The following is a 55225-nucleotide window of genomic DNA, read 5'->3' on the forward strand; positions in this document are numbered from 1 at the left end:
GGCGCACGCGTATCTGCATCTGCAGCCAGCTGGCTGATTCGCTGAGCCAGTTGCTGGCGCATCGCTTCAACATGTTCATCGCTGACCACGTCCGTCTGGAGCACATCTTCGACATAGCAAACCGTATCATCCAGTAAGGTGAGCAGGTCCGGCGCAGTAATTTTATCGCGGTGAGCGCCCAGCGCGGAAATGTAGCTCAGAAATGAGTGATTGGAGCAGAGCAACTGAAAAGCTGACTCACGCAGCTTCTGGCTGGTGCGACTTTCACTGCTCATGTTTGAGACGACAGAGGCGAGTTCAGCATCCGCATTATGCGCATCACGGCGGGCGATACGATAGGCAAGCCGGTTATCTTTACCTTGGTGATATTGCTCCATGATTGCATCCAGATAGCGACAGTTCGCTTTCAGAGTTCGCTCTGCCACCGCTGGCAGTTGACGAAAGCGCCAGTCAGGCCAGATAAAGGCGACAGCCAGCCAGGCCAGACCACAACCGAGTAAGGTATCCACGACGCGGGGCAGGGCGACTTCAAACCCTTCACCCAACAGGTTAAAGCAAAGCAGCACCAGCAGAGTGATAAACAGCGTAGCCTGTGCATACTGCACCTGTCTGAAAGCGAAGAACAGCACGCCGCTAATCACAATCAGGATTAACTGCCCTTTAATGGAAGGTACCAGCCATAAAACGGGTAAACCAATCGCAATCCCCGCCAGCGTTCCTCCGATGCGCAAAGCAAGACGTCGCTGCGTTGCGTTATAGTTGGGCTGGCAGACAAACAGGCTGGTCAGCAAAATCCAGTATCCCCGCTCCAGTCCGGTTATCTGAATGAAGCCGTATCCAATACAGAGCACCACTGACATGCGAACCGCATGCCGGAACAGCGCCGACGCGGGAGAGAGATGACGGCTGAAGCGCAGCCGGATATCACTCCAGCCACTTAACCCTTCGCGCGACAGCAAATTGTCACTGTGCTGTGGATCTTCCCCGGCCAGCGTCTGCTCTGATTCAATGGAAGCAAGCTGTGCGTCAATGGCACGCAGGTTACGCAACAGCCAGAACAGCGCGCGGGTATGCGGGGCCTCAGGCTCATGCTGTTCAAGCCGTTCAATCGCTTTCTGCAAACGTTCAAACGCGCGCTCAAAGCGGCTGTCATGTACCCATCTTTCACGCATCAGGATGCAATGAGCCAGCTGGCGACAGGCCTGTGCCTGCATATTCAGCAGGCGCTGAAAGCGAAACAGAATTTCGTTATAGCGCCAGTCGCCGCGCAGCAGGTGATATTGCAGATGAGAAGAGCTGGCGCGTTCATGAATATCCTGCGCTACAAAGTAGTAGTGCAGACTGCGACGGGTGCCGCGCGACCCGCGATCGCCGCGCAGGCGACTCTGCAATGTCGTTTTGGTCAGGTTGAGCTGCGCCACCAACTGGCTGTTCACCATCGCTGCATCGATAAACGCCGCATCATCCTGCTCGCCCGCATCGGGATCGAACAGATTCGCCTTGGCATCAAGGTAGCGCGCCAGTTGTGAAAAGCTTCCTGCCAGCTGTTCCTGGACCGGCCGGACCGGGAACATCAGATGACCCAGCAGGGTCAGCAGGTTGTACCACAGCGCACCGACCAGCAGCAGCATCGGCTGCATGTACCACTGGCTGAACAGTCCGATGCCGAGCATGGTATAGACCGCAATCAGCAGCGCACCAAAAGCGATAGTGGCGTAGCGCTGCCCCAGGGCACCCAACAGAATAAAGCCCCAGGTCGAAATCGCCAGCCCGATAATAAAAGCGAACGGCCAGGGAAACAGCAGCTCTACGGAAACCGAGGCGAAGCAGAAACAGAGCAGGGTAATCAGCAGATTCTTCAGACGACCGGCCAGACGATCATCAAGATCGGCCAGCGCAGCCGCGACCACCCCCAGCGTCAGGGGGATCGTCCACTCAATCTGATGCAGCCACCAGGGGATGGCAGCGCAGCCACTCAGCGCAAACAGGATCCGCAGCAGATAGCGCCAGGTACTGTTAAACAGATATTTCCGCCAGCCTGGCACGGCATCTGACATCGTATTAATAGCGACGGGCATTGGCTTCGCGCGCAGCACGCGCCTCTTCCACTGACACCACCCGGCGGCCAACCGGCCAGAGCGCGATGGCGGCGATCTTAAAGTTCGCAATCCCCACCGGAATACCAATTATGCTGATGCACTGCACAATCCCGACGGAGATATGCGAAAGGCAGAGCCACCAGCCGAAGAAAATCAGCCAGAAGATATTCAGGAAGGTCCCGCCGGTATTCATTATGTGGCTCTTACTTTCAGGGCGCAGCACATCAACATGTACCGCCTCGTTGCCAAATGGCAGCAGTGAAAGTTTGGTAATTTCCCAGCAGGAGCGGGTCAGCGGCAGGGTAAAAACCAGCACGATGCTGATTAGGGTGGCAAACAGCCAGCTCAGGGTGGTGAAAAAGCCGCCCAGGACAAAATTAAGAATATTTAAAACGGTGCGCATGATCTTCTTTTCCTTTTGCATTCCGCAAGATGTGACGCCAAGTTTAGCTTGTTTTAAGGCTGGAGCGCCAAGGGTCTGACAGGTAAACTCCCCCTAATCCTGTTATCTGACGTTGGTGTCGGCGTGGAACTGAAAGCAACCTCAATGGGCAAACGGCTTGCCCAGCATCCTTATAACCGTGTTCGTCTGCTGGCAGCGGGTGTCGAAGTCAGTGGCGATAAGCATGAGTATCTGATCCCCTTTAACCAGTTACTGGATATTGCCTGCAAGCGCGGGCTGGTATGGGGTGAGCTGGAATTTCTGCTGGCCGATGAAAAAGTGGTCCGGCTGCACGGAACGGAATGGCAGGAGACGCAGCGCTTTCACCACTATCTGCTGCAGGCCTGGCAGAACTGGAGTCTGGAGATGAGTGCGGTGTGCCGCGAGGTGCTCCAGTCACTGCGCGACGAAATCGGAACGTTTAGCGCGCAGGATCGCTGGCTGAATCGCCACGAGCTGCAGGCGCTGAAGACAAAGATTCTCAAACAGTTCGACGCGTTACCGATGCCGTTCACCCGCTTAAACGATTTTCCTGACTGCCGTGATAACCTGGCATTTTGCCAGCACTGGCTGGATCAGGGTGAGTCGGCCCTGAGGCAGCGAAACCGCGACTGGACTGCCGCCATGCTGACCCGCTATCAGTCGTTCTTCGCCAGCGTCGAGAGCACACCACTCAATCAGTCGCAGTGTGAGGCGGTGGTTAATGGCGAGGATTCTCTGCTGGTGCTGGCCGGTGCGGGCAGCGGTAAAACCTCTGTGCTGGTGGCCCGTGCAGGCTGGTTAATGGAGCGCAGACTGGCCAGCGCCGATCAAATTCTGTTGCTGGCGTTTGGCCGCCAGGCGGCTGAAGAGATGAACGCACGTATTCAGTCCCGGCTCTCTACGGGTGACATCCAGGCCCGGACTTTCCATTCTCTGGCTCTGCATATTATTCGTGAAGGCAGCAATAAGCAGCCGGTTATCAGTAAGCTCGAGAGCGATGCAGATGCGCGTCGTACGCTGCTACTCAGGGAGTGGCGGCAGCAGTGCCATGAGAAAAAGGCGATGGCAAACGGCTGGCGTCAGTGGCTCCGTGACGAACTGGAGTGGGAGGTACCGGAAGGGCCATTCTGGGAGGACGAGAGGCTGGCAAACCGGCTGGCGTCACGTCTGGAGCGCTGGCTCGGTCTGATGCGCATGCATGGCGGCGCACAGGCGGCCATGATCGCGGATGTGCCGGAAGAGATTCGGGATCACTTCAGTAAACGCATCAAACTGATGGCACCCCTGCTGAAAGCGTGGAAAAGCGCGCTGAAAGAGGAGGGCGCGGTCGATTTTTCGGGACTGATCCACCAGGCCATTGCGATTCTGGAAAAAGGACGGTTTATCAGTCCGTGGAAACACATTCTGGTGGATGAATTCCAGGATATCTCGCCTCAGCGTGCCGCATTGCTCAGCGCACTGCGCAAGCAAAATAAGCGCACCGCGCTGTTTGCGGTTGGCGATGACTGGCAGGCTATCTACCGCTTCAGCGGTGCAGAGATGACGCTGACCACCGCATTTCATCACTACTTTGGTGAGGGCGATCGGTGCGTGCTGGACACCACCTACCGCTTTAATGACCGCATTGGTGACATTGCTAACCGGTTTATCCAGCAGAATCCGCAGCAGCTGGCAAAACCGCTGAACAGCGTCACCAAGGGCAATAAAAAGTCGATTTCGCTGCTGTCGGAGGATCAGCTGGAAGCCCTGCTGAACAAACTCAGCGGTTACGCGAAGCCTGATGAGCGGATTCTGCTACTGGCGCGCTATCACTATCTGCGACCGGAATTACTGGATAAAGCAAGAACCCGCTGGCCGAAACTTAATCTGGAATTTATGACAATCCATGCCAGCAAAGGTCAGCAGGCGGATTACGTTATTCTGGTGGGATTGCAGCAGGGTAAAGAGGGCTTCCCGGCGGAAGTACGCGAGTCGATTATCGAACAGGGCCTGTTACCACAGCCCGAAGCGTTTCCGGATGCGGAAGAGCGCCGTCTGGCCTATGTGGCGCTGACGCGCGCGCGTCAGCAGGTCTTTCTGATGTTTGATAAGGCCGCGCCGTCTTCGTTTGTCGATCACTTCCGCGAACTGGGCGTACCCGTACTGCGTAAAGCCTGAGTTATTTCAGACGATCGGCCAGATAGCGCTGATAGTCGGGGATCATAATCTCAACGTTTTGCGCAAACAGTGGCGACTGAATAATAAAATCCGCTGTGGAGCGGTTCGTGGCGACCGGGATATTCCAGACGGTCGCCAGACGCAGCAGAGCTTTCACATCCGGATCGTGCGGCACGGCGTTGAGCGGATCCCAGAAAAAAATCAGCGCATCAATTTTTCCTTCCGAGATCAGCGCGCCGACCTGCTGATCGCCACCCATCGGGCCGCTCAGCATGGCTGTCACATTCAGACCGGTATGACGATTGATCAGATTTCCGGTGGTGCCGGTCGCATAGAGGATGTGTGGTTCAAGTGCGGGCTGATTTTGTTTAACCCAGTCAAGCAGGGCGGCTTTACAGTGGTCATGGGCGACCAGCGCAATATGTTTTGTGGTGCCAAGGGTACGAAAAGTCTGTTCCATAAAAGCGTCCTGATAAGGCTCATGCGCAAGAAGAGAAAGCACGAGTTTACCTCTGGCTCTTTAATGCTATCAACTCGTACGCAGCATTTTGACCAGTGTCAGAAATTGCTGACGCGTAGCTTCATCGAAGCGGTGAAACCAGCGATGCAGCGAAGGCAGTTCGGCCTGGGTTGTCCAGTCCAGATCGGCGGTGAGGCGGGAAGAAGAGGGCGTAGCAGAAGCGGAATTTGCAAACCGGGGTACAGAGGCAATCTGATGGGTGCGATTGTAATTCAGCATCGCTTTTTCCATATCCGCTGTCGCGGTGGCCGGCAGGTGGTCACGCACGCTGCTGATCTCATTGCCTTTCTCATCCACCAGCTGAAAATTCAGACTGCGGTCAAAATGATAACGCTCACGTTTTGTCTCCAGCGCAGGCAACCGGATGGTGATGGTTTTGGCCACGGCAGTAAAGGTGACGATCATCGGCGCAGACTGATAAGCGATCACACTCTCTTTCTGCCCTTTGCGTTGCTGCTCTACCCGAAACAGAAACTGATGCTGACCGCGATCCAGCTCTAAGCTGTCTGCTCCTTTGAGGAGCGAGCCTGAAATTTTTCGACCATCCAGCACCAACAGATCGATTTGGGGATCGAGCTTTAATGTGATGGCAGAACAGGACGCCGAAACAAGGAGTGTAAGTAACCCCGTTACGGCCAGCGACAGCTTCATTTCAACTCCGGTAAGTGGTGACGTAAAGGATGACGTGTAGCAAATTTTTACATTATGGCAGTTAATTTACATTTAAACATATTTATTCGTGCGCGGGTTCAATTAATTTCGTCAGGGACTTAACTGTTGAAGCATGCGCCAAACTACACTCAACACTGACCTGAAAGGAGATAAAGATGAACGACCAGACAATTCGCGATGTGCTGACGCGCACCCAACGTATCGCCTTAGTAGGGGCAAGCGATCGTCCCGACCGTCCCAGTTATGGTGTGATGAAATATCTGCTCGATCAGGGCTATGAGGTGATCCCGGTCAGCCCAAAACTGGCCGGCCAAACCCTGCTGGGGCAGCAGGCTTACGCCAGTCTGGCGGAAGTACCGGGCGAGATTGATATGGTAGATGTCTTTCGCAATTCAGAAGCCGCGTGGGGCGTGGCGCAGGAAGCCATTGCCGCAGGGGCAAAAACATTGTGGCTGCAGCTGGGTGTGATTAATGAGCAGGCGGCGGTACTGGCACAGGATGCAGGCATGACGGTGATTATGGATCGCTGCCCGAAGATTGAGATTCCGCGTCTGGGGATAACGCGTTAAAAATTAGCGTGGCGGCAGAGCGTGCCGCCACAGATTAATGCCGCAGATGAGGTGCCTGTAATTGCTGACGTACTGACGCCGCCAGCTCATCCATTGATGGCTGCTCAGGATGCTCAATGCTGGTTTCACCAGAAAGCTGAATTTCGGCAACATAGGTATGAACCTGATCGCCTTCCTCATCTTCCATCACCACATGATACCAGGGCGCAGTGCGCATTTTCTCTTCCGCGCCAACCTCTTCAACTTTAGGCTCATCTAACGAGTATTCAGGATCGACATCCACAATAACGCCCAGAACGCCGGACAAACGATGACGAACCTGCTGACCAATACCAAATTTACTGGCAATCATAGTGACCTCCGAAAAAAAGCTCTCTTTCCAATATGGGGGCTGGAGCTGATTTTTCAAGTCACATCACGCGGCAGGCGAAACCTTTCAGATAGAGACCTTCCGGATAGCTGGCGATGACCGGATGATCCGCTGCCTGCCGGAACTGCTCAATAAACTGCACTTCGCGGCCCGCATCCAGCGCCGCATCGGCGATGATCTTCTGGAACAGATCGGTGGCCATCAGACCGGAACAGGAGAAAGTCAGCAGCACGCCACCTGGGTTCAGCAGCTGAATGGCAAGCATATTGATGTCTTTATAGCCGCGGCAGGCACCCATTAACTGGCTTTTGTTTTCGACAAACTTTGGCGGATCCATAATGATCAGATCAAATTTCTCACCGCTGTCACGATAACGACGTAGCAGTTTGAACACATCATCACGCTCGAAGCGCGCGCGGGAGAGATCCAGCTCATTCAGTTCCACGTTCTGACGGGCAACGTCCAGCGCTTCCTGTGAGGTGTCCACGCTGATCACTTCTTTACAGCCGCCCATCAGTGCAGAAACCGCGAAGCCGCCCGTATAAGAGAAGCAGTTAAGCACGCGGGCATCCTGCGCGTAACGACGCGTGGCAAGACGGCTGTCACGCTGATCAAGGTAATAGCCGGTTTTGTGGCCGCCCTGAATATCAACCAGCAGCTTCATGCCATGCTCGGTAATCGGCAGCAGCGGCGGGGGCAGTTCACCGGTGACGGTACCCTGCGTCAGCTCCAGCCCCTCTTTCTTACGCACAGCGACGTCAGACCGGTCATAGATGGCACAGTCAGGGAAGCACTGTTGCAGGGCAGTGATGATCGCCGCGCGCTGATATTCCGCGCCTGCCGAGAGCAGCTGAAGCACTAAAAAGTTGCCAAAGCGATCGATGGTGACGCCCGGTAAACCATCTGATTCACCAGCGATCAGGCGATAGCTATCCAGACCATCGCGGGCCGCCAGCCATTTGCGCCACTGTTGCGCCTGTTCAAAACGGCGCACAAAGAAGGCGATGTCGATGGATTCATCGGCCTGCCAGCTCCAGACGCGGGCGCGGATCTGCGACTCGGGCGAATAAGCGGCACGCGCCAGCCATTTACCGTTGCTGTCACACACGTCAATGGTTTCACCCAGTTGCGCTTTACCTTCCAGACGTGCAACGGCACCTGAAAAGACCCATGGATGGCGACGGAGCAGGGACTTTTCACGTCCCTTTGCGAGAATCAATCTGACTGTCATAGTTTGCTATGCTTACCTGAAAAAATGAGGCGCCATTGTCCGGTGGATAACGGGAAATTGCAACGAACAGCAGCAGGAGAGAATAATGTCAGCAGCCTGTTTTAAAGCATGGGTTCATGGCCGCGTCCAGGGCGTCGGGTTTCGTTACAGTACGCAGGTCGAAGCCAGAACCCTGGGCGTACTGGGCTACGCGCGAAATCTGAATGACGGCAGCGTTGAGGTGCTGGCCTGGGGCGAGGCGGAGCAGGTTGAAGCGCTGATTGCCTGGCTTAAAGCGGGCGGACCACACAGCGCACGCGTTGATAAGGTGCTGGTGGAGCCACACCAGCCCGCAGAACCGCCCCGCGATTTTAAAACCGGTTAACTACAGGCATTTCGCCGGTTTAGGCAGACCGGCGATTTTCGTCGCCTGTTTAGCGGGTCCTTCCGGGAAGAGGCGAAACAGGTAGCGGCTGTTGCCTTTCTCTTCCCCATACTTCTGCGCCATTGCCTTTACCAGCATCCGCACGGCAGGTGAGGTGTTAAATTCCAGATAAAAGGCGCGCACGAAATGGACCACTTCCCAGTGTGCTTCAGTCATGGTAAGCCCTTCCTGTTCCGCGATGTGCGCCGCCAGCGCCTCACTCCAGTCGTCGATACTCTTCAGATAGCCTTCGGCATCGACGGCGATTTCGTTACCGTTAAAATTCACGTGACGTCCTCTCTATAAATGACGGCGCAGTTTAGCAAACCTGGCGGACAGTAAAAGCAAAAACCCCGCCGAAGCGGGGTTTTACAGGCTGACTGTCACTGCCAGTTAGTTGCTGCGGGCAAAACCCAGCAGGCTCAGCAGGCTGACGAAGATGTTATAGAGCGAAACATAGAGGCTGACCGTCGCCCGAATGTAGTTGGTTTCGCCACCATGAATGATGTTGCTGGTTTCCCACAAAATGGCACCTGCGGAGAACAGGATGAACAGGGCGCTGATAGCCAGATGCAGCGCAGGCAGCTGCAGGAAGATATTCGCGACCACCGCCACCAGCAGCACCACAAAGCCAGCCATCATCATGCCGCCCAGGAAGGACATGTCACGACGGGTCGTCAGCACGTAGGCAGAACAGCAGAAGAACACCAGCGCCGTACCGCCCAACGCCAGCGCTATCACGTCGCCCATGCCTGCGGTCAGGAATGAACTCAGGATAGGACCCAGGCAATATCCCAGGAAGCCGGTAAACGCAAACGCGGCCAGAATACCCATCGGGCTGTTCGCCAGACGGTAGGTTAAAAACATCAAGCCATAAAAGCCAATCAGCATCAGAATCAGACCCGGCGCAGGCAGGGCCAGCAGGGTGCTGGCTGTCGCCGTTACCGCGGAAAAGGCCAGGGTCAGTCCCAGCAGAAAATAGGTATTACGCAGAACTCTGTGCGTTGACAGCAGTGAGGACTGCGATGAGGTGACAATTCTTTCCATGTTGCGCTCCTTTAAGCAGAACACTAATCAGCAGAACACTAAATATGTGCCGAGAATACGCAGGCCACTAAAGAGGGAAAAGGCGTTTTACCCTTCTTTACGCGCTATTCTGCTAATTGTTTGAGCAGAGTGGCGATTTTCACAGCGAAAAATCACAATCTGGCTGTTTTTCAGGCGAATAGACAGATAGACGCTTTACATCGCTAAACGGGATGTTTATAGTGCGCGTCATTGCGGAGGGGTGGCCGAGCGGCTTAAGGCAGCGGTCTTGAAAACCGCCGATGGGAAACCATCCGAGAGTTCGAATCTCTCCTCCTCCGCCACATTTTACAGGCCAGCACATAGTGCTGGCCTGTTTCGTTTCTGCCATTCCGGTTTTTTCCTCCAGTCTGAAAAAAGCACGCCTCTTCCGATGACGCGCGGCTGCGCATTCATCTGCCCGATGCATCTCTGCTATAGTCCACTCACTGTTTTTGCAAACATCTGGCGCTTTTCTGAGGCGAGCTGAGTTACACTGTTAAATACATCGCTCTGAGGCGAGCTAATCGGTTGATAGCCAGAGTGTTTCTTTACTGAATGAATGGAATAGGCACAATGATCAAGAAACTGAGTCTTTGCGCATTGTCAGTGCTCGCTGCATTGCCGGTCGGAACGGTAGCATTTGCTGCTGATGGCGATATGCAGCTGCAACAGGTGCTGATGTTAAGCCGTCACAATCTGCGTGCGCCGCTGGCCGATAATGGCAGCGTGCTGGAGCAGTCGACCAAAAAGAGCTGGCCGCAGTGGGATGTTCCCGGCGGACAGCTGACCACCAAAGGTGGCGTGCTGGAAGTCTACATGGGTAACTACACCCGTCAGTGGCTGGCACAGCAGGGCCTGGTGAAGAACGGCAGCTGCCCTGACAGCAATAACGTCTTTGTTTACGCGAACAGCCTGCAGCGCACTGTCGCTACCGCGCAGTTCTTCGTGAATGGTGCCTTCCCTGGCTGTGACGTTGCCGTCACGCATCAGGATGAAATGGGCGCCATGGATCCCGTATTCAATCCCGTCATCACCGATGACAGTGAAGCCTTCAATAAAAAAGCGCTGGCCGCCATGGCTGCCGCCAATGAGAAACTGTCACTGAAGCCCGCCTTCCAGCGGCTGGAAAAGATTGTCGACTACAAAGCTTCGCCTGCCTGTAACAATAAAAAGCAGTGCGACCTCAGCAGTGGTCAGAACACCTTCAGCGCTGAAAACGGTAAAGAGCCAACGGTCAGTGGCCCGCTGAAAGTGGGTAATTCGCTGATGGATGCCTTTACGCTGCAATATTACGAAGGTTTCCCGCTGGACCAGGTTGCCTGGGGCCAGATCAAAACGCCTGAACAGTGGAAAGAGCTGTCAGCGATTAAAAATGGTTATCAGGACACGCTGTTTACCAGTCCGGACGTTTCCCGTGAAGTGGCAGCACCGCTGGTGGATTACATCCGCAGTCAGTTAGTGGATCAGGACAAAGCCAACGCGCCGAAAATTACGCTGATGGTCGGCCATGACTCGAACATCGCCTCGCTGCTGAGTGCGTTACAGGTCAAGCCTTATGAGCTGCCTGACACCTATGAAAAAACGCCAATTGGCGGTCAGGTTGTTTTCGAACGCTGGCATGATGCGAAAAACGATAAAGACCTGCTCAAGGTGGAGTATGTTTATCAGACCGCCGATCAGCTGCGCAATGCGGATGTACTGAGCCTGAAGAACCCACCGAAGCGCGTGACGCTGCAGCTGGCGGGTTGTGAGGCCGATGCGAATGGCTATTGCAGCTGGGATCAGTTCTCTCAGGTGCTGAATGCGGCACTGCAGGGTACACCGATGCAGCCTGCTGCGGCACCACAACCGGCAGCTCAGGCTGACGATGACAGTGCGAAAGCCGCCGCGACGCAGGATGCTGCAGCCGATAAAGCTGAAGCGGACAAAGCGACCGCAGCCAAAGAGAAATCTGACGCAGATAAAGCTGCCGCTGAGAAGTCAGAGGCGGACAAAGCCGCAGCTGAAAAATCGAAAGCGGACAAAGCCGCAGCCGATAAAGCTGCTGCAGAAAAAGCAAAAGCAGAAAAGGCAAAAGCGGATAAGGCTGCAGCTGATAAAGCCGCGGCTGAAAAGGCAAAAGCTGACAAAGCAGCAGCAGAAGAAAAAGCCGCCGCTGAGAAAGCAAAAGCCGACAATGCAGCAGAATCAGCCAGTGACAATAAAGCCACGACTGACAAAGCTGACGCCGCGAACGCGCCTGCAACGGCACACCATGACAATTCAACGTCAGCAGCTGTGGCCACACAGTAATTACGCTTTCCGGCCGATAATAAAAAACCCCGTCGCGACGGGGTTTTTTTATGGCTGCAGGACGATTAACCCGCCACGACCACCAGCTTCTGGTTAGCAAACTCTTTGATGCCAAGATCAGAAAGCTCACGGCCATAGCCTGAACGTTTCACACCACCAAATGGCAGCTCAGCAGAGGTATCGCTCTGGGAGTTGATAAACACCATGCCGGTTTCAATGGCAGATGCCAGTTTACGACCGCGTGCAATATCACGAGTCCAGACCGATCCACCCAGACCATAGTGCGAGTCGTTCGCCAGCGCCACAGCCGCCTGATCATCACCCACGACATAAACCTGCGCCACCGGGCCGAAGAACTCCTGATAATAGGCAGGATTATCCGGGGTAATGCCGGTCAGAATGGTGGGCTGATAGAAGCAACCTTCACCGTCAACGGCTTTACCGCCTGTCACCAGTTTTGCGCCATTAGCCACCGCTTCGTCTACCTGTTTCACCAGACGGTCGCGTGCGTCAGCGGAAGAGAGCGGGCCAAGCGTGGTTTTCTCATCCAGCGGATCGCCTAGCGTGGCGGCACTCAGCGCGGCACTGAACTGGCTGATAAAGCGATCGGCAATCTTCTCATGCAGAATAAAACGTTTTGCGGCGGTACAGACCTGGCCGCAGTTGCTGAGACGCGCCTGCACGCCCTGGCGGACGGCTTCGTTAAGATCGGCATCGTCCAGCACCACAAACACGTCATTGCCGCCCAGTTCCAGCGTCGATTTCTTCAGATGCTTACCGGCCTGCTCAGCCACAGCGCTGCCTGCGCGCTCGGAACCGGTCAGAGCAACACCCTGAACCCGGTCGTCAGCAATCAGATCGGCGACCTGATCGGTTGAGATGAACAGGTTAGTCCAGGCACCTTCAGGTGCACCCGCTTCACGCACCAGCTTTTCAAAGACATCGGCACAGTGCGGCACGATATTGGCATGTTTCGCCAGCACCGGGTTACCCAGCGCCAGGTTAGGGGCCAGCACGCGCATCAGCTGATAGTAAGGGAAGTTCCACGGCTCGACGGCGACTAACACGCCAATCGGATGATACTCAACCCAGGCTTCGCCCAGCTCGCTGGGATAGGACTGCGGCTGAAGAATACGTTCTGCATTCTCTGCGTAGTAGCGGGCAATCTGTGAACAGATTTTCACTTCGCTACGGCTCTGACCAATCAGTTTCCCCATCTCTTTACTGGCGATGGTGGCCAGTTCTTCCGCGCGGCTATCAATCAGGTCAGCCAGTTTTTTCAGTACCTGCAGACGTGGCTGGATCTCACCTTTGCTCCATGATGAGTGAAACAGGCGATCGGCAACGTCCAGAGCTTGGCTGACAGCGGCCTCATCATGCGACGGCCAGCTTTTCAGCAACTGGTTATTGGCGGGATTAATGCTTTGATAGGAAGACATAGCGTACTCCTTGGTGAGCTAAAAATGAGGGCGGGAAGGTCCCGCCCCTGAATCAGACGTTCTTACGTTCTACGGGCTTGTCATCCCAGGTCAGGAGATCTTTATCAGTTTTTTCAAAGGCACGAATCAGCACGTCATCGCTGCCTTGCTGACGCCAGATCTCTTCTGCCAGTCTCTCATCGTAATTCGCCACTTCGAAAATGGCCTCGGCAATTTCAGGGGAGGTATGACGCAGACTGGCCCATTCGCCAACGTGGTGTGCTTTCGATTGTTCAGTAGACATACTTTTCTCCTTTGTTTAAATCAGTCCTGCAGTTTCACTGTCAGTCCGGCAACATGTTCACCCTGGAAACGGGCAATATTCAGTTCCGCTTCTGTCGGCTGACGCGAACCATCGCCGCCCGCCAGCGTGGTCGCACCATAAGGCGTGCCACCGCGAACCTGAGAAATATCGAACAACTCTTTGGTGCCGTAGCCGATAGGCACAATTACCATGCCGTGATGCGCCAGCGTGGTCCAGACTGAGGTAATGGTCTGTTCCTGACCGCCGCCGGTGCCGGTTGAGGTAAAGACGCTGGCAACCTTGCCAAACAGCGCGCCTGACGCCCAGAGACCGCCGGTGCGGTCCCAGAATGTCCGCATCTGTCCGGACATGTTGCCAAAGCGGGTCGGGGTGCCGACGATAATCGCGTCATAATGCGGCAGTACCTCAGGCGTCGCTTCTGCTGCCTGCTGATTGGTTTTGCCGCCCACCTGTGCAAAGCGATCGGCCTCCATCGTTTCTGGTACCCGCAGGATATCCACTTCCGCGCCGGGAACCCGACGAGCGCCTTCTGCAACTGCGTTCGCCATCGTTTCAATATGTCCGTACATCGAGTAATAGAGCACCAGAATTTTGGCCATAAATCTCTCCAGGTGGTTTTGACGTCCAGAAAAAGTATAGAAGAGCTTTCGTTTTACGCAGGCGATACGGAAACGGAGGCGAACGAGTCGGGCAATAAATCCGCAGCTAATCGGTTGTAAGTCGGCAGAACGTTCGTTGTTTAATCAAATTTCTGGTGATTACTCTGTTGCTAAATGTGACTGTCGGGCGAGTAAAAGAAGAATCTGGCTATTATTTAAGCATGAGTTGAATTCTGGCTTCAGGCCGTCAGCTCTCTGCTATTTCATTCTTATTTATCGCACTACGCGACAGGAGCAAATCATGACAACACATCGTGGAGGTTCAGGAAATTTTGCTGAGAACCGTGAACGTGCCGCAGAAGCGGGACGTAAAGGGGGAAAAAACAGCGGCGGTAATTTCAAAAACGATCCGCAGCGCGCCGCGCGCGCCGGTGAGAAGGGCGGGCGCAGCAGTCCTAAAAAAGCGGACGCATAATCCCACTCTGCCGCCGGTTAAGGCCGGCGGTTAACGTCGTTGCTTTTCCCCCTCGCTCTCCCCACAATATCGTCCGGACACATCATCAGGTGAATTATGTCGGACACACCCCGCGGCTTAACCCTGCGCCTGACGCGGCAGGAGCTGGTATTACTTTTTATCACCATGATCTGGGGCGGCACCTTCCTGGTGGTGCATCGTGCGATGCAGCATTCCGGCCCGTTCTTTTTTGTCGGACTGCGTTTCGCCACCGCCGCGCTGCTGCTGGCACTGTTTTTCCGCCGTTATCTGGCCGGCATGACCTGGCTGGAAATAAAAGCGGGCACGCTGATCGGCCTGTCGATTGCAGGGGGTTATGGTCTTCAGACCTGGGGCATGCAGACTATCTCCAGCAGCCAGTCTGCGTTTCTTACTGCGCTTTATGTTCCGGTGGTGCCGCTGCTGCAGTGGCTGTTTTTACGCCGTCCTCCGGGATTGATGTCGTGGCTGGGGATTGTGCTGGCATTTACCGGCTTGTTGCTGGTGGCCGGACCGCAGGATGGCCGCATCAACCTGAATGCAGGTGAAATAGCCACGCTGCTCAGCACCCTGGCGATTGCCGCCGAGATCATCTTAATCAGCCGCTATGCCGGTCAGGTTGATGTACGCCGCGTGACGCTAATCCAGCTGGCGGTGGCGTCGCTGTGTGCCTTTGTGCTGATGATCCCCAATGGGGAAACGGTGCCTGTAATCTCAACGCCGCTGCTGCTCAGCGCGCTGGGGCTGGGCGCGGCCAGCGCACTGATTCAGGTCACCATGAACTGGGCGCAACGCAGCGTTTCGCCAACCCGCGCCACGGTAATCTATGCCGGAGAACCTGTCTGGGCGGGCGTCGTGGGGCGTATTGCCGGTGAGCGCCTGCCTGCGCTGGCGTTGCTGGGTGGGGCGCTGATCGTCTGCGGCGTGATCGTCAGTGAGCTGCGGCTGAAACGGAAAAAAGCAGTGCAGCCAGCTGCCACACCGCTGGAGTAATTAACCCTGCTGTCGCGCCAGCGGTTTGTCCTGCTGCGCGCTGCGACGGCGCAGAATGGCATTGAGGATAATCGCGCCAAAGGTAGCAGTACCGATCCCGCCCAGCGTGAAAGAGCCGATCTTCAGCGCGAAATCCCCTGCGCCGAGCACCAGCGTGGTGGCGACCATAATCAGATTACTGTTCTGACCTAAATCGACATGGTTCTGCACCCAGATGCGTGCGCCCGCCACCGCAATCAGCCCGAAGACCACAATGGATGCGCCGCCAATCACCGGAGCCGGAATGGTGTGGATCAGCGCACCAAACTTCGGTGAGAAACCGGCGAGGATGGCAATGATGGCTGCAGCGACAAACGCCAGCGTGGAGTAGACCTTAGTCACGGCCATCACCCCAATATTCTCGGCATAGGTGGTTACGCCACTGCCGCCCATCGAGCCGGAAAGCATCGTGGCCAGTCCATCGCCCACAAAGGCACGTCCCATGTAAGGATCGAGGTTACGGCCGGTCATGCCCGCCACGGCTTTCAGGTGTCCCAGATTTTCCGCCACCAGAATGATCGCCACCGGGGCGATCAGTACCATTGCCTGCAGATCAAAGGTCGGTGTGGTGGTGTGCGGCAGGCCAAACCAGGCTGCCTGTGACAGCAGGGTAAAATCGACCGGCTTGCCCAGTCCCAGAACATTGGTCAGCAGCGCATAGATCGCCCAGGCCAGAATCAGGCCGACCAGAATCAGCAGGCGCTGTACCATCCCGCGGGTAAACACGGCAACCAGACCGATACAGAGCACGGTCATCACCGCAACCCAGCTGTCGAAGGAAGAGGCGGAGACGCTATGAACCGCAATCGGTGCCAGATTCAGCCCGATCGCCATCACCACCGCACCGGTCACTACCGGCGGCATCAAATTTTCAATCCAGCGCGTGCCTGACTTCATGACCACCAGCCCAATCAGCGTGTAGAGCAGGCCGCAGGCGATCACGCCGCCCAGCGCCACGCTGAGGTTGGGATTCAGTCCCTGACCACTGAAGCCGGTCACCGCAATCACTACGCCAACAAAGGCGGCACTCGACCCGAGATAGCTGGGCACGCGACCACCGGTGATAAAAAAGAACAGCAGGGTGCCAATACCCGAGACCAGAATCGCCAGATTGGGATCCAGCCCCATCAGCAGCGGCATCAGCACCGTTGCGCCAAACATCGCCACCGCATGCTGCAAACCCAGCACCAGCGTCTGCCCCAGCGGCAGTGTTTCATCCGGGGCGATAATGCCGTTTTCTGTCAGTGCCGACTTCTTTTGCCATTGCGGAAACCAGGATCGTGCCATCGTCTACTCCAGAGCGTGATGAATGCCGGTAAGTTTCAGGGAAGAGTGATCAGGCATCCTGCCGCAACAGGGGATGGTAGCCCCGGTCAAACCACATAAGGCCATGGGTATCATCATTTCGCACTATGCCCACGACTTCGCAGAACAGGGTGTCATGCGTACCGACGCTGACAGTCTGCGTAATGCGGCAGTCAAAGGAGGCAACCGCGCCGCTCAGTACCGGCGAGCCGGTGACGGCCGTCGACCACTCAGCGGCACTAAACCGCTCGGCCATCGTCGTTTTCCCGCCGAACAGAGTAGAGAGCGCTTCGTGTCCCGCCGCCAGCGTATTGACGCAAAGCTGCATGTTGTCGCGAAACACCGGATAAACTGAGGCAGAACGGTTAAGGCAGACCAGCAGCGTCGGCGGCGAATCGGTGACGCTGCACACCGCCGAGGCGGTAAAGCCTGCACGTCCGGCCGGACCTTCTGTGGTGATGATGTTGACCGCCGCACCCAGCCGCGACATCGCATGACGAAATTCAGTTTTCTCAACGGCTGGGGTAAGGGTTTCCAGGCTCATAGTGTTCTCCACGAAAGGGTTATCCTGCGACGCGCTGCAGCGGCTGCACGTCATCCGTCTGATCCAGCCACTGCAGCAGCAGGGCATTAAATTTTTCGGGGTCGGTGACGCTCATGGCGTGGCCACCCCAGGCCATCATCTTTTCAGTGGCGTTCGGAAGCGCCCCGGCCAGCGCCATTGAGCAGCTCCATGGCACCAGCAGATCGTCCTGGCTGGCGATGACCAGCACCGGTTGTGGAATGGCGGCAGCCCGTGCGCTGAAGTCAGCGCTCATCAGGGCGTGCAGTCGTCGCATCAGGTTTTCCATCCCCTGAAAATTCGTCACATGATGGCTATCTTCCTGCTCCAGCCGTATCTGATGCTCTGCCATCCATTCAGCAGGATAGAGAAACAGCGGCTGAGCACGGACGAAGGCCTCGACGCCGACATTGAGCAGCAGATCCTGCCGGACCTGAAAGCAGCGACGGGTATGCTGATGCAGCGTCAGCCAGCCGTTGATCACCACGATCCGTTCGATCCGATCCGGATAATCCAGCGCCAGCTGCATCCCCATCAGACCGCCCAGCGCGTGACCGATCACGCTGAAGCGCAGGATGCCGTGTTGCGCCAGCGCGTCGGCCAGCTCTGCCGCCATCATCGCCATGCTATAGCCTTCCGGTAAGCTGTCCGCGCTGCGACCGGTGCCGCGCTGGTCATAGAGCACGACCCGATAGCGTGCCGTCAGCGTCGCCAGCTGTGGCTGCCAGAAACCCGCCACGCCGCCCAGACCGGAAGAGAGCACCAGCGTCGGTGCCTCAGGATTCTGAAGACCCAGAATATCGAGCTGCATCAGACCTCCGGCTTGCCGATATGCGCCACGCTGGCGATTTCAATCAGCGCGTCAGGCTTGACCAGGCCGCACTGAATGCAGAAACGGGCGGGCTTCTCACCGGGGAAGTATTCGGCGTAAACCTGATTCACCGCGGCGTAATTCGACCAGTCGGTGATAAAGATCGAGTTAAATGTCACATCGGCCATCGTGCCACCGGCGGTCTCAATCACCTTTTTAATCGTTTCCAGCACGTGACGGGTCTGCGCGGCGGCATCACCGACATGGACCACATTGTTGTCGCCATCAAACGGCAGCGTACCCGAGACATAGACCACACCATCCGACAGCGTGCCAGGGACAAACGGGGCGATGGGTGTGGTGGTGCCTGGCGGCACAATAATACTTTTCGGCATAGCGACGTCCTCTTCGTGGGTTAGCGGGCATTCAGGCTTTCGCAGAAGGTATCGACATCCGATACCCAGCCAAAAAAGGTTTCGATATTGAACAGCGCCGCCTGCTGAGCAAAGGGCGGGCCAGCCTGATAAGTGGCGTCTTCCAGCACCACGCCGAAGTACTCCAGAAAGAAGCCGTCACGCAGCGTCGATTCCACACAGACGTTGGTGGCGATGCCGGTGAAAATCAGATGACGGATCCCGCGACTGCGCAGCATGCTGTCGAGCGGGGTGTTATAGAAGCCGCTGTAACGCGATTTTGGCAGTACGATGTCACCGGCCTGTGGCACCAGCTCATCGACCAGCGCGTAATCCCAGCCGCCTTTCGCCAGCAGCGAGCCCTGCAGTTCGGGCCGTTTACGCATGGTTTTCAGCGCATTCGATTTGTGGAAGTTGGGGGAACCGGCATCACCGGCTTCAACGTAGTCACTGTCCCAGCCATTCTGGAACCAGATGATCTGCACGCCGGCCGCACGCGCCGCCGTTACCGCCTGATGGATCTTTGCAATCACCGGTTTCGTCGCGGAAACATCGAAGCCCGCCAGGTCGAGGTAACCCCCTTCGGTGGCGTAGGCGTTCTGCATATCCACGACAATCAGCGCCGTCTGGCCTGGCGGAAAGGCGATCGGCTCAGGACGAGCAGGCAGTTCAACCTGTGGAACATCCGGCGTGTGGGCACAATAAACGGTATTCATCATGCCACCTCCTGCTGTGCGTCGAGCAGGGTGCTGCGACAGGCCATCAGCGGCTGAATGTGCTGACCGAAGTTCTCAATACCTTCCAGGAAATCATCAAAGGTCAGCAGCACGCCGTGCGTGCCTTCGACCTGCGCCACTTCATCCAGCATCCGCGCTACATTGGCGTACGAACCTACCAGGGTGCCCATATTGATATTGACGGCTGAGGTCGGATCCGCCATCTGACGCACATTGGTGTCGCTGCCTGATTTAGTGTCCTGCTGACTCTGGGTAGTGAGCCACGAGAGCGCCTCTTCATCCGCACCGGCTTTGTAGTGTTCCCACTTAGCCCGTGCCTCTTCATCTGTTTCGGCGGCAATGATCATAAACAGCACATAGGAGCCGACATCACGGCCCGCTTTTTCGGCGGCCTGCTTCATGCGAATTGAAGTCGAACTGAACGCAGCAGGCGTATTCACCCCTTTGCCGAAGCAGAAGTTGTAATCGGCGTGCTGAGCGGAGAAGGCCATACCGGCATCGCTCTGTCCGGCGCAGATCACCTTCATCGCACGCTGCGGCTGTGGGCTGACGCGGCAGTCATTCATCGTGAAGAACTCACCTTTGAAGTCCGATTTTCCGGTGCCCCACAGGTCGCGCAGCACGGTAACGTACTCGGTCAGATAAGAATAACGGCTGCCGAAGTACTCGTCGCCCGGCCACATTCCCATCTGCTCATATTCGGGTTTCTGCCAGCCGGTCACCAGATTAACGCCGAAACGACCGCCTGAAATGGAATCAATCGTGGATGCCATGCGCGCCACAATCGCCGGAGGCAGCGTCAGGGTGGCCGCGGTGGCGTAGATTTCGATGCGTGAGGTGACGGCCGCCAGGCCCGCCATCAGGGTGAATGACTCCAGGTTATGATCCCAGAACTCTGTTTTTCCGCCGAAGCCGCGCAGTTTGATCATCGAGAGCGCAAAGTCGAAGTGGTAATGCTCTGCTTTCAGCACGATGGCTTTGTTCAGTTCAAAGGTCGGCATGTACTGCGGCGCGTTGGACGAAATCAGCCAGCCATTGTTACCAATCGGAATAAAGACGCCTATCTTCATGTGAAACCTCGTTGTGATGGGGGAAAGGTGTTTCACGCGCTGCACTGCATCCTGCTACGTCCGTATAAGCTGCGCTCAGTTACAATTCTGCAAATGGTGTGCCACATTTTTTATTGTTATAAATAACAAACAGTTAAAATTAACCCAGAAGAGGCAAGTGGAGTAACTGGTCCATTTCGGACCATCTGGTCAAAATTCACTGCACATTTTGCATGCAGGCTGAGCAAAAAAGGTGCAGGGCGCGGATTGGGCAGCGACTCATCCCTTTGCTATGATGCGCTGACACCAGAAGGATGAGGTAAACGTGTGAATAGCGATGAAAAAAAGCCAACGCGTCGTTCGCGTGCGGTGGCAGCGAAGCGGGCTGCCATACTGGAAGCGGCGTTAACCTTCTTCTCACAGTTTGGTATTCACGGCACCAGCCTTGATAAGGTGGCCGAGCTGGCCGATGTCTCTAAAACCAACCTGCTCTACTATTTTCCCTCTAAAGAAGTGCTCTACGTGGCGGTGCTGAAACAGATTCTGGATGTCTGGCTGGCACCATTGCGCGCGCTGGCGCACGATCAGGATCCGCTGGTGGCCATCCGGCGTTACATCCGGCTAAAGCTGGAAGTGTCACGCGATCATCCTCAGGCTTCCCGGCTGTTCTGCCTGGAGATGCTGCAGGGCGCACCCTTGCTGAAAGGGGAACTGGCGGGCGATCTCAAGCAACTGGTGGATGACAAAGCGGCTATTATTGAACGCTGGATTGATGAAGGACGGCTGGCGGGCGTACAGCCACAGCACCTGATCTTTATGCTGTGGGCCACCACGCAACATTACGCCGACTTTGCCACCCAGGTTGAGGCCGTGACTGGTCAGACGCTCAGCGATCCGGCGTTTTTCGATCAGACCGTCGAAAACGTCCAGCGCATGATCATTGAAGGGATTCGCGTACGCTAATTCAGGACACATTCACAATTCGGTGACGGAGTGAATCAATGGATTCTGTTTCGCAGTTGGTGTTGGGTGCTTCGGTCAGCGTGGCGGTGATGGGACGTCGGGTGCCGATCTGGCAGGCTGTGCTGGTGGGTGGCGTCTGCGGCACCTTACCCGATCTGGATGTGTTTATTGACCATGGTGATGCGATACGCAACATGACGCTGCATCGCACGGAAACACATGCGCTGCTCTGGCTTACGCTGATCTCACCTCTGATGGCGTGGGGGATTGCAGAACTCTTTCGTCAGCGGGTGAAGTGGGCGGTGTGGTGGCCCGCGATCTGGCTGGCGCTGATTACCCATCCGCTGCTTGATTTAATGACGGTGTACGGCACCCAGCTTGGTCTGCCAGTCACCGATTATCCCTATGCCATTGGCAGTATTTATATCGTCGATCCCCTCTATACGCTGCCGTTGCTGATAGGGCTGGGTGTCGCGTTGTGGCGTCGTGGTGACAAAGGCATGCGTGGGAACCGGATCGGCCTGGCACTGAGTACGCTTTATCTGGTCTGGAGTGTGGTGATTCAGGGCGTCGCAGGCTGGCAGATTCGTGATTCGCTGACGGCGCAGGGCATTGCGGCCAATAAAGTTCTGGTGACGCCCACTGCCTTTAATACGCTGGTCTGGCGCAGTGTGATCATCACGCCGGATCGCTACGGCGAAGCCTACTGGTCGCTGTTGTCGCCCTCGCGTCCGCTGCATGTGGCGTGGTATCCGCGACATCCTGAACTGTTCGACGCCTTCCGGGGCAGCTGGTATGCAGAACGTGTCGCCTGGTTCAGCCACGGCTTCTACGCTTTGCGCGAGCAGGATGGGCAGACCACGATAGCCGACCTGCGCATGGGCGAAGGCGATAACTATACCTTCACCTTTGGCCTGGGCACGCCTCAGCAGCCCGATTCGCGGCCGCAGCGCTTACCTTATGAACGCCCCACGTTGTCCGCCATTTTCTCTGCGCTGGGTGAACGGCTGTAAAAAAAGCCCGGTCAGGTGACCGGGCTTTTTACATGCCGTCAGCGATTAGCGGCTGCGGCGATGACGCAACGTCCAGCCCACACCCAACAGCGCAAACCAGAGTGGCGTGACCATCAGCGCCTGGCGTGTATCTTCCTGCAGCGTCAGCAGCACCAGCACAAACGCAAAGAATGCCATGCAGACCCAGCACATGAATTTGCCCAGTGGCATCTTAAAGGCCGATTTGGCATGGCGCTCAGGATGCTTTTTACGGTAAGCCAGATAGCTGCACAGAATGATGGTCCAGACGAACATAAACAGAATGGCTGAAACGGTAGTCACCAGCGTAAAGACCTTCATCACATCCGGGATCAGGTAGATCAACGCCACACCGAGCAGCAGACACAGGCAGGAGAAGAACAGGCCGGTAGTCGGGACCGCTCGGGCAGAGAGACGACCAAACGCACGGCTCGCGACGCCCTGCTGCGACAGGCCATAGAGCATACGGCTGGTGGAGAAGATGCCGCTGTTGGCTGAAGAGGCAGCAGAGGTCAGCACCACAAAGTTAACGATACTCGCCGCAGCAGGCAGGCCAATCAGCACGAACATCTCAACAAACGGGCTGCGGTCGGCCATGACCTGGGTCCACGGCGTCACCGCCATAATCACCATCAGCGCCAGCACATAAAACATAATGACGCGCAGCGGAATCGCGTTAATCGCGCGCGGTAAGACTTTATGTGGATCGTGGGTTTCAGCCGCTGCCGTTCCGACCAGTTCAATGCCGACAAAGGCAAACACCGCAATCTGGAATCCGGCAAAGAAGCCGCTGAGTCCTTTCGGGAACATTCCGCCGTGATCCCAGATGTTGCTCAGCGCCGCGGTGCCACCGCCGGGTGAAGGGTAGTGAATCGAGACCAGTACAATCCCGGTGACGATCAGCGCGACAATGGCGACGATTTTGATTATCGCGAACCAGAACTCCATCTCACCAAACAGCTTAACCGTGGCGATGTTCAGTGCCAGAAAAACCACCACGCAGAGCAGGGCGCTCATCCAGATCGAGAAGCCCGGAAACCAGAGCTGGAAATAGGCGCTGATGGCCACGACGTCAGCGATGCCGGTTACCACCCAGCAGAACCAGTAAGTCCAGCCCGTAAAATAGCCCGCCCACGGCCCAAGCAGATCCGCGGCAAAATCGCTGAAAGACTTGTACTCAAGGTTAGAGAGCAGCAACTCGCCCATGGCGCGCATCACGAAGAACAGCATAAAGCCGATGATCATATAGACGAAAATGATCGAGGGCCCGGCCAGACTGATGGTTTTACCGGAACCCATAAAGAGGCCGGTACCGATAGCACCCCCTATGGCGATCAGCTGAATATGGCGATTATGCAGGTTGCGCTGTAGCTTGTCGGGCGCGTCGTGGGCGCGTGCGGTTTCTTTAGATTGATCAACCATAGAATTGTCTTTCCTGTCTTGATGTTGTGTCAGCTCTGCTGGCTGTTAGTAAACGCGTCTGCCCAGAGGGCGAGTGGGCATAAGATAGAGGAAGAGGGCCGGAATCGGGTAACGCTTTTTTATCAATTGTGAAGCCTGACGCTCCGTAAGCCGTAATAACGGACGGTTTCGTTCAATCCTGCGTCAGTCTGGGTAATTATTCATCACGTTTTGTCAGGCAGACGGCATGAAGCGGAATGTGCTTCTACACTTTTTAGTTATTAATCATTATGCTGCAAAGGGAATTATGCGTACGCTTATCCTGTTTCTGCTGTTAATTGCGCTGGGATGGGTTAGCTTACCCTGGCTTAAGCAGCATCTCCCGCCGCAGTTCAATCCCTTTACACCACTCTCCGTCACCGATCCCCCTGGCTGGATGACGCAGATAAAGATGAAAAGGCTGACCCAGGATCCCGACGCATGTCTGGCGGTGATGCGTCGTGCCCAACAGGCGGGCTGGGTGAGTTTCAGCGAGCGTCCGGCCGTCACAGGCAACTGTCCGATCGGCCATCCGCTGCGAATTCAGAAATTTGGCCCGGTCAGCCTCAGCAGCAGTTTTCTCGCCAGCTGTCCAATGGCGGTCGCCAGCACCATGTATGCCCTGCGCAGTCGGGACCAGATCGCCCGGGATATGCATAGTCCACTGGTACGAATTACTCATGTTGGCAGCTATGCCTGTCGTAATATTTATCACCGCGCAGAGGGGCGGCTCAGTGAGCATGCCACCGCCGATGCCTGGGATGTGACCGGCTTCCAGCTGGATGATGGCCAGCGGCTTGAGGTCAGTCGTCACTGGCAACAGCCAGAAGAGAAAGCGGCTATGCTGCACACGCTATGGCGGGGTGGCTGTGACGTATTCGGCAATGCGCTGGGGCCGGACTACAACGCCGCGCACGCCTCACATTTTCATCTGGGTATGCGTGGCGCCGGCTACTGCCGATAAATCATCAGGCAGGATTAATACCGTGTTTGATTAAGAATTAAACAGCCGGTAAGGGAAAAACCAATCCAGTTATCATTACCAGCGCGGCCACACCTGACAATGAACCAGCAGCAAATCAGGAGGCTGATCAGGCAGCCTTTTTCAGGTCCATAAATTACAAAAGAAAAGTGCTCATCAATGCAGTCAGAATTAAAATTTCGTCGTCTCATCTGAACAGTGCCAGCAACGTCAGGATGAAATTAATTCACGATGCTGAAAAGTGAATTAAGAGAAATTAATTGCATCGATAAAGCATGCAGCATCAAATAACAATCGGGAATTTACCCGTTGCAATTTTTTTCAGTGATTTAGTTGCGTGACTATCGGTAAAGTGATTTTCATGACTAAAATAGAGTCAGTGTTGAGCGTATTGCTGCCATAACGTACTGTCAGCATAAATAGTGATCTAAGCCACGTATTGCGTTCAGGCAGAAGATAAATAAAGCTGATTTTTTAATGCACCGCTTTTGGTTCAGATTATTCGCAGTCTAAAAAACTGCTTAAAGGCTGAGCGGGTCCACTCGTCCGCTAGTCGACGCAGTCGGGCAGGATTTTCGCAGAATATTGTTATTACTCAGCCCTTCGTTACGCCTGTCGGGCAGCAACGGCAAGAGGAGCAGAATCAGCATTGAGAGGTCGCAGGTACAGTCCGTGAACCCGTTAGCTTTTCCGGATTGTTAGGCGCGTGCTGCTGTGTAGGGGGACTCATCACAGGAATGCGGCATCGCCTGAAGAGCAGAGCTTATTTCCTGATAAAAAATATGTCAGCAGTTTTCCGCTGCCGCTTCGCTTATTGAGATGTAATTAACGCTTTGTTTACACATTATTTACTCAATGTCTTGTAGACGATTTAATATTTCCAGCAGCCCTCCAGTAACTGAGATGAAATTCAATTCATCGGCAGGGATTGAATTTCTATCAGAAAAATCTTATTCTCCTGGAGTGATTGAAATTGCTGTGGCCGGCCTCACGTTACAGGGGCAGGGGCATTTTTTTACTCCGTCATAACGGTGAAGGACTTTATGCGCTGCAGAGGGTGAGGGATTCACCTCAACGATAAATTAATTTTCTGCTGTTAATTTAATTTATCCGATGAATCCGAATGAATAATACCGGAAGGGCGAGTGAAATTAACGCTGAGGTAATATGAGTACTGAAAACTATTTCGCCTGGCGAAGTGAGGTGAAAGAGAAATTTCAGGCATTAACGGCTTCTTTTGAGTTGAAGACGTTATTGCAACAGTTTACTGAATCACTGGGCTTCGATTATTTTGCCTTTTTGATTCAGCATCCGGTGCCATTTACCCGGCCGCGTATTCATTTACATAGCACTTATCCCAAATTATGGGTTAAACGTTATGAGAAGCAGAATTATTACGCTGTCGATCCGGTGCTTACATTGTGTCAGCGACCGGGAAGAGGGATGGCCTGGAGTGAGGAACAGTTCACTGACGCCGGCAATCTTTGGCATGAGGCGAGAGAATATGGGCTGCAGAGCGGATTTTCTTGCTCCGCAATGGCACCAAATCGCGTCATTGGTATATTATCTATATCATCGCAACAGCCCATTTCTGTCCAGCTCCGCCATGCTGAGCTGGAGGTGAAACTACACCTTTTAGCGGAACTAAGCCTGGATACGCTGGAGCGCTTTAGCGATGATGCAATGATGGTACTAAAAAAAGCGTTTAGTCAGCGCGAGCTGGAAATTCTGAAATGGACAGCCGAAGGAAAAACGGCGGTCGAAATTTCACTTATTTTATCCATCTCTGAACATACCGTTAACTTTCACCAAAAAAATATGCAAAAGCGTTTCAATGTTTCCAATAAAACGCAGATTGCCTGCTACGCAGCGGCAATCGGACTGATTTGAACATAACACAACTGCTACATTTGGCAGTTCCTTTGTACAGGTCTGTTGTCTACCCTGCGCCGGGGCTTTGCCAGGCTGGCGCAAAGAAATCATTGCAAACATGGGGATGTCAGAGGCGCATGATGAAAATAGTGCAAACGCAATTAAAGGATATGCCATCCTCTTTGCTTGCCGAACTCGGCAGCTACCGTTATAGCGTTTTTGCGCGTGGCGAAGGGTGGTCAATCCCTCCGCGCCTGAGCACGCCAGGACAGGAGTATGATCGCTACGATCGATCAGATGTCACCTGGCTAATCGCATGGAATGCGCGTGAGGGCATTAGTGGCTGCGCGCGTCTGATGCCCTGGTTCGAACCTGAGCAGAGTGAAGGCATTGTGTTGCCTTTCAGCCATGAGAAAGTGTGGGAGATGTCGCGCTTCTCGGCACGGCTGGAAGTCGACGCGGAACTGCCGCTGAACATTCTCTGGCACGCGGTACAGCTGGCAGAGCTGAACGGCATGGAATACATCATCAGTTCGGCAACGCCGATGCTGGAGAAGATGTTTGAAGAGCATGGCGTGGTGTATGAGCCGCTGACGCCGGGACTCATTCTGTCAGAAGATAATCTGTTTGCGATCCGTATTCCGGTCGTTCAGCCCGCTCTGGCAGAGAAATATCGGGGAACACGTCGTTTCAGCCCGGAAGAGGTGCTGCCAACGCTGGGCGTGTCGGTTAACTGGCAGGCGCACAGTTAGCGTATTTGCCCCCGCTGCTGGGGGCAAAAAAGCTTACTGACGGTAGGCTGTTTTGATCTGTTTGATGGTATTGCTGAACACTTCCGCCTGAGGCTTATCGCCCAGCGTCTGCACATAGCGTTCCATGTTAATAATCACTTTTCCGGCATCAGCCTGTCCCATACCTTTCAGAATCAGGGTGATCATCATCTTCAGGCCTGCGATTTCATCCGCTAATTTCCGGGCTTCCTGGGAAGTTGCAAAATCTTCATCGCTCATGCGTTTCTCCTTGGTGAATGACAACGTGTCGGCAATTTGTCCGAACAGCAGTGCGTGAGTATATCACAGGGGCAGTAAGTTGCTGAGACGGGCGCTTCGCTTCGCCTTCAAAGGCTGGTTTGTCCAGTACAACTAATCAATCGCTGAAAGTAATCACAGGCTTCATCAACTCAGCCGTGGCGAGGATGTACGGCACTAAACCTTAAAGCGAGACGGTGTTAATCCACTGAAAATAATAACATTTATTTATTTTTTCGCGATCCGATCTTTTATCATCACCGCCGGTTAATCTCTTCCGGACGGGCCTGACAGCAATCATGTAATGCTTACACTGTTTTGCTTTGTTGATGTGCTTTTGAGGTAAAAGCGGGTATGATTGATGCCTGAAATCGTGAATTACTTCTTCTTTTTTAGCCTCTGGAGTTTCCCCGTTGATCAGTGTGCTTCTTGTTGATGACCATGAACTTGTCCGCGCGGGTATCCGTCGCATCCTGGAGGATGTGAAAGGTCTGGCCGTGGTCGGAGAGGTCAACTGTGGCGAGGATGCCGCCAGATGGTGCCGTGCCAATCAGGTTGATGTGATCCTCATGGATATGAACATGCCGGGGATCGGCGGACTGGAGGCGACGCGCAAAATCGTGCGTTATAATCCTGATATCAAAATTATCATGCTGACCATTCACACGGAAAATCCGCTGCCTGCGAAGGTTATGCAGGCGGGTGCAGCAGGCTACCTCAGTAAAGGGGCTGCGCCACAGGAAGTGATTAATGCGATTCGCTCGGTAAATGCCGGTCAGCGCTACATCGCGTCAGACATTGCTCAACAGATGGCGCTGAGCCAGATTGAGCCGCAAAAAGCGGAATCGCCTTTCAGCTGTTTGTCGGAAAGGGAATTGCAGATTATGCTGATGATCACCCGGGGACAAAAGGTGACGGAAATTTCCGAGCAGTTAAATCTCAGTCCTAAAACCGTTAACAGTTACCGCTACCGGATGTTCAGTAAGCTGAATATCAGTGGCGACGTAGAGTTAACGCATCTGGCCATTCGACATGGCCTCTATAATGCGGAGCCGTTAATCAGTAGTGAATGACGTTTTTGATTCCAAAGCCTTTCTGAGTACGGTAACCAGCAAACCCGGTGTTTACCGCATGTATGACGCTTCAGGCACCGTCATCTATGTGGGCAAAGCCAAAGACCTGAAGAAGCGTCTCACCAGCTACTTCCGCACTCAGGTCGGCAGCCGCAAAACCGAAGCGCTGGTCAGCAATATCCAGCACATCGATGTCACCGTTACCCACACCGAAACCGAAGCGCTGCTGCTTGAGCATAACTACATTAAGCTCTATCAGCCGCGCTATAACGTACTGCTGCGCGACGATAAATCATATCCCTACATTTTTCTCAGCAGCGATACCCATCCGCGGCTGGCAATGCACCGTGGTGCAAAGCATGCCAAAGGCGAATACTTTGGCCCGTTCCCCAACGGCTATGCGGTGCGCGAGACGCTGGGCCTGCTGCAAAAAGTCTTTCCTGTCCGCCAGTGTGAAAACAGCGTCTACCGCAATCGCTCCCGGCCCTGTCTGCAATATCAGATCGGTCGCTGTCTTGGACCCTGTGTCGCGGGCCTGGTCAGTGAAGAGGAGTATGCGCAGCAGACGGATTACGTACGCCTGTTTTTAGCCGGTAAAGACGATCAGGTTCTCAATCAGCTGGTCAAACGTATGGAAGAGGCGAGCATTGGCCTGCGCTTCGAAGAAGCGGCACGACTGCGCGATCAGATTCAGGCTGTGCGCCGTATCACCGAAAAGCAGTTTGTCTCCAATCAGGGTGATGACCTGGATGTGATGGGTGTGGCATATGAAGCAGGCATGGCCTGTCTTCACGTGCTGTTTATCCGTCAGGGCAAAGTGTTGGGCAGCCGCAGCTATTTCCCGAAAGTGCCGGTGGATACCGACCTGGCCGAAGTGGTTCAGACCTTTGTCGGGCAGTTCTATCTGCAGGGCAGCGAGGCACGCACGCTGCCGGGTGATATTCTGCTGGACTTTACCCTGCCGGAGCGTGAGCTGCTGGCGGAGTCGCTCAGTGCACTGGCAGGACGCCGGGTGAATATCCAGAGCAAGCCGCGCGGCGATCGCGCCCGTTATCTTAAGCTGGCGCGCACTAACGCCGCGACGGCATTAACCACACGTCTGTCGCAGCACTCCACGATTCATCAGCGGCTGATGGCCCTGGCAGAGTTTCTTGAGCTCGACCGGATCACGCGCATGGAGTGTTTCGATATCAGCCACACCATGGGTGAGCAGACCATCGCCTCCTGTGTGGTGTTCGACCAGAATGGTCCGCTGCGTGCTGACTATCGTCGCTATAACATCACCGGCATTACGCCGGGCGATGATTATGCTGCCATGAATCAGGTGTTACGACGCCGGTATGGTAAAGCGATTGAAGAAGATAAAATCCCGGATGTGATTCTGATCGATGGCGGTAAAGGCCAGCTCTCTCAGGCGAAGCAGGTTTTCGCGGAGCTGGATGTGCCCTGGGACAAAAAACGGCCCATTTTACTCGGTGTCGCCAAAGGCAGCGACCGTAAAGCCGGATTGGAAACGCTGTTCTTTGAGGCGGAAGGTGAGGGTGTTTCGCTGCCACCGGATGCGCCAGCACTGCATGTAATTCAGCACATTCGTGATGACGCTCACAATCATGCCATTTCAGGTCATCGTAAAAAACGAGCCAAAGTAAAGAACACCAGCGCACTGGAAAGCATCGAAGGCGTAGGGCCGAAACGGCGTCAGCAACTGCTTAAGTACATGGGGGGCCTGCAGCCGCTGATGAATGCGTCAGTGGAGGAGATCGCCAATGTACCTGGCATCTCACACGCGCTGGCAGAAAAAATATACTACTCGTTGAAACACTAGCATTGAAACAGGGGGGGCAATGTAGGAACATAGGCTAAATTTTACCTATATCCAGACAGTTACCGGCATATGCAATTAAACATCCCGACGTGTCTCACCCTGTTTCGAGTCGTGCTCATTCCGTTCTTTGTGCTGGCTTTCTATCTGCCGTTCACCTGGGCGCCGCTGGCTACCGCACTGATTTTCGTTTTTGCTGCCATCACCGACTGGTTTGATGGCTTTCTGGCGCGCCGCTGGAAGCAGACGACGCGCTTTGGTGCGTTTCTCGATCCGGTAGCGGATAAAGTGATGGTGGCGATTGCGCTGGTGCTGGTAGCGGAATATTTCCACGCCTGGTGGATTACGCTGCCTGCAGCCACTATGATTGCCCGCGAGATCATTATCTCTGCGCTGCGTGAATGGATGGCGGAGATTGGCAAACGCAGCAGCGTGTCGGTTTCCTGGATTGGTAAAGTGAAAACCACCGCTCAGATGTTCTCCCTGTTTGCCTTACTGTGGCGTCCTGATGCTACCGTTGTGGCGGTTGGCGTAGTCGCGTTATACATTGCTGCAGTGCTGACTTTCTGGTCTATGTTCCAGTATTTAAGCGCTGCGCGCGGCGATCTGCTCGAACCGTGATCGATACGATTTAAAAAGCAGCAAACGGACACGCTGTGAGGATAATTTTATTGACTCATTGCGTCATCTAAGTAGAATGCAACGCATCGAACGGCAGCCAGGCTGCCAGAAGATAAATAAAATCAGCAGGTTCGACGAAATTGCTGAAAATTGCGGGAATAGCTCAGTTGGTAGAGCACGACCTTGCCAAGGTCGGGGTCGCGAGTTCGAGTCTCGTTTCCCGCTCCAGATTCGCAGGTCAGGTTAGCCTGACGGCACATCAGTTTAAGGCGCGTTGGCAGAGTGGCTATGCAGCGGATTGCAAATCCGTGTACCTCGGTTCGACTCCGGGACGCGCCTCCAGTTACACCCTGCCCGGGTGGTGAAATCGGTAGACACAAGGGATTTAAAATCCCTCGGCTGTAAGGCTGTGCGGGTTCAAGTCCCGCCCCGGGCACCATATTTCTGCCGCAGAAAAAGAATAAAACAAAGTAATATGCAGTAATGTCGTAACCGCCCAAGGGCGGTTTTTTTGTGTCTGTTATCTGGCGCGACGGTGACGAAACATCCGACTGGTAGTATCAGCCGCCGTTAGCCGCGGGAGCTGAACACCAGCTCATCAGCTGTATCACTTACCAGCACCATTCTTTGCGCCTCTCCACTGGATGAAACAAAGGTCACTTCATGCCCGATGCTGATAGCATCGAATGCATCTGTTGGCTGCGACTGCTTCTGAATCTCCAGAACCATCCGCGAGGCAAAGGGTTTGTCATTGACCTTATCCAGACGATAGTTGGCGGTAAAACTCAGTTCGGGCTGATCAACCACGTAGAATTGTCCTGAAGGCATAGTCTTGACCTCTATATAAGTTTGGCCATACGTCCCGGGCGGGACAGGCTGCCTGAAATTTAAGGTTAGCGGAATAATCAATGTCTGCAGGTGCCCGCGCCTGGTTTACGGGTTTAAGCAGCGATTGCTGAATAAACACGCCGCTTGCGCTTGTCAGTTCTGAAAGGAGCACTAACCTTGTCTACAGTCTACACAGTGTGCTTTCCAGGCAAACTTTTCGGGCATGGTATAAAGGTATTACTGCAACTCTTAATGGGTTGACGATGCGGGTTCAATTCCTGCTGCCCGGTCCTTCTCTCGCATCTTCTTAACGCCTGCTGCTCTGCCACCGCAAACTCAGTTACATCTGATTTCACTCATTTTTGCGGCCCACATCGAACTCTGTAACCTGTTGAAACACCCTGGCTTATCGTAAAGTGGAGGATTGTTTGCCGTCTCAGAGAAGCTAACGCCAATGAGTACACTGTCTATTCCTGACTTAACGGAACCGGCTTTACCCCCGATTATCGGCGTTGTCGCCAGCCAGCTGCGCAATCCCTCTCAACAGAAAATACTGGATGAGGTCACGCGCCAGCTCAATGCGCGCGGGGTTATCACGGTGCTGCTGAATGCCGAAACTGACGTGGCACTGACAGCTCTCATCCAGCAGGCGACGCCCTTTGCGCTGCGGGGTCTGCTGCTGTTGCCCGGAAACAAGGCCATCAGTGCCTGTAATCTGCCGGTGCTGGAGATTGACGCAGAGCCTGAATGGCAGGCGGATGCGCTGCGGGCGGGCGAAGTGACAGCAGCGTTACTGCTCGCACAGGGGCATCAGCGGTTTGGCTTTTTGCAGATCCAGCCCGGTGACGTGGCGCAGAAGCAGAGCTACTGCACCACATTACAGGCGGCAGGCATGACGCTGGATGCAGAACTCACTGCTGCCGCTGACGACCGTGACGGCGCTTATCAGGCGATGATGCAGTATCTGAAAAAGACCCGTGCCGCTGAGCGCATTCAGGCACTTTTCTGTGAAAGCGATCTGCTGGCGTTTGGTGCGATACAGGCAGTACGCGATTTTGGTCAGGGTACGCATCTGGCGGTGGCAGGGTTTGGTGACACTGAGGAAGCCCGCAGTCCGACCTGGCATCTTACCAGCTGGTCACCGGACGTCAGACAAATCATCGGCCGCGCATTAGATCGCTGGCTGGGTCAGCAGGCAGAAAACAGCGATGAAGAGGGGCAATTACAGCAGCGTCACTCTCATTCTGGCAAAGTCATTCCGGGTGAGATGTCAGCCTGCGGCTGCGCCTTTCGGCACTAGCCAGCCTGCGAGACAGGCTGGCCTGAAATACATTATCCCTGCGGTTGTCCTGCCGGACCGACACCACCCGGTGCGCCAACCGGCTGCTGTCCGCCTGGCGGTGGCGGTGGTGGGGCATCTCTGCCCGGCGGTGGCGGTGCACAGGCGGTGAGGGTAGCAAGAATAGCCAGCGTCGATAACAGATAAGCCGTACGTTTCATCGTAATTCCCTGATCAGGTAAGCGGAACGTAAAGTATAGAGAATCGACAAAAAATCGCGCAGTCAGCGTCGGGCGTCCGCTGCATAACGTAAATTAATGGCGATTATTTGAGACGCCTCTCAACTCCTGCAAGCCGGGAATGCGTTGCGGGCATGAGCACGCTAAGGTAGCGCTTCATTTAAGAGGAGTCGTTATGAATGGCATGATGAAGTTCGTCCGCGGCTGGCTGGTATTCTCTGTTCTGTGGGGCGTATTCATGTGGTTTATGTCATGGCAGCAGCAGGGCAAGGAGCCTGGTCTGGCGGTTCTGACAAGTCTCTACGCCGGTTTAATCTATCAGGCGCTGATTACGATGGTGGGCCGTTACCGGGCGCGCCGACAACAGGCTGAGTAAATTCTGCTGCCGGAGAGGCAGCAGAACGCACCCTCTTAGCCGAAATTACCGGTCAGGCGCTGATGGAAATCAGTACTGCGTGGATCCAGCCCCTCAATGGTCACCTCTGCACCATAACGCTGATAGCGATACTCAATGCCATCCAGTGCCGCGACGCTGGATGCATCCCAGATTTGTGCGTGGGTTAAATCGATCGTCACTTTTTTCGGGTCATGGGCATAATCGAAATGCTCAAACAGATCGTTGCTGCTGGCAAAGAACAGCGGACCACGCACCACATAGCGCACTGAGCTTCCATCGTCGCTCAGCTGGCGTTCCGCATGGATAACGTGCGCAATACGACGGGCAAACAGCAGCATCGCGAGGATCACCCCAGCCAGCACGCCCAGCGCCAGATTACCTGTCCAGACCGTCACAGCCACCGTCAGCACCATAATCAGCGTTTCTGACCACGGCATACGTTTCAGGGTAGCGGGCTGCAGGCTATGCCAGTTAACGGTTTTCACCGCCACCACCATCATGATCCCGGCCAGCACCACCATCGGGATTTGCGCCATAATCCGGCTGAGTCCGGTCACCAGTAACAGCAGCACCAGACCGGCGGCCAGGGTGGAGACACGGCTGCGTGCCCGGCCCAGCTCAACGTTAACAATCGTCTGACCTATCATCGCGCACCCGGCGATGCCGCCATAAAAACCGGCAAAAATATTTGCTACCCCAAGGCCCCAGGCTTCACGTCGCTTACTGGAAGGCGTATCGGTCAGGTCATCAACCAGTTTGGCGGTCAGCAGTGACTCCATCAGCCCGACAAAGGCAATGCTGAGTGCGGTGGGCCAGATAATCTGCAGGGTCTGCAGGTTAAGCGGCACCAGCAGACTGTTAAAACCGGGCAGGCCAGGACTCATTGGCCCTTCATCGCCCACGTTCGGCATGCGATAACCCATTAACAGTGCGACCGCAGTCACCACCACAATGGCGACCAGAGGTGAAGGAACACTCTTTAGCAGGCGCGGCAACAACAGCACGATAGCCAGGGTGACGGCAAAGAAGATCCACACCAGGGATGACTGACCCCAGACGTGCGGCACCTGAGCAAAGAAAATCAGCACGCCAAGGGCATTCACAAATCCCAGCATGACCGAGCGGGGGATATAGCGCATCATGCGCGCCAGACCAGCCACACCAAACAGAATCTGAATCACACCGCCCATCACGACCGCAGGCAGAATATATTCAACACCGTGCAGATGGACCATCGGCCCGATCACCAGCGCCACGGAACCAGCCGCTGCCGTGACCATTGCCGGACGACCGCCCAGTATCGATAGCGTCAGGCAGAGTACCACCGAGGCGACCAGACTGACTTTCGGATCGACACCGGCAATAACGGAAAAAGAGATCACTTCAGGGATCAGCGCCAGCGCGGTAATCACACCGGCCAGGCATTCACGGGTCAGCAGCGCAGGCGAACGCAGAACGCGCCCCACACTGATATCGCCCGCCACAACGTCGGTTGCGGCAACATCATTGGTCTGAGTCATAAAGTTTTGCAGGCTCTTTAGTTGTTTTGCTCCCGCGCGAGGGGCGGGAAGATTGGGATAATGGTGAGGGGCAGATAGTACCGGGCGACTGGCGAAGATGCCAGAAAAAGGCGGGTCACTCCCTCCGTGGAGTCGCGATTACAGTGAAAAATCGTCCGGGGTTTTATGCACCACCAGGTCAAGCAGTTGCCGGTAGATGTCCAGCATCTCCCTGTCGCTTTCCAATTCCAGCCGGTGAATAAGCTTTGAGATAATGGCTTTATTATTCACTGGCATGCCTGATTGCAGGATTTCTGCAACAAGGATACCCAGCATTTCCATCTCGCTGGCTGGCTTATTGGCGGCAGGATTAAAGTAATCAGCAATTTCCTGATTGGTCCGGGGAAGAATATATTGCATGTGTAAGCCCTTCATAACAGCCCGATTCCGGTTCGGATGTCAGGACAAAATCGATCAAAAAACCATCACATGGACAGATGCGATGGTGCCAGCTGCAAAAACTGAGCAGATAAAAAAATAACCTCTGAAGGTGGAAATCCACTGACACCTTCAGAGGCGACGCAAGTGCATCATTCGTTACAGAGTCGCATGACAACTCATGGCAGTAAACTTATACAATGAAGGGCAATCTGTACAATCGGATCCTTTGGCAAAACGTGCTATTAGTCACTTATCAGCAGCTTATAAGGATTAATCCGAACCCAAATCTGTACAAATAACCTATACAAACGATGGGTTCGGCTGATGAAACGCAGGAGCAAGGGAAGTTTCAGCCTGCTTCCCGCTGAAAAACTAACTGAAAAGCGGCAGTTTTGCCGTCAGTTTGCGCAGCGCTTTCTTATCGCCGACGATAGCCAGCCCCAGCAGACGCCACTGCTGTCGGGGTTGTTGCCGCAGTACGTCACCCAGCGCCTGATAATCGGTGGTACTCTGGCCTGCTTCCGGAAACAGCACCAGATCGTACTCTGCCTGTTCGCACTGTTCCCGCAAAACATCCAGCTCCTGGCCGGAGGCAGCCAGCACCGGAATGCCGGTAGTAATCAAACCGGGTGAGGGGTAGTTCTCTGCATCCTCCAGCGCGTCACCAACCAATGTCGGATGGCGCTGTCCCAGGGTTAAGGCGATCACGGCGGCGGCGTTGGTCGCTTTGCCTGGCGGCAGAGCGGCATTAAGTATCATCACACATCGTTTGTCCTGCATTGCGCTTCTCCTGACGAAAAAAACGCATTGTGGCAAGTGACTCAGCCTGGGTCTGGAAGATTTGTGCAGGCGTGCTGATAACGGGCGGGGGAGAGCTGGCAGGCGCGCTTAAACCAGCGGCCCAGATGACTCTGATCGGCGAAACCCAGCGCAGCGGCCACATCGGCGACAGGCTGGCCCTGCGCCAGCAGGCGTCGTGCCTGGCTCAGTCGCCACTGCACCAGCCAGGCGTGGGGCGGCAAACCCCAGTGCGTCTGAAACAGGCGCGACAGCCGGAAGCGATCTGTCTGAAGATGCTGTGCCATCTGTGCCAGACCGGGATTATCCGCATGATGGGCAATCAGCCAGTCACGCGCCTGCAGCGCCAGCCGGGCATCTCTGTCTGTGTGCTGCGCGGGCAGGGACCACTGCTGGTGCGGGGTGAGCTGTCTCAGCATCCTATCCATCGCTGCCTCTTTGATGATGGCAGGATGGTTGTGCCACAGCGCATCAAATGCATGCCAGACGGCATACGCCAGCGGGCGGTCATCGCGCAGCGTGGCGGCAAACCGCAGCTCACGCGGTGAGGGCGCATCAGCCTGCTCAGGGGCGCGGTGGCGGGCAATCTGCTGTGGCGAAAGATAGAGCATCCGATAGGTAAAACCGCTGTCGTTGATGGCATCACCATCATGCAGCTCCTCCGGCTCAAGCATAAAGACCGTTCCGGGACGACTCTGATGCTGTTTGCGTCGCGAATGAAACTGCTGTACACCTTGCTCGGTCACGCCAATCAGGTAACTGTCGTGCCAGTGCGGGTCATAGGCGTGGCCGGTAAAATGGGCGCGCAGGGCCTCGATACCACTCACGGCGTCGCGACGCAGATCGACCCAGTTTGCTGATGCCTGTTTCATGTTATCCGGCTCCCGGTTACGGCCTCTGGACATTCTGACGTGATCCACTAATTTTTAACAGACCGGACGCTTTTCAATCGTGTTTCGCTTTGCGTATAATAACGCTTCCACTCAATTAGATGTCTTACTATTAGGCTGCTAACATTTGTCTCAGCATACCCGTACCTTTACCCATTTACTGCATCTGACCGCCCACGCCTGGCGGCTGGCGGTGGATCGCCACCTCAAAGATAGCGGCTTAAGCATGAGCAGCTGGATGGCCATCGGGCTGATTGCCAGTGAACCGCAACGCATGACTCAGACCGAACTGGCGCAGCTGCTGGGACTGGAAGATGCCAGCATGGTGCCGCTGGTGGATCGGCTGGTCAAACAGTCACTGCTGACGCGGGTACAGCCGCCGGAAGATCGCCGCAAACGTCACCTGGTGCTGACAGAAAAGGGCAACGAAGCGTTTGCTAAAGTGAAAACCGAAGCTGATGCACTCCGTATTGAAATGCTGGCCGATATCGATCCGCAGGATCTGGCCGTCACCGAGCGCGTACTGCAACAACTGCTGAGCCGCATGGGAAGTATGTAGCAGTGGCAAAGCGAAATCCCTACGCTGCACGCGAGTGGTTGCCGCATGAACAACCGATGCTGCCGGGTTCGCCCTCGACCCCGCTGCATCCGATGCCAAAACGTCTGGCGTTTGGCCTGATCGGCTTACTGATCTCGCTGACTGGTGCGCTGAGTAATGCGCTGGTCACGGCGAACCTGATTAATCTGCAGGGCACCTTTGGGGCCTGGTCGAACGAGATTGCCTGGCTGCCTGCGGTCTACGTGATGGGCAATATCTCCATTAACCTGCTGCTGGTGAAGTTCCGTCAGCAGTTTGGCCTGCGTGTCTTTACCGAAGCGTTTCTGGTGCTCTATGTGCTGGTGGCGTTCTTTCATCTGTTCGCCAACGATTTAAGCTCTGCGATCGTTGTGCGCACGGCCCACGGCATGGTAGCTGCAGCACTCAGCTCGCTGGGTATCTACTATCAGGTACAGGCCTGGCCTGCGAAACACAGGCTGAAAGCGCTGGTGATAGGGCTGACGGCCTCGCAGCTGGCTATCCCGCTGGCCCGCTTATTCTCGTCGGAATTACTGCAGCTTAATGAGTGGCGCGGTCTCTATCTGTTTGAACTCGGTCTGGCGCTGATTGCGCTCGGTGGAGTCCTGCTGGTGAAACTGCCTCCGGGCGATCGCATCAAAACGTTTGAGAAGATGGACTTCGTCACCTTTATCCTGCTGGCGCCCGGCATGGCGCTGTTGTGCGGTGTACTGACGCTGGGCCGTATTGAGTGGTGGTTTACCACGCCCTGGCTCGGTATCTGTACCGCGATTGCCCTGACGCTGATTGTCGCGGCCATGGTCATTGAACATAACCGGCGCAACCCGCTGATTAATACTCGCTGGCTCAGCAGCGGCATGATGGTGCGGCTGGGCATTGTGATGATCATGATCCGTATTGTGCTGGCGGAACAGAACACCGGTGCGGTTGGCTTTCTGCAGCAGATCGGCCTGCAGAACGATCAGATGCGCGGTCTGGCGCTGGCGATCATGGCCGGGGTTGTTGTGGGCATCGCTGCCAGTGCGCTGACCATCAAGCCCGCGCATCTTAACTGGCCGATTGTCGCCTCGCTGGTGGTGATGATTATCGCCTCGCTGATGGATGCGCAATCCAGTCCGCTGACCCGTGGCCCCGAGATGTATTTCAGCCAGTTTCTGCTGGGCTTCAGCAGCGCATTTTTCATGGCACCCGCCATGCTGATGGGCATTGGCAGCGTGGTCACGCAGCCGAAAAATCTGGTGAGCTTTGTGGTGCTGTTTGGCATGAGCCAGAATCTGGGCGGGTTGATCGGCTCGGCGATTCTGGGAACGTTTCAGGTCTGGCGGGAAAAATATCACTCCAGCCTGCTGGGCGATCAGCTCTCACTGCTCGATCCCAACGTTACCGAGCGGCTCAGCCAGTACAACGCGCTGTTTAATTCGCTGGTGGGTGACGACGTTCTGCGCGGTGCGCAGAGCACCAGCCAGTTACAGACGGTTGCCACGCTGCAGGCCAACGTGCTCGCTTATAACGACACCTACCTGTTAACTGCCGCGCTTGCCCTGGTCACGCTGATGTGGGTGATCTGGCGTTTAACCCGACGTCGCTATCTTGACTGGCGTCAGGCGCAATTTAACCTGCGTGAGCAGCAACAGCTGGCCGCGTTACAGGAATCAACGGAGAAACAATGAGTCATCAGGATGATCTTCAGGCGGCGGAACGCGAGCGCGCCAATCGCCGCCGTATTCTTTCTATTGCCGCAGGCAGCGGCATTGTGGTGATTGGCGTACTGGTTATTCTCTACGCCTGGCAACTCTGGCCCTTCACCAGCGCCATACAAAGTACCGAAAACGCCTATGTGCGCGGTCAGGTAACCTTTATCAGTCCGCAGGTTAATGGCTATCTCACTTCGGTAGAGGTGATTGACCTGCAGCCGGTGAAAAAAGGGCAGCTGCTGATGACGATTGACGACCGTATCTATCGCCAGCGGGTGCATCAGGCGCAGGCGCAGCTGGCGATGAAGCAGGCGGCACTTAACAATAATCTGCAGCAGCGGCGCAGCGCAGAAGCGACGATTCAGAGCAATAAAGCGGCGCTGGAGAATGCCAAAGCCCAGGCGCTGAAAAGCGGCTTTGATCTGAAGCGCGTTGAAAATCTTACGGCGGATGGATCGCTGTCGGTGCGCGAGCGTGACGCCGCCCGCGCTGCAAATGCCCAGGCCCAGGCGCAGGTGCGTCAGGCGGCGGCGCAGATCGCTGTCGCCGAACAGAATCTGCAAACCGTCATCGTTAACCGCGACGCGCTGGAAGGCGATGTCGACAGCGCCCGCGCTGCGCTGGAGCTGGCAGAGATCGATCTGGCGAATACCCGGATTACTGCGCCCGACGATGGCCAGCTTGGTCAGCTGTCGGTTCGCACCGGTGCTTATGTCACGGCCGGTACGCGCCTGACCTCGGTGGTACCCAATCACAAATGGATCATCGCGAACCTGAAAGAGACCCAGTTGGCCAATATTCGGCCCGGCCTGCCGGTGACTATTCGGGTCGATGCGCTGGATGGCAAACGCTTTAACGGGCAGGTGGAATTTATCTCGCCGGCCGCAGGCTCGGAGTTCAGCGCCATTTCGCCTGATAACGCTACCGGCAACTTCGTTAAAATCGCACAGCGTATTCCGGTTCGCATCCGCATCAACGATCAGGATATGCATCAGTTGCGTCCGGGTATGTCGGTCGAAGTAAATATCGACACCGCCGCCCAGCCCGCTGCTGAGGGCGCACCATGAGGGTTCGTTTACTGATCGGTGTGATGGCGCTGCTGCTGACAGGCTGTGCCACCCAGGTTGAAAAGGCACCGTCCTCTCTGCCGATCCCCGGCGCGTGGCGTAATAGTGTCGGTCCTTCTGCCGCACCGGAGGCGGCGTGGTGGCGCGCGTTTCATGATGAATATCTCAACCGGCTGGTGACCCAGGCGCTACGCAATAATCCCGATATTCTCACGGCACGATCCCGGGTCGATCAGTATCGCGCACAGCTGCGCGCCACGCAGGGCGATAACTTTCCGACGCTGAGCGCCGGGGTGGCTGCGACCCGCGAGCGCACGCTCTCTTCAGTGACGGGCCAGCCGTATGAAACCGATGTTTTCCAGGGCTTACTACAGGCGAACTATGAGGTCGATCTCTGGGGAGCGCGCAGCAGTAGCATTTCGGCGGCACAGGCGACCTTAGCGGCGCAGCAGGCTGCCGCGTCTGCCGCCGAGCTGACCATCGCCAGTTCGGTGGCGTCAGGATATCTCAACCTCTGCGCGCTGGATGAACAGCTGCGGGTGACGGAGGCGACACTGGCGACCCGCAACAACTCCCTGAAGCTGGCACAGCGTCAGTTTGAAACCGGCTACACCTCCAGACTGGAGTGGATGCAGGCGGCCTCGGAGTATCAGTCAGCCAGAGCGCAACTGCCGCAGCTGCAGCATCAGATCACCCAGCAGGAGAACGCGCTGAGCATTCTGGTGGGCATGAATCCGCGCAGCATCGCCCGTCGTCAGCAGTTCGACCAGATCTTACCGCAGCAGATGCCGTCACTGTTACCCTCAGAGCTGCTCAATCGCCGTCCGGACATTGTGCAGGCACAGCGTCAGTTACTGGCCGCAGATGCGAGCCTGGCATCGTCGCGGGCGAAGCTGTTGCCAGGGCTGAATCTCACCGCCACCGGCACCCTGCAGAGTTCGGTGCTGCATCAGCTGGCGGATGACCCGTTCCGGCTGTGGAGCGTAGGCGGCAGCATTCTGGCGCCGCTGCTGAACCGTGAAGCGCTGACGGCGCAGGTGGATGTCTCCATGGCGACGCGCAATCAGGCACTTTATGGCTATGAAAAAGTGGTACGCAACGCCTTCGCGGAAGTCAGCGATGCCATCGATGCCATCAGACGGGGTGAGGAACAGCTCCAGGAGCTGCAAAAGCAGGAAGCCTATGTAACGGAGGCGCTGCGCATTGCCCGCAATCGCTATCAGAACGGCTACGCTTCTTATCTGGATGAACTGGATGCGCAGCGAACCCTGTTCTCAACTCAGCTCAATCGGGTGACGGTCAAAAATAACCTGCTGCTGGCGCAAATCGATCTCTACCGCGCGCTGGGCGGTGGCTGGACACCGGCCTCCACACCGTAATTGCCTGGTCCGATCCAGCCGCAGCCAGAGTTTCTGCGGCCAGGATCGGCCTCTGCGCTGTGGCTATGACTGCGCATCTTACCCCGCTTTAATCCCCCAAATAACCACTAAAAACCCATGCATACTTCTGCTTACCTGTCTTTACATTCGATGGTATCATGCGCGGGTTTTAAGCCAGCCAGACGGAAAAGCGCACGAAAAGTTCAGGCTGCGCACGGCAAGTTATTCACATAAATAATTGATATAAATAACAAAAGAAGGGATTCATCATGAATAAAAATACATTTTTTACATTAGTCGTCGCTGCTGTGTTATTAACCGGCTGCGCGCGTACGGCACCGATTCATAACGTGAATCAGACCCTGACTCAGCGCTACACCGATAACCAGATGAAACTGGCGATCATTGAAGCGGGCATTGGCCGTAAATGGGTGATGACGCCTGTTTCTCCTGGCGTGATCAATGGCCGTCTGGCCCAGCGTGATTTCGTGGCGACCATTCGCATTACCTATACCAGCCAGAACTACCGCATCGATTATGTCAGCAGTGAAAACCTGAAAGCGGGACAGGGTGAGATCCACAATAACTACAACCGCTGGATTGCCAATCTCGATCAGGATATTCAGTTACGACTCTCGGCCCTGGCCGCTCAGTAATGCGTGCGCTGTCGCAATGATTTGCCGACAGACGATCGGAGCATAAAGATCGCCGGCATCCGGCCGACAAATCAGATGAGCTGCTATTGCTGAACCACCAAATAAACCTCTACCGTGAATCCCCGATGCGGGATCGGCAGAGGATTTCCGGTACGCACTTTTTTGCTGAGGGCAGGGGTGACGATCCGATGAACGCCGACTCCACACGTATGACGAAAAGAGTGTTGAGATGAAACTCACTTACTCACTGGTCGACTGGCAGGCTCTGGCTCCGGGATTACACGGGCGCGAGGCCTGGCAGAACTGGGCACAACAGGGCATGGCTATCGACCCGACTGAGGTGATGGCAAAGCCGCAATTTTTACCGATGATGACAGCACGTCGTCTGAGCGGGGGCAGTCGTGCGGCAGTAGAGTGCGGGCTGGCGCTGCTGGCGCGTCAGCAGGTTGACGCGATCGTGTTTACCAGTCGTCACGGTGAACTGGAGCGTAATCTGCGTATTCTCACCACCCTGGCGGATCAGCAGGCCATGTCCCCCACGGATTTCGCCATGTCGGTTCACAACTCGGCGGTCGGCAGTCTGACCATTGCGGCAAAAGCGCCACTGGTCTCCACCTCAATTGCGGCAGGCATGGACTCTTTTCAGCAGGGGCTGATTGAAGTCAGTGCTCTGCATCAGTCGGGTTATCAGCAGGTACTGCTGGTCGATTTTGACGGTATCGTGCCTGATTATTATCTGCCGTGGCTGTCGGAACAGTGCGTGAATGTCCCCTATGCGGTGGCGCTGCTGCTGCGTGCGGGCGAAGAGCTGCACTGTACGGGCCGCGCCGGAAAAGAGGAGCGCGCAGAACCGCGGTTGCCGCAGAGCCTGCATTTTCTGCAGCAGTGGCTGGCGGAATCGACTACCTTCAGCCTGCCAGGCGAACGCCTGACATGGCACTGGGAGAGAAATCATGGCTGATTGTTCACAACCGGCGTTGTTCGCGGGCAGTCGCGTTAACTACTGCTGGCGGCTAATGATGACGGCGGTGAGTTTTACGCTATTTGGCCTTGGCGGGTTGCTGCTGTCACTGATTGGCTTCAATCTGCTGCTGCTGGTTCAGCGTGATTCGCTGCGCCGCCGTCAACTGGCCCGACGCGCTATCGCCTTCAGCTTTCGCTGCTTTCTGCGGTTCTGCCGGATAACCGGCGTCTATGACTACCGCATTGAAGGGGCAGAGCAGTTGCAACAGGATCGCGGTTGCCTGATTGTCGCTAATCATCCGTCACTGATCGACTACGTGATGATCGCCTCGGTACTACCAGAGATGGATTGTCTGGTTAAGGCCGATTTGCAAAAGAACCCCTTTATGCGTGGGGTGATCCGCGCCGCCGACTATCTGATCAATAGTGAAGCAGAGACGCTGCTGCCGGACAGTCAGCAGCGACTGGCGCGCGGCGACAACATCCTGATCTTTCCGGAAGGTACCCGTACCCGCTATGGTCAGCCGCTGACGCTGCAGCGTGGGGCCGCCAATATCGCGGTGCGTGCCGGATGCGATCTGCGCGTGGTTCACATCACCTGCAGCCAGCGGATGCTCGATAAACAGAGCCGCTGGTATCAGATTCCGCCGGTTAAACCGCTGTTTACCGTGCGAGTACAAACGCGAATCGACAGTCAGTCGTTTTGTGAAAGCAATCCCGATGCACAGCCGCTGGCCGCGCGTCGCCTGACCCGCCATTTAGAGCAGGCGCTGGTCCCCCAGAACAGGTAAGACGAAAACCGGTATGGATTCATTAATTAACGATATCAAACAGATGATTATCGACACGCTGAACCTTGAAGATCTTAGCCCCGATGATATAGAGACCGACGCGGCGCTGTTTGGCGACGGACTGGGGCTGGACTCCATTGATGCACTGGAACTTGGCCTGGCAGTGAAAAATCGCTATGGCGTGGCACTTTCTGCGGAGAGTGAAACCCTGCGTGCCCACTTCTTCTCTGTTGCGACGCTGGCAGCGTTCGTCAACCAACAGCGCGGCTGAAAGCGGAGACAACCTTATGATGAACAAACAAGAGATTTATCAGGAAGTGGCTTCGCTGCTTACCAGCCTGTTCGAAATTGCCCCTGAGGATATCCATCCTGAGGCACGGCTCTATGAAGATCTTGAACTCGACAGCATTGATGCCGTCGATATGGTGGTTCACCTGCAAAAACGTACCGGCCGTAAAATTAAGCCGGAAACCTTCCGCACGGTGCGTACCGTCCAGGACGTGGTGGATGCAGTAGAACAACTGATGCGCGAAGACGCCTGATCCCCTGTGCCTGCTGCCACTCTTCGTCTGCTCAATCTGCTTACGCTGCTGACCTGGCCACTGCTGGTCTGGCTGGCACTGACTCAGTCGCACTGGCAGGGGCTGTTCTGGCTGCTGGCGCTGCTGTTTAGTCTGCGCTGGCTGCAGCTGCGTCGTCAGCAGAATGCTATGGGCGCGGTCATGGGCTGGCTGGCGCTACTCGGCGCGCTGCTCTGTGTCAGCAGCCAGCTGTTACGCGCTCAGCATCTGCTGCTCTGGTATCCGATGGCGGTGAATCTGGCGATGCTGCTGGTGTTTGGCGCCTCACTCTGGAGTGCGATGCCGCTGGTGGAACGCATTGCCCGGCTACGTGAGCCTGAGCTGCCTGCTGCCGCGATACTTTATACCCGCCGCGTGACTCAAATATGGTGTCTGTTTTTCATCGGCAACGGCAGCATGGCGCTGTTTACTTGTCTGAATGGCGATCTGCGGCTCTGGACGCTGTGGAACGGCGGCATCAGCTATCTGCTCATCGCCGCGCTGATGGGGGCTGAATGGCTGATTCGTCAGCGCGTGAGGCGGAAAGCATGAGGGTGGCTGACTGGCTGACAGGAGATGAGCGCGAGGTCGCCTGGCGCGGCGATCAACCGCTGATGCTCAGCACGATGTATCGTCAGGTGCTGGCACTCAGCCAGCGCTTAACGGCACAGCCGGGCAGGCACTGGGCGCTCTGTTTCGATGACAGTTACCGATTTTGTGTCGCGCTACTGGCATGCTGGTACGCCGGTAAAACGCCGGTGATGCCGGGACACAGCCGTGCCGCGCTGCTGGATGAGATGGCTGATCGGCTGGATGGCGTACTGTGTGACATGCCGCTGGCGGTCAGTCTTCCGCTGCTGGCGAGTGACGACGCAGAAGCGCAGGGGCAGTTACCGCCGCTGCCGGCACGTTCAGCGCTGGTGCTCTTCACTTCGGGATCCACCGGCGCGCCGCGTCAGGTGGTGAAGTCGCTGGCGGTGATGGAGCAGGAGAGCCAGTGGCTGCGCAACCTGTGGGGCGAGCAGTTGCGAGGGTGCCGGTTCATCGCTTCGGTCAGCCATCAGCATCTCTACGGTCTATCGTTCCGGATTTTTTTGCCGATGATGCTCAGGCTGCCGTTTTCCGCCCAGCCACTGTTTTACGGTGAACAGCTGGCTCAGCTCCTGCACGACTGTCGTTATGCGTTTATCAGCAGCCCGGCCTTTTTATCGCGGCTGGACAGCGGGCTTGTCGCGCCCGCCTGTGAACTGATTGTCTCTGCCGGTGGCGCACTGCGCGGTACCGATGCGGAACGGGTGTGGCAGTGCTTTGGCTGTCCGGTCAGTGAGATCTATGGCAGCACCGAAACCGGCACGCTGGCCTGGCGTCAGTGTGATAGAACCAACGCGCCGTGGCGCTGCTTCCCGGCAGTCAGGCTGGAGCAGGTGACGCCCGATCGCTGGCAGGTCTGGTCGCCACTGATTGCGGGTGAATGCGGCCTTCCGCTTGACGATCGGTTGAATATGCAGCCGGACGGCGGATTCCAGCTGGCAGGACGTCACGATCGCATCGTAAAAATCGGCGATAAGCGCATCTCGTTAAGTGAAGTGGAGCGACGTCTGACCGACCTGCCGGAGATAGACGATGCTGCGGCGCTGGTGGTCACGCGTCATGAGCGTCAGGCGATTGGCGTCGTGTTGTCGCTGAACAGCACGCTGGACGAAGCAGCATTGCATCAGCGCAGACAGCAGTGGAAGCGCCAGCTGCAGCGCTGGCTGGAACCGCTGGCGATTCCGCGCTACTGGCGTGTTGTCGCCACCATTCCGGTCACCACCCAAAGTAAACGCGCCTGGCCGCAAATAGAGGAACTTTTCCATGTTGCCGATTGAACGCAGCCGGGAGCTGCAGGCGGACAGCGTGACGCTGACCCTGCAGATTGAAGCCGGACTGTTCTGGTTCCAGGGCCATTTCGCGACCCTGCCGATTCTGCCTGGTGTGGCACAGCTCGACTGGGTCATGCACTACGGGATATTGCTGCTTGCGCCCGGAAAACAGTTTGCCGCCATTGAAAACATAAAATTTCAGCAGCCGGTCACACCCGACTCCCTGTTACAGCTCCATCTTGACTGGGACGCTGAAAAGTCGCGTCTGAGCTTCCGTTACAGCCTGCTGAGTGACAACGGCGAGCAGAGTGCCAGCAGCGGGAAGATTGCACTGTGTTAAACACCGCATTTTCGCCCTGCGTGGTGATCCCCTGCTACAACCACGGCGCAATGATGGCGTCGGTGCTGGCGCGGCTGGCTCCCTTTAATCTGCCGGTGATCGTGGTGGATGACGGCAGCGATGCCGCCACCCAGCTTCAGCTGGCGACGCTGCACGCTCCGCAGCTCAGCCTGCTGCGGCTCGACAGTAATCAGGGCAAAGGCGCGGCAGTGATCCACGGTCTGCGGGCCGCGGCGGCACGTGGTTTCACTCATGCAGTGCAGCTCGACGCGGACGGCCAGCATCAGGCAGAAGATCTGCCGCTGATGCTGGCAGAAGCTGAACGTTATCCCGATGCGCTGATTTCCGGTCAGCCGCTGTATGACGACTCGATCCCCAAATCACGCCTTTATGGTCGCTACATCACGCATTTCTGGGTCTGGATTGAAACGCTGTCGCTGTCGATCCGCGACAGCATGTGCGGCTTCCGCGTCTATCCGCTGGCCGCGACGCTGGCGCTGTGCGATCGCCGTGCTATCGGCCAGCGCATGGATTTCGATACCGAAATTATGGTGCGACTCTACTGGCAGGGCATCCACAGTCGCTTTATCCCGACCCGCGTAACCTATCCCGCCAGCGGGCTGTCTCACTTCGATGCACTCTATGACAACCTGCGCATCTCCTGGATGCACACCCGGCTCTTCTTTGGCATGCTGCCGCGCATTCCCCGGCTGCTGACGATGCGTAAACCGCCAGCGCACTGGTCAGTGGAAACAGAACGGCGCGGACAGTGGGGATTACGCTTTATGCTGGCGGTCTATCGTTATGGCGGCCGACTGCCTTTTACGCTGCTGCTCTGGCCGGTGGTGGCGATTTACTGGCTGAGCGGTCAGCGCGCACGCACGGCCTCCCGGCAGTGGCTGGCGCAGGTGACGGCCGCCGCACAGCAGCGGCAGGTAGCGTTACCGCCCCGGCTTAACAGCTATCGCCATTTCCTGCGCTTTGCCGGGGCGATGCTGGATAAAGTGGCCAGCTGGCGCGGCGATCTGCGCTGGGGACGAGATATCGATTTTGCGCCGGGCGCGGAAGCGGTAATCCGCGCGCCTGCGGGTCAGGGCAAGCTGATTCTTGCTTCTCATCTTGGCGACATTGAAGCCTGTCGCGCCATGGCGCAGCAGGTTAGCGGGCTGGTGATTAACGCGCTGGTGTTTACCGACAACGCCCGGCGTTTTCGGGCGGTGCTGGAAACCATCGCCCCACAGGCGGGCGTCAATCTGATGCCGGTCAGCGATATCGGCCCGGAGACGGCGATCCTGCTGCAGCAGAAGCTGGATGCAGGCGAATGGGTGGCGATTGTCGGGGATCGCACGGCGGTGAATCCGCAGCGCGGTGGCGAGCGACGGGTGATCTGGAGCGACTTTCTGGGTCGTGCTGCCCCGTTTCCTCAGGGGCCGTTTGTGCTGGCGGCCGCATTGCGCTGTCCGGTGCTGCTGATGTTCGCCCTGCAGCAACAGGGTAAGCTGCGCATTCACTGTGAGCCGTATGCCGATCCGCTGCTGTTGCCACGTGCGCAGCGTCAGCAGGCGCTGCAACAGGCGGTCGATCATTACGCGGAACGGCTGGCCCATTATGCGCTGCTGGCACCGCTCGACTGGTTCAACTTTTTCGATTTCTGGACGCTGCCTGAGCAACAGGCGCACCACAAGGAGTCTGACCATGACTGAACATCATGCTGAAGTCGTGCTGACCGTCTCATTCCACGACTGCGACCCGATGGGCGTGGTCTGGCACGGTAACTATTTCCGCTTTTTCGAAGTGGCGCGCGAAGCCCTGCTGCGCAGCATTAATTACAGCTATGCCGAAATGGCCGCCAGCGGCTACGTCTGGCCGGTGGTCGATACCCGGGTCAAATATCGTCAGCCCCTGCGCTGCGAAGAGACGATTCGCGTCAGCGCACGGATTACTGAATATGAGAACCGCCTGCGCATCGACTATGAAGTGCGCAACGCTGCCGATCTGATCACGACCAAAGCACATACCCTGCAGGTAGCGGTGGAGAAGGAAAGTCAGGCGTTATGCTTTGTATCGCCCGACATTTTACTGGAACGTTTAGGAGTGAAAGGATGCTGAAAATAGTGCTTACCAGCCTGTTGCTGTGGGCCGGTGCCGCCAGTGCGGTCACACTGGATCAGCTTCAACAGCGTTTTGCCAGCCAGCCGGTGATCCGGGCAGACTTCACCCAGACGCGCACCATCGCAGGCATGCGTCAGCCGCTGGTGTCGCACGGAGAGATGCTAATCGCCCGCGAACAGGGATTGTGGTGGCATCAACAGACGCCGTTTGTGATGACCCTGCTGCTGGATGATAAACGAATGGTGCAGAGCCTCAGCGGTCAGAAGCCGCAGGTGATCACCGCCGACAGTAATCCGCAGATGTTCCAGTTCAACCATCTGCTGCGGGCGCTGTTCCAGGCCGATCAGAAGGTGCTGAATGAGAACTTCAGCGTGGTCTTCAGCGATCGTGGCAATGGCGCCTGGACGCTGGAACTGATGCCGAAAGCCGCGCCGCTCAACAAAATCTTCAACCGTATCTCGCTGGCGGGCAGCGCCTTCCTGGATAGTATCAACCTGGACGATAAGCAGGGCGATAAGACGCAGATTCAGCTCAGCAACACCCGTATTGAACCGCCACAGTTAAGCGACGAGGAGCAGGCGCGTTTTGCGGGGCCGTAATGATCGGCTGCTGGCCATTCTGTGGCTGGCCCTCTGCCTGCTGCTGGCCGCCGCGCTCGCTTTTCTGTTGCCGCGCAGTCAGCTCAACAGCAGCGTGCTGGCGCTTCTGCCGCAGCAGAATCTGGGCGCGGCACCGCCTGCGCTGCAGCAGGGCTTTATGCAGCGGCTGGATCGCCAGATGGTGTGGCTGGTTTCACCCGGTGAGCAGGACGATCCCCAGGTCGCCGCCTGGTGGCTGGCTCAGCTGCGCGCGTTGCCTGATCTGAAACAGGTGCAGGGCGATCTTGATGGACAACAGCAGCAGCAGTGGGGCCGCTTTGCCTGGCAACACCGTAACGGACTGATGGATGAGGCGACGCGCAGCCGGTTGCAGAACGGCGGCGGGGCGCAGGCGGACTGGTTACTGGCACAGCTCTTCTCGGCCTTCTCGGGCGTCAGTAGCAAAGAGTTGCAGGGCGATCCTTTGATGCTGGTGCGCGGTTCGCAGCTGGCGCTGGCGCAAAACGCCGGGCGCATGACGCTGCATGATGGCTGGCTGACCGTAAAAGATGAGCAGGACCAGCAGTGGTATTTTCTGCATGGCGAACTGGCAAATAACGCCTTCAGTATGCAGCAAAGTCATGCGCTGGTGACCCGGCTCAGCGCGCTGGAACAGCAGCTTAAAAGCCGCTGGCCGCAGGCGAAACTGCTGACGCGGGGCACGGTGCTGTTCAGCGACAACGCCAGTCAGCGTGCTCAGCATGATGTCAAAACGCTGGGCAGTGTGACGCTGGCTGGCGTCGTCCTGCTGGTGCTGCTGGTCTTCCGCTCACTGCGTCCGCTGCTGCTGACGGTGACCTCCGTGGCCATTGGCGCAATGGCGGGCACGGTGATGACGCTGCTTTGCTTCGGCGAGCTACATCTGATGACGCTGGTGATGAGCCTGAGTATTGTCGGCATTTCGGCGGATTACACGCTCTATTATCTCACCGAGCGCATGGTGCACGGCGATCAGCAGACACCGTGGCAGAGCCTGCGTAAAGTGCGCGGCACGCTGCTGCTGGCGCTCGCGACCACGGCCATTGCCTGGTTGCTGATGCTGCTGGCGCCGTTTCCGGGGCTGCGTCAGCTGGCGGTGTTTGCCGCCAGCGGCTTAACCGCCTCCTGCCTGACGGTGATTCTGATCTATCCGTGGCTGGTTCCTGGATTACCGGTGCGTCCGGTGCCGCTGATGGTGCCCCTGGCCCGCTGGCTTGCTGCCTGGCGTCGTCAGCGTGGGCTGCGTGTCGGATTACCCGTATTGATGGCCATCTTCGCCGTGTCCGGGATCGCTCAGCTAAAAGTGGATGATGACATCGCGCATCTGCAAAGTGCGCCTGCGCAGCTGCTGGAGCAGGATCGCCAGCTGGCAACCCTGACCGGCCAGCGCGCCGATCAGACCTGGTTTGTGGTCTGGGGCGACGATGCACAGCAGACGCTGCAGCGGCTGGAAAAACTGGCACCGGACCTGCACCAGGCGCAGCAGCAGGGCTGGTTGCAGCGCTATCGTCTGCTGCCGCTGTCGTCACTGGCGCAGCAACAGCAGGATCTGCAGTTGCTGCAGCAGGCCGCTCCAACGATTACGGCTCGCGTGCAGCAGGCGGGGATAGCGCTGGCCGCGCCGGATCTGACCCCGATGCCGGTGACGCCAGAGGCCTGGCTGGCGAGTCCGCTGAGTGAAGGCTGGCGACTGTTGTGGCTGACGCTGCCGGACGGGCAGAGCGGCGTTCTGATCCCCACCAGCGGCGTCAAAAACAGCGCCGCACTCGCAGAGCTGGCTAAGCAGCATCCGGGCATCAGCTGGATCGATCGCAAAGCGAGTTACGATTCGCTGTTCAGCTTCTGGCGGACGTTACTGAGCGGATTACTGGCGCTGGCACTGCTACTGATTACCCTGAGTTTTGTCGTGCGGCTGGGATTAAAGGCGGGCTTACGCAGCGCGCTGCCGTCGCTGCTGTCGCTGGCGATGGCGCTGGCCACGCTGGGCTGGATCGGTGCATCGCTCAACCTGTTCGCGCTGCTGGCGCTGATTCTGGTGCTGGGCATCGGAATTAACTACACGCTATTTTTCAGCAACCCACAGGGGACGCCGCTGACCTCGCTGCTGGCGGTATCGCTGGCGATGATAACCACCTTACTGACGCTGGGAATGCTGGTCTTCAGCAGCACCAGCGCGATTGCCAGTTTTGGCACCGTATTATGCAGCGGCATCTTCAGCGCGTTCCTGCTGTCGCCGCTGGCGATGCGACCCACCCGATCAAGGAGTAAACGATGATCCGCGCCGCCTTTATTCTGCTGACGGCTCTGCTGCTCAGCGCCTGTGCCGGCCATGCACCCGACAGCAGCCGTCCCTCTGCCTGGCTGAAACCAGGCGTGAAAGTGACGCTGCCACCGCCGGGCATCCGTCCGGCCTTCCAGCAGCAGCAGTTGCTGACCGGGCAGGTTAAAGGTCAGAGTCAGTCACTGCTGGTACTGCTCAGCGCCGATGAACAGCAAATCGATCTGGCCGGACTCTCTTCGGTGGGTATCCGCCTGTTCAGTCTGCGCTACGATGCCAGCGGTATTCACACTCAGCAGCTGATGCCGCTGCCGCACATGCCACCCGCCAGTCAGGTGCTGGCGGACATCATGCTCAGCTACTGGCCGCTGGAGGTGTGGCAAAAACAGCTGCCGCCAGGCTGGACGCTGCAGGATCAGGGGTTAAAGCGCCTGCTGATCGATGCCGATAACCAGCTGGTGACCGAAATTGATTATCTGCAACGCGGTAATCAGCGCCAGCCGATCAGCATTCAGCAGCATGCCTTTGGCTATCAGATCCGCATTCAACATCTGGACGCCTCATGATCTACATCTCTGCCATCGGCATGCTGAATGCCCTGGGTAATGACAGTCAGCATATTGCGGCCAGCCTGAAAAAAGGTGAGGCACCCGGCATGCAACTGCGTCATGGCTGGCTGAGCGGTGATCGTACCTGCTGGCTCGGCAGGGTTGACGGCGAATTGCCCCCGATCCCGGTCGCCCTGAGTGCGCACAACACCCGTAATAATCAGCTGCTGCTTGCCGCGCTGGCGCAGATCCGCCCGGCACTTGATGCGGCGATTACGCGCTATGGTGCCAGCAGAGTGGCGATTGTGCTGGGGACCAGCACCTCGGGCGTGGATGAGGGCGATCAGCAGATTTGCGGTAGCCAGCCGGATTATCACTACCAGATGCAGGAGCTGGGCGATCCTTCCCGTTTTCTGGCTCACTATCTGCATCTGCATGGCCCGGCCTATACCATTTCCACCGCCTGTTCCTCCAGTGCCCGCGCCATTATCAGCGGCCAGCGGCTGATCGCGGCAGGGCTGGTGGATGTGGCGCTGGTGGGCGGTGCGGACTCGCTGAGCCGGATGCCGATTAACGGCTTCGACAGTCTGGAATCGCTGTCGGAACGCCGCTGCGCCCCGTTCAGCCGCGATCGCGACGGCATCTCGATTGGCGAAGGGGCCGCGCTAATGCTGCTGACGCGCGAACCGCAGCCGCTGGCGCTGCTGGGCGTCGGCGAATCTTCTGACGCCTGGCACATGTCTGCGCCCCATCCGCAGGGTGAGGGCGCTGAACGGGCGATGCGCATGGCGCTGCAACAGGCGAATCTGTTGCCGCAGCAGGTGGGTTATATCAATCTGCACGGCACAGCGACGCCGCTGAACGATCAAATGGAAGCCGCCGTGATAGCGCGTCTGTCTGGCAATGCAGTGCCGTGCAGTTCGACCAAACATCTGACCGGCCATACGCTCGGTGCGGCGGGCGTATGCGAAGCCGCACTCAGTGCGCTGATCCTGCAGGAAAATCTGCCGCTGCCCGCGCAGGATTTCAGTGAGGCGGCGCAGGATGAGACACTGCCGGATTGCGGCTTGCTGTTACAGCCACAGGCGCTGCAACGGCCGGTCATCGCCTCTAATTCATTCGCCTTTGGCGGTAACAACACCTGTCTGATTCTGGGGCGGCCTGATAATGATTAACTCTCCCGCGGCGCTCTGGCTGCCGCACGCTGCACCGATGCTGCTGCTTGATCAACTGATTGCCGTCGATGATGAGCAGGTTCACTGTCAGGTATCGACCTGCGCTGGTGGCTTACTGGCACCGTTCCTGACGCCACAGGGTGAACTGCCCGCCTGGTTTGGCGTGGAGATGATGGCGCAAACTGTGGGCGTCTGGTCGGGCTGGCATGCAAAGCAGGGCGGTGCAACCCTGATCCCACCCGGTATGCTGCTGGGCGGACGCGGCTGGCGGGCAGAGCATCCCCGGTTTCCCGCTAATGTCACGCTGGATATCCGGATGACGCTGCTGATGCGCGACGACCGCATGGGCAGCTTTGAAGGCGACATTCGTTACGGCACGCAGCGGCTTGCCAGCGGCCGTCTGAATACTTATCAACCCAATGAAGCAGAGTTACAGCAATTAATGTCACAAGGAAATCAGCCATGACAGATTCAGTATTGGTCACGGGCGCCAGTAAAGGCATAGGCCGCGCAATAGCGCTGCGTCTCGCTCAGGATGGCTATCAGGTTATCGTACATTTCAACCGCGATCGCGATGGCGCTGAGCTGTGCCTGCAACAGATCGAGACTGCAGGCGGCAGTGGACGGGTGCTGGGATTTGATGTTGCTGACCGGGCGGCAACCCGCGCCGCGCTGGAGGCGGACATTGCGCAACACGGTGCCTACTATGGCGTGGTGAGCAATGCCGGTATCAGCCGTGATGCAGCCTTTCCCGCGCTGACGGATCAGGAGTGGGACAGCGTAATCCATACCAATCTCGACAGCTTTTACAACGTGATCCAGCCCTGCGTGATGCCGATGATCGGCCTGCGACG

General features: G+C 56.5%; 61 protein-coding genes and 5 tRNA genes (2 of these 66 running past the window's edge). 41 read left to right on the forward strand and 25 right to left on the reverse strand.

Annotation, left to right across the window (positions count from 1 at the left end; genetic code table 11):
- Both yccS and IBT54_RS03545 read right to left on the reverse strand, forming a co-directional pair.
- Nucleotides 1–2078, reverse strand: the 5' portion of a protein-coding gene (gene yccS, locus IBT54_RS03540; RefSeq protein WP_201251722.1) for a YccS family putative transporter. It extends 82 nt beyond the left edge of the window; the window shows 2078 of its 2160 coding nt (coding positions 1–2078); it begins with the start codon at nucleotides 2076–2078; its stop codon lies beyond the left edge, outside the window.
- Nucleotides 2062–2502: a YccF domain-containing protein gene (locus IBT54_RS03545; RefSeq protein ID WP_013357358.1), complete on the reverse strand. Its 441-nt coding sequence runs from the start codon at nucleotides 2500–2502 to the stop codon at nucleotides 2062–2064. Before IBT54_RS03545 ends, yccS begins: the two co-directional genes overlap by 17 nt.
- A gap of 123 nt (nucleotides 2503–2625) precedes the next feature.
- Here IBT54_RS03545 and helD point away from each other — a divergent pair, with 123 nt between their 5' ends.
- Nucleotides 2626–4680, forward strand: coding sequence for a DNA helicase IV (gene helD / locus IBT54_RS03550; RefSeq protein WP_201251582.1), 2055 nt, complete (start codon nucleotides 2626–2628; stop codon nucleotides 4678–4680).
- A 1-nt stretch (nucleotide 4681) separates the two neighbouring features.
- On the opposite strand, the gene mgsA is transcribed toward helD, so the two are convergent.
- Together mgsA and IBT54_RS03560 are read right to left on the reverse strand one after the other, a co-directional pair.
- Nucleotides 4682–5140 (reverse strand): methylglyoxal synthase, encoded by a 459-nt coding sequence (gene mgsA / locus IBT54_RS03555; RefSeq protein WP_201251583.1) that lies wholly within the window; start codon nucleotides 5138–5140, stop codon nucleotides 4682–4684.
- A 69-nt stretch (nucleotides 5141–5209) separates the two neighbouring features.
- Nucleotides 5210–5851 carry a DUF2057 family protein gene (locus IBT54_RS03560; protein WP_013357361.1) on the reverse strand — a complete coding sequence of 214 codons (642 nt, stop codon included), beginning with the start codon at nucleotides 5849–5851 and terminating at the stop codon, nucleotides 5210–5212.
- Between the two features lie 176 nt (nucleotides 5852–6027).
- Between IBT54_RS03560 and IBT54_RS03565 the strand changes: the two genes are divergently transcribed.
- On the forward strand, nucleotides 6028–6441 hold the full coding sequence (locus tag IBT54_RS03565) for a CoA-binding protein (RefSeq protein ID WP_033732185.1): 414 nt from the start codon (nucleotides 6028–6030) through the stop codon (nucleotides 6439–6441).
- 34 nt (nucleotides 6442–6475) lie between these two features.
- On the opposite strand, the gene hspQ is transcribed toward IBT54_RS03565, so the two are convergent.
- Both hspQ and rlmI read right to left on the reverse strand, forming a co-directional pair.
- Nucleotides 6476–6793, reverse strand: a complete 318-nt coding sequence (hspQ, locus tag IBT54_RS03570; protein ID WP_201251584.1) for a heat shock protein HspQ — start codon at nucleotides 6791–6793, stop codon at nucleotides 6476–6478.
- A 58-nt stretch (nucleotides 6794–6851) separates the two neighbouring features.
- Entirely contained in the window at nucleotides 6852–8042 is a 1191-nt protein-coding gene (rlmI, locus tag IBT54_RS03575; RefSeq protein ID WP_013357364.1) for a 23S rRNA (cytosine(1962)-C(5))-methyltransferase RlmI, read from the reverse strand.
- A gap of 85 nt (nucleotides 8043–8127) precedes the next feature.
- Between rlmI and yccX the strand changes: the two genes are divergently transcribed.
- Nucleotides 8128–8406 carry an acylphosphatase gene (gene yccX, locus IBT54_RS03580; protein WP_201251585.1) on the forward strand — a complete coding sequence of 93 codons (279 nt, stop codon included), beginning with the start codon at nucleotides 8128–8130 and terminating at the stop codon, nucleotides 8404–8406.
- Here yccX and tusE read toward each other — a convergent pair whose 3' ends face one another.
- Nucleotides 8407–8733 (reverse strand): sulfurtransferase TusE, encoded by a 327-nt coding sequence (tusE, locus tag IBT54_RS03585; RefSeq protein ID WP_033732189.1) that lies wholly within the window; start codon nucleotides 8731–8733, stop codon nucleotides 8407–8409.
- Between the two features lie 105 nt (nucleotides 8734–8838).
- A complete protein-coding gene (yccA, locus tag IBT54_RS03590; protein WP_201251586.1) occupies nucleotides 8839–9492 on the reverse strand; it encodes an FtsH protease modulator YccA in 654 nt (217 codons plus the stop codon).
- 235 nt (nucleotides 9493–9727) lie between these two features.
- On the opposite strand from yccA, the gene IBT54_RS03595 reads away from it, so the two are divergent.
- Together IBT54_RS03595 and agp are read left to right on the forward strand one after the other, a co-directional pair.
- Nucleotides 9728–9815 (forward strand) — tRNA-Ser (locus IBT54_RS03595).
- A 271-nt stretch (nucleotides 9816–10086) separates the two neighbouring features.
- Complete coding sequence (gene agp / locus IBT54_RS03600; RefSeq protein ID WP_201251587.1) at nucleotides 10087–11805, forward strand: bifunctional glucose-1-phosphatase/inositol phosphatase; 1719 nt, start codon at nucleotides 10087–10089, stop codon at nucleotides 11803–11805.
- 65 nt (nucleotides 11806–11870) lie between these two features.
- On the opposite strand, the gene IBT54_RS03605 is transcribed toward agp, so the two are convergent.
- The 3 genes from IBT54_RS03605 to wrbA are packed head-to-tail and all read right to left on the reverse strand — an operon-like array spanning nucleotide 11871 to nucleotide 14147.
- Nucleotides 11871–13244, reverse strand: coding sequence for an NAD-dependent succinate-semialdehyde dehydrogenase (locus IBT54_RS03605; RefSeq protein ID WP_201251588.1), 1374 nt, complete (start codon nucleotides 13242–13244; stop codon nucleotides 11871–11873).
- A gap of 52 nt (nucleotides 13245–13296) precedes the next feature.
- The gene (locus tag IBT54_RS03610) at nucleotides 13297–13527 is read right to left on the reverse strand and encodes a YccJ family protein (RefSeq protein ID WP_003850006.1); all 231 of its coding nucleotides are present in this window, start codon (nucleotides 13525–13527) and stop codon (nucleotides 13297–13299) included.
- A gap of 20 nt (nucleotides 13528–13547) precedes the next feature.
- Nucleotides 13548–14147 carry an NAD(P)H:quinone oxidoreductase gene (wrbA, locus tag IBT54_RS03615; RefSeq protein ID WP_013357369.1) on the reverse strand — a complete coding sequence of 200 codons (600 nt, stop codon included), beginning with the start codon at nucleotides 14145–14147 and terminating at the stop codon, nucleotides 13548–13550.
- A 301-nt stretch (nucleotides 14148–14448) separates the two neighbouring features.
- Between wrbA and IBT54_RS03620 the strand changes: the two genes are divergently transcribed.
- Nucleotides 14449–14622, forward strand: a complete 174-nt coding sequence (locus tag IBT54_RS03620) for a general stress protein (RefSeq protein ID WP_013357370.1) — start codon at nucleotides 14449–14451, stop codon at nucleotides 14620–14622.
- A gap of 96 nt (nucleotides 14623–14718) precedes the next feature.
- Nucleotides 14719–15633, forward strand: coding sequence for a DMT family transporter (locus IBT54_RS03625; protein ID WP_095707416.1), 915 nt, complete (start codon nucleotides 14719–14721; stop codon nucleotides 15631–15633).
- On the opposite strand, the gene rutG is transcribed toward IBT54_RS03625, so the two are convergent.
- The 6 genes from rutG to rutA are packed head-to-tail and all read right to left on the reverse strand — an operon-like array spanning nucleotide 15634 to nucleotide 20570.
- On the reverse strand, nucleotides 15634–16959 hold the full coding sequence (gene rutG / locus IBT54_RS03630) for a pyrimidine utilization transport protein G (protein ID WP_201251589.1): 1326 nt from the start codon (nucleotides 16957–16959) through the stop codon (nucleotides 15634–15636).
- A 49-nt stretch (nucleotides 16960–17008) separates the two neighbouring features.
- A complete protein-coding gene (gene rutF / locus IBT54_RS03635; protein ID WP_033782556.1) occupies nucleotides 17009–17521 on the reverse strand; it encodes an NADH-dependent FMN reductase RutF in 513 nt (170 codons plus the stop codon).
- Nucleotides 17522–17540: 19 nt separating this feature from the next.
- A complete protein-coding gene (rutD, locus tag IBT54_RS03640) occupies nucleotides 17541–18350 on the reverse strand; it encodes a pyrimidine utilization protein D (RefSeq protein ID WP_201251590.1) in 810 nt (269 codons plus the stop codon).
- A complete protein-coding gene (gene rutC, locus IBT54_RS03645; RefSeq protein ID WP_013357374.1) occupies nucleotides 18350–18745 on the reverse strand; it encodes a pyrimidine utilization protein C in 396 nt (131 codons plus the stop codon). Before rutC ends, rutD begins: the two co-directional genes overlap by 1 nt.
- Before the next feature lie 20 nt (nucleotides 18746–18765).
- A complete protein-coding gene (gene rutB / locus IBT54_RS03650; RefSeq protein WP_013357375.1) occupies nucleotides 18766–19479 on the reverse strand; it encodes a pyrimidine utilization protein B in 714 nt (237 codons plus the stop codon).
- Complete coding sequence (rutA, locus tag IBT54_RS03655; protein ID WP_013357376.1) at nucleotides 19479–20570, reverse strand: pyrimidine utilization protein A; 1092 nt, start codon at nucleotides 20568–20570, stop codon at nucleotides 19479–19481. Before rutA ends, rutB begins: the two co-directional genes overlap by 1 nt.
- A 306-nt stretch (nucleotides 20571–20876) precedes the next feature.
- Between rutA and rutR the strand changes: the two genes are divergently transcribed.
- Both rutR and IBT54_RS03665 read left to right on the forward strand, forming a co-directional pair.
- On the forward strand, nucleotides 20877–21512 hold the full coding sequence (rutR, locus tag IBT54_RS03660) for an HTH-type transcriptional regulator RutR (protein WP_013357377.1): 636 nt from the start codon (nucleotides 20877–20879) through the stop codon (nucleotides 21510–21512).
- A 38-nt stretch (nucleotides 21513–21550) separates the two neighbouring features.
- Nucleotides 21551–22525: a metal-dependent hydrolase gene (locus IBT54_RS03665; RefSeq protein WP_110331660.1), complete on the forward strand. Its 975-nt coding sequence runs from the start codon at nucleotides 21551–21553 to the stop codon at nucleotides 22523–22525.
- A 45-nt stretch (nucleotides 22526–22570) separates the two neighbouring features.
- Here the strand turns inward: IBT54_RS03665 and cycA are convergent, their stop codons facing one another.
- A complete protein-coding gene (gene cycA / locus IBT54_RS03670) occupies nucleotides 22571–23965 on the reverse strand; it encodes a D-serine/D-alanine/glycine transporter (RefSeq protein ID WP_013357379.1) in 1395 nt (464 codons plus the stop codon).
- A gap of 286 nt (nucleotides 23966–24251) precedes the next feature.
- Here cycA and IBT54_RS03675 point away from each other — a divergent pair, with 286 nt between their 5' ends.
- The 3 genes from IBT54_RS03675 to IBT54_RS03685 all read left to right on the forward strand — a co-directional run bounded on the left by IBT54_RS03675 (nucleotide 24252) and on the right by IBT54_RS03685 (nucleotide 27589).
- Nucleotides 24252–24947, forward strand: coding sequence for an extensin family protein (locus tag IBT54_RS03675; RefSeq protein WP_013357380.1), 696 nt, complete (start codon nucleotides 24252–24254; stop codon nucleotides 24945–24947).
- A 1185-nt stretch (nucleotides 24948–26132) separates the two neighbouring features.
- Complete coding sequence (sdiA, locus tag IBT54_RS03680; RefSeq protein WP_013357381.1) at nucleotides 26133–26855, forward strand: transcriptional regulator SdiA; 723 nt, start codon at nucleotides 26133–26135, stop codon at nucleotides 26853–26855.
- 122 nt (nucleotides 26856–26977) lie between these two features.
- Nucleotides 26978–27589 (forward strand): acyl-homoserine-lactone synthase, encoded by a 612-nt coding sequence (locus tag IBT54_RS03685; RefSeq protein WP_033782566.1) that lies wholly within the window; start codon nucleotides 26978–26980, stop codon nucleotides 27587–27589.
- Nucleotides 27590–27622: 33 nt separating this feature from the next.
- Here the strand turns inward: IBT54_RS03685 and IBT54_RS03690 are convergent, their stop codons facing one another.
- Nucleotides 27623–27847, reverse strand: a complete 225-nt coding sequence (locus tag IBT54_RS03690; RefSeq protein ID WP_003849983.1) for a DUF2594 family protein — start codon at nucleotides 27845–27847, stop codon at nucleotides 27623–27625.
- A 431-nt stretch (nucleotides 27848–28278) separates the two neighbouring features.
- On the opposite strand from IBT54_RS03690, the gene uvrY reads away from it, so the two are divergent.
- The 6 genes from uvrY (at nucleotide 28279) to IBT54_RS03720 (ending at nucleotide 31820) form a co-directional block, all read left to right on the forward strand.
- Nucleotides 28279–28938 carry a UvrY/SirA/GacA family response regulator transcription factor gene (uvrY, locus tag IBT54_RS03695; RefSeq protein ID WP_013357383.1) on the forward strand — a complete coding sequence of 220 codons (660 nt, stop codon included), beginning with the start codon at nucleotides 28279–28281 and terminating at the stop codon, nucleotides 28936–28938.
- Complete coding sequence (gene uvrC / locus IBT54_RS03700) at nucleotides 28931–30763, forward strand: excinuclease ABC subunit UvrC (RefSeq protein ID WP_095707411.1); 1833 nt, start codon at nucleotides 28931–28933, stop codon at nucleotides 30761–30763. Before uvrY ends, uvrC begins: the two co-directional genes overlap by 8 nt.
- Before the next feature lie 69 nt (nucleotides 30764–30832).
- The gene (gene pgsA, locus IBT54_RS03705; RefSeq protein WP_013357385.1) at nucleotides 30833–31381 is read left to right on the forward strand and encodes a CDP-diacylglycerol--glycerol-3-phosphate 3-phosphatidyltransferase; all 549 of its coding nucleotides are present in this window, start codon (nucleotides 30833–30835) and stop codon (nucleotides 31379–31381) included.
- Nucleotides 31382–31533: 152 nt separating this feature from the next.
- Nucleotides 31534–31609: transfer RNA gene (locus IBT54_RS03710), tRNA-Gly, on the forward strand.
- Nucleotides 31610–31649: 40 nt separating this feature from the next.
- Nucleotides 31650–31723: transfer RNA gene (locus IBT54_RS03715), tRNA-Cys, on the forward strand.
- A gap of 10 nt (nucleotides 31724–31733) precedes the next feature.
- Nucleotides 31734–31820: transfer RNA gene (locus IBT54_RS03720), tRNA-Leu, on the forward strand.
- A gap of 131 nt (nucleotides 31821–31951) precedes the next feature.
- On the opposite strand, the gene IBT54_RS03725 is transcribed toward IBT54_RS03720, so the two are convergent.
- Nucleotides 31952–32209 (reverse strand): hypothetical protein, encoded by a 258-nt coding sequence (locus IBT54_RS03725; protein WP_013357386.1) that lies wholly within the window; start codon nucleotides 32207–32209, stop codon nucleotides 31952–31954.
- A gap of 217 nt (nucleotides 32210–32426) precedes the next feature.
- On the opposite strand from IBT54_RS03725, the gene IBT54_RS03730 reads away from it, so the two are divergent.
- Both IBT54_RS03730 and IBT54_RS03735 read left to right on the forward strand, forming a co-directional pair.
- Nucleotides 32427–32499: transfer RNA gene (locus tag IBT54_RS03730), tRNA-Lys, on the forward strand.
- Nucleotides 32500–32663: 164 nt separating this feature from the next.
- Nucleotides 32664–33509 (forward strand): substrate-binding domain-containing protein, encoded by an 846-nt coding sequence (locus IBT54_RS03735; protein WP_147788420.1) that lies wholly within the window; start codon nucleotides 32664–32666, stop codon nucleotides 33507–33509.
- A gap of 32 nt (nucleotides 33510–33541) precedes the next feature.
- On the opposite strand, the gene IBT54_RS03740 is transcribed toward IBT54_RS03735, so the two are convergent.
- Nucleotides 33542–33709, reverse strand: a complete 168-nt coding sequence (locus IBT54_RS03740; RefSeq protein ID WP_013357388.1) for a hypothetical protein — start codon at nucleotides 33707–33709, stop codon at nucleotides 33542–33544.
- 193 nt (nucleotides 33710–33902) lie between these two features.
- Between IBT54_RS03740 and IBT54_RS03745 the strand changes: the two genes are divergently transcribed.
- Nucleotides 33903–34103 carry a DUF6404 family protein gene (locus IBT54_RS03745; RefSeq protein WP_013357389.1) on the forward strand — a complete coding sequence of 67 codons (201 nt, stop codon included), beginning with the start codon at nucleotides 33903–33905 and terminating at the stop codon, nucleotides 34101–34103.
- A gap of 35 nt (nucleotides 34104–34138) precedes the next feature.
- Here the strand turns inward: IBT54_RS03745 and IBT54_RS03750 are convergent, their stop codons facing one another.
- The 4 genes from IBT54_RS03750 to IBT54_RS03765 form a co-directional block, all read right to left on the reverse strand.
- The gene (locus IBT54_RS03750; protein WP_179291175.1) at nucleotides 34139–35644 is read right to left on the reverse strand and encodes a SulP family inorganic anion transporter; all 1506 of its coding nucleotides are present in this window, start codon (nucleotides 35642–35644) and stop codon (nucleotides 34139–34141) included.
- Nucleotides 35645–35782: 138 nt separating this feature from the next.
- Nucleotides 35783–36043: a biofilm/acid-resistance regulator YmgB/AriR gene (locus IBT54_RS03755; RefSeq protein ID WP_013357391.1), complete on the reverse strand. Its 261-nt coding sequence runs from the start codon at nucleotides 36041–36043 to the stop codon at nucleotides 35783–35785.
- Between the two features lie 393 nt (nucleotides 36044–36436).
- Nucleotides 36437–36844, reverse strand: a complete 408-nt coding sequence (locus IBT54_RS03760; RefSeq protein WP_201251591.1) for a DUF2000 domain-containing protein — start codon at nucleotides 36842–36844, stop codon at nucleotides 36437–36439.
- Nucleotides 36845–36885: 41 nt separating this feature from the next.
- Complete coding sequence (locus IBT54_RS03765; protein WP_095707409.1) at nucleotides 36886–37734, reverse strand: AraC family transcriptional regulator; 849 nt, start codon at nucleotides 37732–37734, stop codon at nucleotides 36886–36888.
- A gap of 145 nt (nucleotides 37735–37879) precedes the next feature.
- Between IBT54_RS03765 and IBT54_RS03770 the strand changes: the two genes are divergently transcribed.
- The 20 genes from IBT54_RS03770 to IBT54_RS03865 form a co-directional block, all read left to right on the forward strand.
- Nucleotides 37880–38311, forward strand: a complete 432-nt coding sequence (locus tag IBT54_RS03770) for a MarR family winged helix-turn-helix transcriptional regulator (protein WP_201251592.1) — start codon at nucleotides 37880–37882, stop codon at nucleotides 38309–38311.
- Between the two features lie 2 nt (nucleotides 38312–38313).
- The gene (locus IBT54_RS03775) at nucleotides 38314–39999 is read left to right on the forward strand and encodes an MFS transporter (protein WP_201251593.1); all 1686 of its coding nucleotides are present in this window, start codon (nucleotides 38314–38316) and stop codon (nucleotides 39997–39999) included.
- Nucleotides 39996–41090, forward strand: coding sequence for an HlyD family secretion protein (locus IBT54_RS03780; protein ID WP_013357396.1), 1095 nt, complete (start codon nucleotides 39996–39998; stop codon nucleotides 41088–41090). The genes IBT54_RS03775 and IBT54_RS03780 overlap by 4 nt, the downstream gene beginning before the upstream one ends.
- Complete coding sequence (locus IBT54_RS03785) at nucleotides 41087–42469, forward strand: efflux transporter outer membrane subunit (RefSeq protein WP_201251594.1); 1383 nt, start codon at nucleotides 41087–41089, stop codon at nucleotides 42467–42469. Before IBT54_RS03780 ends, IBT54_RS03785 begins: the two co-directional genes overlap by 4 nt.
- A 269-nt stretch (nucleotides 42470–42738) precedes the next feature.
- Complete coding sequence (locus IBT54_RS03790) at nucleotides 42739–43125, forward strand: hypothetical protein (RefSeq protein WP_013357398.1); 387 nt, start codon at nucleotides 42739–42741, stop codon at nucleotides 43123–43125.
- 229 nt (nucleotides 43126–43354) lie between these two features.
- The gene (locus IBT54_RS03795; protein WP_013357399.1) at nucleotides 43355–44086 is read left to right on the forward strand and encodes a beta-ketoacyl synthase chain length factor; all 732 of its coding nucleotides are present in this window, start codon (nucleotides 43355–43357) and stop codon (nucleotides 44084–44086) included.
- Nucleotides 44079–44879, forward strand: a complete 801-nt coding sequence (locus IBT54_RS03800; protein WP_201251595.1) for a 1-acyl-sn-glycerol-3-phosphate acyltransferase — start codon at nucleotides 44079–44081, stop codon at nucleotides 44877–44879. The genes IBT54_RS03795 and IBT54_RS03800 overlap by 8 nt, the downstream gene beginning before the upstream one ends.
- 13 nt (nucleotides 44880–44892) lie before the next feature.
- Entirely contained in the window at nucleotides 44893–45150 is a 258-nt protein-coding gene (locus IBT54_RS03805) for a phosphopantetheine-binding protein (protein WP_010669816.1), read from the forward strand.
- A gap of 16 nt (nucleotides 45151–45166) precedes the next feature.
- Nucleotides 45167–45421: an acyl carrier protein gene (locus IBT54_RS03810; protein ID WP_013357401.1), complete on the forward strand. Its 255-nt coding sequence runs from the start codon at nucleotides 45167–45169 to the stop codon at nucleotides 45419–45421.
- Nucleotides 45422–45427: 6 nt separating this feature from the next.
- Nucleotides 45428–45991: a hypothetical protein gene (locus IBT54_RS03815; protein WP_201251596.1), complete on the forward strand. Its 564-nt coding sequence runs from the start codon at nucleotides 45428–45430 to the stop codon at nucleotides 45989–45991.
- Nucleotides 45988–47307 carry an AMP-binding protein gene (locus IBT54_RS03820; RefSeq protein ID WP_201251723.1) on the forward strand — a complete coding sequence of 440 codons (1320 nt, stop codon included), beginning with the start codon at nucleotides 45988–45990 and terminating at the stop codon, nucleotides 47305–47307. Before IBT54_RS03815 ends, IBT54_RS03820 begins: the two co-directional genes overlap by 4 nt.
- Nucleotides 47294–47641 (forward strand): 3-hydroxyacyl-ACP dehydratase FabZ family protein, encoded by a 348-nt coding sequence (locus tag IBT54_RS03825; RefSeq protein ID WP_095707404.1) that lies wholly within the window; start codon nucleotides 47294–47296, stop codon nucleotides 47639–47641. The genes IBT54_RS03820 and IBT54_RS03825 overlap by 14 nt, the downstream gene beginning before the upstream one ends.
- Nucleotides 47635–49344, forward strand: coding sequence for a glycosyltransferase family 2 protein (locus IBT54_RS03830; RefSeq protein WP_201251597.1), 1710 nt, complete (start codon nucleotides 47635–47637; stop codon nucleotides 49342–49344). The genes IBT54_RS03825 and IBT54_RS03830 overlap by 7 nt, the downstream gene beginning before the upstream one ends.
- Nucleotides 49337–49750, forward strand: coding sequence for a thioesterase family protein (locus tag IBT54_RS03835; RefSeq protein ID WP_013357406.1), 414 nt, complete (start codon nucleotides 49337–49339; stop codon nucleotides 49748–49750). Before IBT54_RS03830 ends, IBT54_RS03835 begins: the two co-directional genes overlap by 8 nt.
- Entirely contained in the window at nucleotides 49744–50352 is a 609-nt protein-coding gene (locus IBT54_RS03840; RefSeq protein ID WP_201251598.1) for an outer membrane lipoprotein carrier protein LolA, read from the forward strand. The genes IBT54_RS03835 and IBT54_RS03840 overlap by 7 nt, the downstream gene beginning before the upstream one ends.
- Nucleotides 50339–52645 (forward strand): MMPL family transporter, encoded by a 2307-nt coding sequence (locus IBT54_RS03845; RefSeq protein ID WP_013357408.1) that lies wholly within the window; start codon nucleotides 50339–50341, stop codon nucleotides 52643–52645. Before IBT54_RS03840 ends, IBT54_RS03845 begins: the two co-directional genes overlap by 14 nt.
- A complete protein-coding gene (locus IBT54_RS03850; protein WP_013357409.1) occupies nucleotides 52642–53214 on the forward strand; it encodes a DUF3261 domain-containing protein in 573 nt (190 codons plus the stop codon). The genes IBT54_RS03845 and IBT54_RS03850 overlap by 4 nt, the downstream gene beginning before the upstream one ends.
- Nucleotides 53211–54371: a beta-ketoacyl-[acyl-carrier-protein] synthase family protein gene (locus IBT54_RS03855; protein WP_013357410.1), complete on the forward strand. Its 1161-nt coding sequence runs from the start codon at nucleotides 53211–53213 to the stop codon at nucleotides 54369–54371. Before IBT54_RS03850 ends, IBT54_RS03855 begins: the two co-directional genes overlap by 4 nt.
- Entirely contained in the window at nucleotides 54361–54837 is a 477-nt protein-coding gene (locus IBT54_RS03860) for a hotdog family protein (RefSeq protein WP_033782599.1), read from the forward strand. Before IBT54_RS03855 ends, IBT54_RS03860 begins: the two co-directional genes overlap by 11 nt.
- Nucleotides 54834–55225, forward strand: the 5' portion of a protein-coding gene (locus IBT54_RS03865) for a 3-ketoacyl-ACP reductase FabG2 (RefSeq protein WP_013357412.1). It continues 340 nt past the right edge of the window; 392 of the gene's 732 nt are visible here — the first part of the coding sequence; it begins with the start codon at nucleotides 54834–54836; its stop codon lies off the right edge, out of view. Before IBT54_RS03860 ends, IBT54_RS03865 begins: the two co-directional genes overlap by 4 nt.

Origin of the sequence: Pantoea sp. S62, assembly GCF_016658625.1 — a bacterium.
GTDB classification, from domain to species: Bacteria; Pseudomonadota; Gammaproteobacteria; order Enterobacterales; family Enterobacteriaceae; genus Pantoea; species Pantoea vagans.

Bases quoted from the DNA above. Each gene is read 5' to 3' on its own strand.
- IBT54_RS03835 (WP_013357406.1), top strand. From the start codon at position 49,337: ATGACTGAACATCATGCTGAAGTCGTGCTGACCGTCTCATTCCACGAC.
- IBT54_RS03810 (WP_013357401.1), top strand. From the start codon at position 45,167: ATGATGAACAAACAAGAGATTTATCAGGAAGTGGCTTCGCTGCTTACC.
- IBT54_RS03675 (WP_013357380.1), top strand. From the start codon at position 24,252: ATGCGTACGCTTATCCTGTTTCTGCTGTTAATTGCGCTGGGATGGGTT.
- rutF (WP_033782556.1), bottom strand. From the start codon at position 17,521: ATGAGCCTGGAAACCCTTACCCCAGCCGTTGAGAAAACTGAATTTCGT.
- IBT54_RS03765 (WP_095707409.1), bottom strand. From the start codon at position 37,734: ATGAAACAGGCATCAGCAAACTGGGTCGATCTGCGTCGCGACGCCGTG.
- IBT54_RS03605 (WP_201251588.1), bottom strand. From the start codon at position 13,244: ATGTCTTCCTATCAAAGCATTAATCCCGCCAATAACCAGTTGCTGAAA.
- IBT54_RS03735 (WP_147788420.1), top strand. From the start codon at position 32,664: ATGAGTACACTGTCTATTCCTGACTTAACGGAACCGGCTTTACCCCCG.
- yccX (WP_201251585.1), top strand. From the start codon at position 8,128: ATGTCAGCAGCCTGTTTTAAAGCATGGGTTCATGGCCGCGTCCAGGGC.
- IBT54_RS03790 (WP_013357398.1), top strand. From the start codon at position 42,739: ATGAATAAAAATACATTTTTTACATTAGTCGTCGCTGCTGTGTTATTA.
- yccA (WP_201251586.1), bottom strand. From the start codon at position 9,492: ATGGAAAGAATTGTCACCTCATCGCAGTCCTCACTGCTGTCAACGCAC.
- rutG (WP_201251589.1), bottom strand. From the start codon at position 16,959: ATGGCACGATCCTGGTTTCCGCAATGGCAAAAGAAGTCGGCACTGACA.
- rutA (WP_013357376.1), bottom strand. From the start codon at position 20,570: ATGAAGATAGGCGTCTTTATTCCGATTGGTAACAATGGCTGGCTGATT.
- IBT54_RS03850 (WP_013357409.1), top strand. From the start codon at position 52,642: ATGATCCGCGCCGCCTTTATTCTGCTGACGGCTCTGCTGCTCAGCGCC.
- IBT54_RS03690 (WP_003849983.1), bottom strand. From the start codon at position 27,847: ATGAGCGATGAAGATTTTGCAACTTCCCAGGAAGCCCGGAAATTAGCG.
- rutC (WP_013357374.1), bottom strand. From the start codon at position 18,745: ATGCCGAAAAGTATTATTGTGCCGCCAGGCACCACCACACCCATCGCC.
- IBT54_RS03545 (WP_013357358.1), bottom strand. From the start codon at position 2,502: ATGCGCACCGTTTTAAATATTCTTAATTTTGTCCTGGGCGGCTTTTTC.
- IBT54_RS03685 (WP_033782566.1), top strand. From the start codon at position 26,978: ATGAAAATAGTGCAAACGCAATTAAAGGATATGCCATCCTCTTTGCTT.
- IBT54_RS03755 (WP_013357391.1), bottom strand. From the start codon at position 36,043: ATGCAATATATTCTTCCCCGGACCAATCAGGAAATTGCTGATTACTTT.
- IBT54_RS03740 (WP_013357388.1), bottom strand. From the start codon at position 33,709: ATGAAACGTACGGCTTATCTGTTATCGACGCTGGCTATTCTTGCTACC.
- IBT54_RS03725 (WP_013357386.1), bottom strand. From the start codon at position 32,209: ATGCCTTCAGGACAATTCTACGTGGTTGATCAGCCCGAACTGAGTTTT.
- IBT54_RS03760 (WP_201251591.1), bottom strand. From the start codon at position 36,844: ATGCAGGACAAACGATGTGTGATGATACTTAATGCCGCTCTGCCGCCA.
- IBT54_RS03560 (WP_013357361.1), bottom strand. From the start codon at position 5,851: ATGAAGCTGTCGCTGGCCGTAACGGGGTTACTTACACTCCTTGTTTCG.
- IBT54_RS03795 (WP_013357399.1), top strand. From the start codon at position 43,355: ATGAAACTCACTTACTCACTGGTCGACTGGCAGGCTCTGGCTCCGGGA.
- IBT54_RS03855 (WP_013357410.1), top strand. From the start codon at position 53,211: ATGATCTACATCTCTGCCATCGGCATGCTGAATGCCCTGGGTAATGAC.
- IBT54_RS03610 (WP_003850006.1), bottom strand. From the start codon at position 13,527: ATGTCTACTGAACAATCGAAAGCACACCACGTTGGCGAATGGGCCAGT.
- cycA (WP_013357379.1), bottom strand. From the start codon at position 23,965: ATGGTTGATCAATCTAAAGAAACCGCACGCGCCCACGACGCGCCCGAC.
- IBT54_RS03565 (WP_033732185.1), top strand. From the start codon at position 6,028: ATGAACGACCAGACAATTCGCGATGTGCTGACGCGCACCCAACGTATC.
- IBT54_RS03820 (WP_201251723.1), top strand. From the start codon at position 45,988: ATGAGGGTGGCTGACTGGCTGACAGGAGATGAGCGCGAGGTCGCCTGG.
- rutB (WP_013357375.1), bottom strand. From the start codon at position 19,479: ATGAATACCGTTTATTGTGCCCACACGCCGGATGTTCCACAGGTTGAA.
- IBT54_RS03665 (WP_110331660.1), top strand. From the start codon at position 21,551: ATGGATTCTGTTTCGCAGTTGGTGTTGGGTGCTTCGGTCAGCGTGGCG.
- hspQ (WP_201251584.1), bottom strand. From the start codon at position 6,793: ATGATTGCCAGTAAATTTGGTATTGGTCAGCAGGTTCGTCATCGTTTG.
- IBT54_RS03840 (WP_201251598.1), top strand. From the start codon at position 49,744: ATGCTGAAAATAGTGCTTACCAGCCTGTTGCTGTGGGCCGGTGCCGCC.
- IBT54_RS03785 (WP_201251594.1), top strand. From the start codon at position 41,087: ATGAGGGTTCGTTTACTGATCGGTGTGATGGCGCTGCTGCTGACAGGC.
- IBT54_RS03805 (WP_010669816.1), top strand. From the start codon at position 44,893: ATGGATTCATTAATTAACGATATCAAACAGATGATTATCGACACGCTG.
- IBT54_RS03750 (WP_179291175.1), bottom strand. From the start codon at position 35,644: ATGACTCAGACCAATGATGTTGCCGCAACCGACGTTGTGGCGGGCGAT.
- IBT54_RS03745 (WP_013357389.1), top strand. From the start codon at position 33,903: ATGAATGGCATGATGAAGTTCGTCCGCGGCTGGCTGGTATTCTCTGTT.
- rutD (WP_201251590.1), bottom strand. From the start codon at position 18,350: ATGCAGCTCGATATTCTGGGTCTTCAGAATCCTGAGGCACCGACGCTG.
- pgsA (WP_013357385.1), top strand. From the start codon at position 30,833: ATGCAATTAAACATCCCGACGTGTCTCACCCTGTTTCGAGTCGTGCTC.
- IBT54_RS03780 (WP_013357396.1), top strand. From the start codon at position 39,996: ATGAGTCATCAGGATGATCTTCAGGCGGCGGAACGCGAGCGCGCCAAT.
- IBT54_RS03620 (WP_013357370.1), top strand. From the start codon at position 14,449: ATGACAACACATCGTGGAGGTTCAGGAAATTTTGCTGAGAACCGTGAA.
- agp (WP_201251587.1), top strand. From the start codon at position 10,087: ATGATCAAGAAACTGAGTCTTTGCGCATTGTCAGTGCTCGCTGCATTG.
- IBT54_RS03825 (WP_095707404.1), top strand. From the start codon at position 47,294: ATGTTGCCGATTGAACGCAGCCGGGAGCTGCAGGCGGACAGCGTGACG.
- IBT54_RS03800 (WP_201251595.1), top strand. From the start codon at position 44,079: ATGGCTGATTGTTCACAACCGGCGTTGTTCGCGGGCAGTCGCGTTAAC.
- rlmI (WP_013357364.1), bottom strand. From the start codon at position 8,042: ATGACAGTCAGATTGATTCTCGCAAAGGGACGTGAAAAGTCCCTGCTC.
- sdiA (WP_013357381.1), top strand. From the start codon at position 26,133: ATGAGTACTGAAAACTATTTCGCCTGGCGAAGTGAGGTGAAAGAGAAA.
- wrbA (WP_013357369.1), bottom strand. From the start codon at position 14,147: ATGGCCAAAATTCTGGTGCTCTATTACTCGATGTACGGACATATTGAA.
- IBT54_RS03625 (WP_095707416.1), top strand. From the start codon at position 14,719: ATGTCGGACACACCCCGCGGCTTAACCCTGCGCCTGACGCGGCAGGAG.
- mgsA (WP_201251583.1), bottom strand. From the start codon at position 5,140: ATGGAACAGACTTTTCGTACCCTTGGCACCACAAAACATATTGCGCTG.